General features: G+C 66.5%; 51 protein-coding genes and 2 tRNA genes (2 of these 53 cut by a window edge). 32 read left to right on the forward strand and 21 right to left on the reverse strand.

Features of this window, described 5'->3' with window-relative positions:
• Both IEW24_RS09040 and IEW24_RS09045 read left to right on the forward strand, forming a co-directional pair.
• Positions 1-28, forward strand: the 3' end of a protein-coding gene (locus IEW24_RS09040) for a peroxidase family protein (protein ID WP_188577679.1). 1,631 nt of this gene lie to the left of the window's left edge; only the last 28 of its 1,659 coding nucleotides appear in the window; its start codon lies beyond the left edge, outside the window; the stop codon is at positions 26-28.
• 139 nt (positions 29-167) lie between these two features.
• A complete protein-coding gene (locus IEW24_RS09045; RefSeq protein ID WP_188577681.1) occupies positions 168-776 on the forward strand; it encodes a hypothetical protein in 609 nt (202 codons plus the stop codon).
• 208 nt (positions 777-984) lie between these two features.
• Here the strand turns inward: IEW24_RS09045 and IEW24_RS09050 are convergent.
• Both IEW24_RS09050 and IEW24_RS09055 read right to left on the reverse strand, forming a co-directional pair.
• Positions 985-1,059 (reverse strand) — tRNA-Glu (locus tag IEW24_RS09050).
• Positions 1,060-1,441: 382 nt separating this feature from the next.
• The gene (locus IEW24_RS09055; RefSeq protein ID WP_188577683.1) at positions 1,442-1,864 is read right to left on the reverse strand and encodes a VOC family protein; all 423 of its coding nucleotides are present in this window, start codon (positions 1,862-1,864) and stop codon (positions 1,442-1,444) included.
• Between the two features lie 51 nt (positions 1,865-1,915).
• Here IEW24_RS09055 and IEW24_RS09060 point away from each other — a divergent pair, with 51 nt between their 5' ends.
• From IEW24_RS09060 to IEW24_RS28720, 4 genes are all read left to right on the forward strand, one after another.
• A complete protein-coding gene (locus IEW24_RS09060; protein WP_188577685.1) occupies positions 1,916-2,689 on the forward strand; it encodes an SIR2 family NAD-dependent protein deacylase in 774 nt (257 codons plus the stop codon).
• A gap of 145 nt (positions 2,690-2,834) precedes the next feature.
• A complete protein-coding gene (locus IEW24_RS09065; protein ID WP_188577687.1) occupies positions 2,835-3,413 on the forward strand; it encodes a cold-shock protein in 579 nt (192 codons plus the stop codon).
• A 271-nt stretch (positions 3,414-3,684) separates the two neighbouring features.
• The gene (locus IEW24_RS09070; RefSeq protein ID WP_188577689.1) at positions 3,685-4,191 is read left to right on the forward strand and encodes a DUF192 domain-containing protein; all 507 of its coding nucleotides are present in this window, start codon (positions 3,685-3,687) and stop codon (positions 4,189-4,191) included.
• A 132-nt stretch (positions 4,192-4,323) separates the two neighbouring features.
• Positions 4,324-5,835 carry a sensor domain-containing diguanylate cyclase gene (locus IEW24_RS28720; protein ID WP_188577691.1) on the forward strand — a complete coding sequence of 504 codons (1,512 nt, stop codon included), beginning with the start codon at positions 4,324-4,326 and terminating at the stop codon, positions 5,833-5,835.
• Between the two features lie 90 nt (positions 5,836-5,925).
• On the opposite strand, the gene IEW24_RS09080 is transcribed toward IEW24_RS28720, so the two are convergent.
• Positions 5,926-6,002, reverse strand: a tRNA-Pro gene (locus IEW24_RS09080).
• A 467-nt stretch (positions 6,003-6,469) separates the two neighbouring features.
• Entirely contained in the window at positions 6,470-8,311 is a 1,842-nt protein-coding gene (locus tag IEW24_RS09085) for a hypothetical protein (protein ID WP_188577693.1), read from the reverse strand.
• Between the two features lie 260 nt (positions 8,312-8,571).
• Here IEW24_RS09085 and IEW24_RS09090 point away from each other — a divergent pair, with 260 nt between their 5' ends.
• From IEW24_RS09090 to IEW24_RS09105, 4 genes are all read left to right on the forward strand, one after another.
• Positions 8,572-9,345 carry a transketolase gene (locus IEW24_RS09090; protein WP_188577695.1) on the forward strand — a complete coding sequence of 258 codons (774 nt, stop codon included), beginning with the start codon at positions 8,572-8,574 and terminating at the stop codon, positions 9,343-9,345.
• A complete protein-coding gene (locus IEW24_RS09095; protein WP_188577697.1) occupies positions 9,342-10,265 on the forward strand; it encodes a transketolase family protein in 924 nt (307 codons plus the stop codon). Before IEW24_RS09090 ends, IEW24_RS09095 begins: the two co-directional genes overlap by 4 nt.
• On the forward strand, positions 10,265-12,229 hold the full coding sequence (locus IEW24_RS09100; RefSeq protein ID WP_188577699.1) for an NAD-dependent epimerase/dehydratase family protein: 1,965 nt from the start codon (positions 10,265-10,267) through the stop codon (positions 12,227-12,229). Before IEW24_RS09095 ends, IEW24_RS09100 begins: the two co-directional genes overlap by 1 nt.
• A gap of 101 nt (positions 12,230-12,330) precedes the next feature.
• The gene (locus IEW24_RS09105; RefSeq protein WP_244644269.1) at positions 12,331-13,176 is read left to right on the forward strand and encodes a class I SAM-dependent methyltransferase; all 846 of its coding nucleotides are present in this window, start codon (positions 12,331-12,333) and stop codon (positions 13,174-13,176) included.
• Between the two features lie 8 nt (positions 13,177-13,184).
• Here IEW24_RS09105 and IEW24_RS09110 read toward each other — a convergent pair whose 3' ends face one another.
• From IEW24_RS09110 to IEW24_RS09145, 8 genes are all read right to left on the reverse strand, one after another.
• Complete coding sequence (locus tag IEW24_RS09110; protein ID WP_188577703.1) at positions 13,185-13,565, reverse strand: GtrA family protein; 381 nt, start codon at positions 13,563-13,565, stop codon at positions 13,185-13,187.
• 26 nt (positions 13,566-13,591) lie between these two features.
• Complete coding sequence (locus tag IEW24_RS09115; protein WP_210324170.1) at positions 13,592-14,332, reverse strand: class I SAM-dependent methyltransferase; 741 nt, start codon at positions 14,330-14,332, stop codon at positions 13,592-13,594.
• 376 nt (positions 14,333-14,708) lie between these two features.
• A complete protein-coding gene (locus IEW24_RS09120; RefSeq protein WP_244644271.1) occupies positions 14,709-15,836 on the reverse strand; it encodes a phenylacetaldoxime dehydratase family protein in 1,128 nt (375 codons plus the stop codon).
• Between the two features lie 115 nt (positions 15,837-15,951).
• Positions 15,952-16,689 carry an ABC transporter ATP-binding protein gene (locus IEW24_RS09125; protein ID WP_188577707.1) on the reverse strand — a complete coding sequence of 246 codons (738 nt, stop codon included), beginning with the start codon at positions 16,687-16,689 and terminating at the stop codon, positions 15,952-15,954.
• Positions 16,686-17,462: an ABC transporter ATP-binding protein gene (locus IEW24_RS09130; protein WP_210324171.1), complete on the reverse strand. Its 777-nt coding sequence runs from the start codon at positions 17,460-17,462 to the stop codon at positions 16,686-16,688. Before IEW24_RS09130 ends, IEW24_RS09125 begins: the two co-directional genes overlap by 4 nt.
• On the reverse strand, positions 17,459-18,664 hold the full coding sequence (locus IEW24_RS09135; RefSeq protein ID WP_188577709.1) for a branched-chain amino acid ABC transporter permease: 1,206 nt from the start codon (positions 18,662-18,664) through the stop codon (positions 17,459-17,461). The genes IEW24_RS09130 and IEW24_RS09135 overlap by 4 nt, the downstream gene beginning before the upstream one ends.
• Before the next feature lie 2 nt (positions 18,665-18,666).
• Positions 18,667-19,584, reverse strand: coding sequence for a branched-chain amino acid ABC transporter permease (locus IEW24_RS09140; RefSeq protein WP_210324172.1), 918 nt, complete (start codon positions 19,582-19,584; stop codon positions 18,667-18,669).
• 81 nt (positions 19,585-19,665) lie between these two features.
• The gene (locus IEW24_RS09145; RefSeq protein WP_188577711.1) at positions 19,666-20,829 is read right to left on the reverse strand and encodes a branched-chain amino acid ABC transporter substrate-binding protein; all 1,164 of its coding nucleotides are present in this window, start codon (positions 20,827-20,829) and stop codon (positions 19,666-19,668) included.
• 408 nt (positions 20,830-21,237) lie between these two features.
• On the opposite strand from IEW24_RS09145, the gene IEW24_RS09150 reads away from it, so the two are divergent.
• From IEW24_RS09150 to IEW24_RS09225, 16 genes are all read left to right on the forward strand, one after another.
• A complete protein-coding gene (locus IEW24_RS09150; protein WP_188577713.1) occupies positions 21,238-22,290 on the forward strand; it encodes a carbon-nitrogen hydrolase family protein in 1,053 nt (350 codons plus the stop codon).
• 122 nt (positions 22,291-22,412) lie between these two features.
• On the forward strand, positions 22,413-23,306 hold the full coding sequence (locus IEW24_RS09155; protein WP_188577715.1) for a LysR family transcriptional regulator: 894 nt from the start codon (positions 22,413-22,415) through the stop codon (positions 23,304-23,306).
• 522 nt (positions 23,307-23,828) lie between these two features.
• Complete coding sequence (locus tag IEW24_RS09160) at positions 23,829-24,446, forward strand: CDP-alcohol phosphatidyltransferase family protein (RefSeq protein ID WP_188577717.1); 618 nt, start codon at positions 23,829-23,831, stop codon at positions 24,444-24,446.
• Positions 24,443-26,227 carry a bifunctional alpha/beta hydrolase/class I SAM-dependent methyltransferase gene (locus tag IEW24_RS09165; RefSeq protein WP_188577719.1) on the forward strand — a complete coding sequence of 595 codons (1,785 nt, stop codon included), beginning with the start codon at positions 24,443-24,445 and terminating at the stop codon, positions 26,225-26,227. The genes IEW24_RS09160 and IEW24_RS09165 overlap by 4 nt, the downstream gene beginning before the upstream one ends.
• Positions 26,224-27,531, forward strand: coding sequence for a phosphatase PAP2/dual specificity phosphatase family protein (locus IEW24_RS09170; RefSeq protein ID WP_188577721.1), 1,308 nt, complete (start codon positions 26,224-26,226; stop codon positions 27,529-27,531). The genes IEW24_RS09165 and IEW24_RS09170 overlap by 4 nt, the downstream gene beginning before the upstream one ends.
• Positions 27,528-27,986 (forward strand): hypothetical protein, encoded by a 459-nt coding sequence (locus tag IEW24_RS09175; RefSeq protein WP_188577723.1) that lies wholly within the window; start codon positions 27,528-27,530, stop codon positions 27,984-27,986. The genes IEW24_RS09170 and IEW24_RS09175 overlap by 4 nt, the downstream gene beginning before the upstream one ends.
• 23 nt (positions 27,987-28,009) lie before the next feature.
• On the forward strand, positions 28,010-28,648 hold the full coding sequence (locus IEW24_RS09180; protein ID WP_188577725.1) for a lysophospholipid acyltransferase family protein: 639 nt from the start codon (positions 28,010-28,012) through the stop codon (positions 28,646-28,648).
• A 1-nt stretch (position 28,649) separates the two neighbouring features.
• Positions 28,650-29,594 (forward strand): phosphatidate cytidylyltransferase, encoded by a 945-nt coding sequence (locus IEW24_RS09185; protein ID WP_188577727.1) that lies wholly within the window; start codon positions 28,650-28,652, stop codon positions 29,592-29,594.
• 279 nt (positions 29,595-29,873) lie between these two features.
• Positions 29,874-30,758 carry a MurR/RpiR family transcriptional regulator gene (locus IEW24_RS09190; protein WP_188577729.1) on the forward strand — a complete coding sequence of 295 codons (885 nt, stop codon included), beginning with the start codon at positions 29,874-29,876 and terminating at the stop codon, positions 30,756-30,758.
• On the forward strand, positions 30,755-32,632 hold the full coding sequence (locus tag IEW24_RS09195) for an ABC transporter ATP-binding protein (RefSeq protein ID WP_188577732.1): 1,878 nt from the start codon (positions 30,755-30,757) through the stop codon (positions 32,630-32,632). The genes IEW24_RS09190 and IEW24_RS09195 overlap by 4 nt, the downstream gene beginning before the upstream one ends.
• 43 nt (positions 32,633-32,675) lie before the next feature.
• Positions 32,676-34,202, forward strand: coding sequence for a glutathione ABC transporter substrate-binding protein (locus tag IEW24_RS09200; protein ID WP_188577733.1), 1,527 nt, complete (start codon positions 32,676-32,678; stop codon positions 34,200-34,202).
• An 87-nt stretch (positions 34,203-34,289) separates the two neighbouring features.
• Positions 34,290-35,210 carry a glutathione ABC transporter permease GsiC gene (gsiC, locus tag IEW24_RS09205; RefSeq protein WP_188577735.1) on the forward strand — a complete coding sequence of 307 codons (921 nt, stop codon included), beginning with the start codon at positions 34,290-34,292 and terminating at the stop codon, positions 35,208-35,210.
• Positions 35,207-36,097, forward strand: a complete 891-nt coding sequence (locus tag IEW24_RS09210; RefSeq protein WP_188577737.1) for an ABC transporter permease subunit — start codon at positions 35,207-35,209, stop codon at positions 36,095-36,097. The genes gsiC and IEW24_RS09210 overlap by 4 nt, the downstream gene beginning before the upstream one ends.
• 1 nt (position 36,098) lies before the next feature.
• Positions 36,099-37,151, forward strand: coding sequence for a DmpA family aminopeptidase (locus tag IEW24_RS09215; RefSeq protein ID WP_188577739.1), 1,053 nt, complete (start codon positions 36,099-36,101; stop codon positions 37,149-37,151).
• Positions 37,152-37,163: 12 nt separating this feature from the next.
• Positions 37,164-37,982: a M55 family metallopeptidase gene (locus IEW24_RS09220; RefSeq protein ID WP_188577741.1), complete on the forward strand. Its 819-nt coding sequence runs from the start codon at positions 37,164-37,166 to the stop codon at positions 37,980-37,982.
• 10 nt (positions 37,983-37,992) lie between these two features.
• Positions 37,993-38,922 (forward strand): isoaspartyl peptidase/L-asparaginase family protein, encoded by a 930-nt coding sequence (locus tag IEW24_RS09225; RefSeq protein WP_188577743.1) that lies wholly within the window; start codon positions 37,993-37,995, stop codon positions 38,920-38,922.
• A 12-nt stretch (positions 38,923-38,934) separates the two neighbouring features.
• Here IEW24_RS09225 and IEW24_RS09230 read toward each other — a convergent pair whose 3' ends face one another.
• The 3 genes from IEW24_RS09230 to IEW24_RS09240 all read right to left on the reverse strand — a co-directional run bounded on the left by IEW24_RS09230 (position 38,935) and on the right by IEW24_RS09240 (position 42,441).
• Positions 38,935-40,296, reverse strand: a complete 1,362-nt coding sequence (locus tag IEW24_RS09230) for an MmgE/PrpD family protein (protein WP_188577744.1) — start codon at positions 40,294-40,296, stop codon at positions 38,935-38,937.
• A gap of 91 nt (positions 40,297-40,387) precedes the next feature.
• The gene (locus IEW24_RS09235; RefSeq protein WP_244644272.1) at positions 40,388-41,722 is read right to left on the reverse strand and encodes an ATP-binding protein; all 1,335 of its coding nucleotides are present in this window, start codon (positions 41,720-41,722) and stop codon (positions 40,388-40,390) included.
• The gene (locus IEW24_RS09240) at positions 41,719-42,441 is read right to left on the reverse strand and encodes a response regulator (protein ID WP_188577746.1); all 723 of its coding nucleotides are present in this window, start codon (positions 42,439-42,441) and stop codon (positions 41,719-41,721) included. The genes IEW24_RS09235 and IEW24_RS09240 overlap by 4 nt, the downstream gene beginning before the upstream one ends.
• Before the next feature lie 534 nt (positions 42,442-42,975).
• On the opposite strand from IEW24_RS09240, the gene IEW24_RS09245 reads away from it, so the two are divergent.
• From IEW24_RS09245 to glgX, 4 genes are all read left to right on the forward strand, one after another.
• Complete coding sequence (locus IEW24_RS09245) at positions 42,976-43,350, forward strand: hypothetical protein (RefSeq protein ID WP_188577748.1); 375 nt, start codon at positions 42,976-42,978, stop codon at positions 43,348-43,350.
• 678 nt (positions 43,351-44,028) lie between these two features.
• Positions 44,029-44,244 carry a hypothetical protein gene (locus IEW24_RS09250; RefSeq protein ID WP_188577749.1) on the forward strand — a complete coding sequence of 72 codons (216 nt, stop codon included), beginning with the start codon at positions 44,029-44,031 and terminating at the stop codon, positions 44,242-44,244.
• 263 nt (positions 44,245-44,507) lie between these two features.
• Positions 44,508-45,809: a PAS domain S-box protein gene (locus tag IEW24_RS29075; RefSeq protein ID WP_188577750.1), complete on the forward strand. Its 1,302-nt coding sequence runs from the start codon at positions 44,508-44,510 to the stop codon at positions 45,807-45,809.
• Positions 45,810-45,892: 83 nt separating this feature from the next.
• Positions 45,893-47,983: a glycogen debranching protein GlgX gene (gene glgX / locus IEW24_RS09260; protein ID WP_188577752.1), complete on the forward strand. Its 2,091-nt coding sequence runs from the start codon at positions 45,893-45,895 to the stop codon at positions 47,981-47,983.
• 24 nt (positions 47,984-48,007) lie between these two features.
• Here glgX and IEW24_RS09265 read toward each other — a convergent pair whose 3' ends face one another.
• Positions 48,008-48,427, reverse strand: a complete 420-nt coding sequence (locus tag IEW24_RS09265) for a DUF1801 domain-containing protein (RefSeq protein WP_188577754.1) — start codon at positions 48,425-48,427, stop codon at positions 48,008-48,010.
• 139 nt (positions 48,428-48,566) lie between these two features.
• Between IEW24_RS09265 and IEW24_RS09270 the strand changes: the two genes are divergently transcribed.
• Complete coding sequence (locus tag IEW24_RS09270) at positions 48,567-50,060, forward strand: carboxypeptidase M32 (RefSeq protein WP_188577756.1); 1,494 nt, start codon at positions 48,567-48,569, stop codon at positions 50,058-50,060.
• Between the two features lie 84 nt (positions 50,061-50,144).
• Complete coding sequence (locus tag IEW24_RS09275; protein ID WP_188577758.1) at positions 50,145-50,567, forward strand: hypothetical protein; 423 nt, start codon at positions 50,145-50,147, stop codon at positions 50,565-50,567.
• Between the two features lie 6 nt (positions 50,568-50,573).
• Here the strand turns inward: IEW24_RS09275 and IEW24_RS09280 are convergent, their stop codons facing one another.
• The 5 genes from IEW24_RS09280 to IEW24_RS09300 all read right to left on the reverse strand — a co-directional run.
• Positions 50,574-51,647: a DUF1513 domain-containing protein gene (locus tag IEW24_RS09280; protein WP_188577760.1), complete on the reverse strand. Its 1,074-nt coding sequence runs from the start codon at positions 51,645-51,647 to the stop codon at positions 50,574-50,576.
• 57 nt (positions 51,648-51,704) lie between these two features.
• On the reverse strand, positions 51,705-52,781 hold the full coding sequence (locus IEW24_RS09285; RefSeq protein WP_188577762.1) for an imelysin family protein: 1,077 nt from the start codon (positions 52,779-52,781) through the stop codon (positions 51,705-51,707).
• 48 nt (positions 52,782-52,829) lie between these two features.
• Positions 52,830-54,068: a di-heme oxidoredictase family protein gene (locus IEW24_RS09290; RefSeq protein WP_244644273.1), complete on the reverse strand. Its 1,239-nt coding sequence runs from the start codon at positions 54,066-54,068 to the stop codon at positions 52,830-52,832.
• Complete coding sequence (locus IEW24_RS09295) at positions 54,068-55,549, reverse strand: multicopper oxidase family protein (protein ID WP_244644275.1); 1,482 nt, start codon at positions 55,547-55,549, stop codon at positions 54,068-54,070. Before IEW24_RS09295 ends, IEW24_RS09290 begins: the two co-directional genes overlap by 1 nt.
• 167 nt (positions 55,550-55,716) lie before the next feature.
• A protein-coding gene (locus IEW24_RS09300) for an imelysin family protein (protein WP_188577766.1) crosses the window boundary here: on the reverse strand, positions 55,717-56,399 show its 3' portion. Its footprint extends 634 nt past the window's final position; 683 of the gene's 1,317 nt are visible here — the last part of the coding sequence; its start codon lies beyond the right edge, outside the window; it ends in the stop codon at positions 55,717-55,719.

Genomic DNA, 56,399 nt, shown 5'->3' on the forward strand with positions numbered 1-56,399 from the left:
CTGGCGTCGGCGCTTCGGCAGTTTCTAGAGCATGTACGGCTTTGATGGCTTCGCAATCCAAGACGAAAGACCTTCTCTATCAATGAGTTGGAGTACCGGCAGCAACGACAATGGATCAACGATGGCGCCTCCGATGGTTGACCGGTTTGGCGAAGGGAGAGGAAGCGATGCGCAAATTCATATTGGCCGTGACGCTGTTGACCTTCACGGGTGCACCAGCCGGCGCCGAGACGATCACCGATCCTGACGCGATCGCTGCACGCCTCAAATTCTGGGCCACCGATCCTGGCGACCCCGTCTATTATGGCGAGGTCCGAACCGTGAATGCAGCGACCAAGCGGATCGGCGGACACTATCAGTGCCTCGCGCTGGCCTTCATCAAGTATGAGGGCGGAGTCTTTCACTACGCGCACAAGATGTGGAGCAAGTCGCCCGACGGCTCCTGCCATTACGATGATGTCACCAAGGTCAAGGTCGGCAATCACGGCGCTTGCGTAAAGGACAGCGAGGCTGGTTTTGGCAACGCCACCGGAACCGCGCGCATGACCAAAGCGAATATCGATTTCGCGAACAGCCGGTTCAGGACCGTTGACACGAAACGCAAGCGCGTCGGCGAGACTGCCGCCTGCATTCCACCGAACGGGGCGACGGCCGGTCTTTATTCGATCAGCATCGTTGACGGGCGCCTGCGCGTCATCACCACCCGGCCGCTCGACTATGAAGTGAGCATCGAGGTGCAGGACGGGAAGAACCCGCCGACCGCCCGGGTCTTCTGAGCCCGGCCGCAGCCACTGTCACACGTGTCACATATGGCGCGAGAAGGGGGCCCAAGTTCTTCGGAAAAAACACAACGGCTTCCAACGGCCGGAACCAATGCGTGAGCCGTGTGCAGAGACCCACCGCCGGCCGCTAAGCTCCGGCGCCGTTTTCTTGGCAGATGGAGGATGCTTTGGAAGGTCCATCAAGCTAAATGCTTGAGATTGCTGGCGCGCCCTAGGGGAGTCGAACCCCTCTCTCCACCGTGAAAGGGTGGCGTCCTAACCGATAGACGAAGGGCGCTGCGGCGGCGTCCTTATAGGAGGACCATTCCAAGGCTGCAAGTGGCAGGGAAGACATTACCCCTCAAGCCTGTGGGTAGAGGCCGGAAACCATTGCGCCGCAAGGGTCCGCAACTCGCATCTCCAGTCGCTCTTCAGCAGGCAGGAGAGAGAATCTCCGGCCAAAGACATGGCGCAAGACATGGCGCATGCCGAAAGCCGGACATGCGAACCTCATGATGGCGGATAGGCGACGTGCACGACAGCCGCCGTCCATGGTCGAAATCCGCTGCGGGGATCAGGCCGCCTATGAGCTCGGGAGCAGGGGGACGAAAATCGAAAAGCGTCGGGGGCCGCATTGCGACCCCCGCGCTCACGTGGTCAGGCGCTGCGGCGAAGGCCGCTCACCACTTGCCGGTGTTCGGCATGGAGGACCAGGGCTCGGCCGGGGCCTTGGCCTCACCCTTCTGCAACAGCTCCACCGAGATGTTGTCAGGCGAACGGACGAAGGCCATGTAGCCGTCGCGCGGCGGGCGGTTGATGGTCACACCCGCCGCCTGAAGGCGCTCGCAGGTGGCATAGATGTCGTCCACCTCGAAGGCCAGATGGCCGAAGTTGCGGCCTTCGTCATAAGGCTCCGGATCCCAGTTATGGGTCAGTTCCACCTCGGCCACGCCCTCCTGACCGGGGGGCGCGAGGAAAATCAGAGTAAAGCGACCCGCCGGCACATCCTTGCGGCGGACCTCCTTCAGCCCCAGCTTGTTGCAGTAGAAGTCCAGCGAACGGTCGACGTCGGTGACGCGGACCATGGTGTGGAGGTAGCGCATGGCTGATCCTTGGCGGGGGAAGGGATATGCCGTTTCCGGCGGTGGCAAGGTATGACTTTTGAAGCCGATCTCAAGACCGCGCAGCAGGAATTGACTGCGCTGTTTGCGGAGGCACACCATGCGGTGGCCTTCACCGGCGCGGGCCTGTCCACGGAATGCGGCATCCCCGATTTCCGCTCGCCGGGCGGGCTGTGGAGCCAGAATAAGCCCATTCCCTTCCAGGATTTTCTGGCCCATCGGGCGGCGCGCAACGAGGCGTGGCGGCGCAAGTTCGCCATGGATACGGCTTTCTCCGGCGCGCTGCCGGGCAGGGGGCATGTGGCGCTCGCCCGGCTGCTGGAGGAGGGACGGCTCGCCGGCATCATCACCCAGAACATCGACGGGTTGCATCAGGCTTCGGGCGTGCCGGACGCGGCGCTGGTGGAGCTGCACGGCAACGGCACCTACGCCACCTGCCTCGATTGCGGCAGGCGCTACGAACTGGCCTGGGTGCGCGAGCGGTTCGAGGCGGCGGGAGGCGAGGCGCCCGATTGCCCGGCCTGCGGCGGGGCGGTGAAGAGCGCGACGATCTCCTTTGGCCAGGCCATGCCGGAGCAGGAGATGGCGCGGGCGGCTGCCCTGAGCGAGGATTGCGACCTCTTCATCGTGCTCGGCTCCTCGCTGGTGGTCTATCCCGCCGCCGGCTTCCCGCTGATAGCCCGGCGCAATGGCGCCCGGCTGGTCATCCTCAATCGTGAGCCCACGGATTTTGATCCGTTCGCGGAGTTCGTGGCGCGGGATGACATCGGCGACGTACTGGCTCCGTTCGCCTGCCCGGCGCTCTGATGGTAAAATCTCACGCGGCACTGCAACGAAAGGGTGTGCGCGCGGCTTTTAAGTTGCTATTCTCAAGGTTCCGTACTGTCCCCGATTGTGCGTCGATCAAGGTGGATCGTGTGTACCGGATCGGGCTTGTTGGGTCGGGGTTGCCATGGGGTCTGACACGCTGGGTCTCGGACCGCGACTGACCAATCCTTCGGAGGAGCCGGCGGAACAGCCGGTCGATCTGGTGGAAGTGGCAGGAGCCATCAAATGGTTCGATGCTGCGAAGGGGTACGGATTCATCGTACCCGATGGCGGCGGCCCTGACGTGCTGGTCCATGTGACCTGCCTGCGGCGGGACGGCTTCACCACGGCTCTGGAGGGGGCGCGCATCGTCTGCGAGGCGGTGAAGCGCACCAAGGGCATGCAGGCCTTCAGAGTGCTGTCGCTCGACCTGTCCACCGCCATCCAGCCCACGGCTCCGGTGACGCGCGCCCGCGTGTCGGTCTCGCCGTCCAGCGGTTTCGAGGCCGCGACGGTGAAGTGGTTCAACCGCCTGCGGGGGTTCGGCTTCCTCACCCAGGGCGAAGGCACGCCGGACATCTTCGTGCACATGGAGACCCTGCGGTTGCAGGGATTGACCGAACTGCGCCCGGGACAGAGCGTTCTGGTCCGGTTCGGCGATGGCCCGAAGGGGCTGATGGCCACCGAGGTCAAGGCGCCGGACACCCCCGCCGGAAAGCACTGAAGGCATGACGGGAAGTGCGTTCCGCACGTCCTGCGTCGTCGACGCGCCAGCTTCCCTGGGCGCGTTGGGTGGCAGGTTCACATCCATCCTGCGGCGTGCCGTCCGATAGAGTGCCCATGCCGCATCCCAAAGACCCTGACTGTGATCTATGCTACCTCAGAGGATGGTATGGGTTCGCTGTCGTGAGCCGTGGGACGCCGTCGATGCTGTCCCCGGCCCAGATACGCTTTTACCCTCTCACCCCAGAGCCATCCGGCCACCAGAGATCTCCATGACCGGCGCCTTCATTCGCTATTCCCGTTCCCTGTCCCCGATTCCGGCGCTGCGTCGCCTTGCGTTTCTGGCCCTGCTCACGGTCCTCGCGGCCGGCAGCCTCGGCCCCGCCGTGCAGGCTGCGGCGCTCGAGGCGGTCGAGATCGTCACCAAGAAGGGTGTGGTGGTCATCGAGGTCGAGGTCGCCCGCACCGACGAGCAGCGCGCCACCGGCCTCATGAACCGCAAGAGCCTGCCGGAGCGGCAGGGCATGCTGTTCGACTTCAAGGTCGATCAGCCGGTCGCCATGTGGATGAAGAACACCTACATCCCGCTGGACATGCTGTTCATCCGCGCCGACGGCAGCATTGCCCGCATCGAGGCGAACACCACCCCGTTTTCCGAGCGCACCATCTCGTCGGGAGAGCCCGTGCGGGCGGTGATCGAGATCGGCGGCGGCGAGGCACGCAAGCTGGGCGTGGCGCCGGGCGACAAGGTCAGCAACCAGCTGTTCGGGGGGCGCTGAGCCGGTCTCCCCCTTCCGACTCGCCTTGACGCCATGTCCTCACCTCCCACGATTTCCCGATTGTCCGGCCTCGCTTCAGCGGGGCGGCGTGGTGCTGGGCGGCGCAGGAAGATCACCCGGAGATCGCGGACCTTGGCCATTGGCGCGGTCTGGCTCGCGCTGGCGACGATCCTCTGTCTTGAGGGGTATCTGCTCTGGCAGGTGCGCACGGCGGCATGGCAGATGGCGGTGCGCACCGCCGAGAATGCGACGGCCACCCTGTCGGTGAGCATCGCGCGCAACCTGAACATCGTGGATCTCTCGCTGGCGGGCCTTCAGGAGACGGTCGAGCAGTTCGATCTCAGCGGGATGGAGCCGCGCCTGCGCAACAGCACGCTTTTCGACCGCGCGGCGAGCGCCGAGGACCTCGGCGCCATGCTGGTGCTCTCGGAGAATGGCGATGTGCTCTATGACAATGCGGGCTGGCCGCCGCGCGCCGGAAATTTCGCCGACAGGGATTATTTCCGGGTCCATGTGAATACGCAGCGTGGCCCCTATCTTGCCAAACCCTATGTGAGCCGCCTGCGGGAGGGCGATCACAGCGTGGCCATCAGCCGGCGGTGGTCTGATGCGGACGGACATTTCAAGGGGGTTCTGATCGGCGCCATCCGGCTGGCCTATTTCACCAACCTGCTTGGCCGCGTGAACCTCGGCCCGCGCGCCGTCCTCGGCATCGCGCGCGATGACGGAACAGTCCTGACGCGCGTGCCCTCCACCGATGGCACGTGGAATGTGGGGCTGGACCTCAGCCGGAGCGAGGTGATGCAGAAGGTGCTCTCCGGCGCACCGCAGCTCTTCAATGCCATGTCCAAGGTGGACGGCATCGAGCGAACCTATGTTTACGAGAAGATTGGCTCTTTCCCCCTCTATCTGGTGGTCGGCTTCTCCCATGCGGACGTGCTGGACAGCTGGATCACCGAGGCGGCCACCATCTTCGGGCTGGGCACGCTGGCCTGCTTCATCATCATCGCGCTCTTCCTGTCGCTTCAGCGGGTTCTGGACCGCCAGATGGATGTGGAGCGTGATCTGGAGCGCCTTGCGACCACGGATGTGCTCACGGGCCTCTCCAACCGCCGCTATTTCGACGAGGTTCTGCAGCGCGAATGGGACCGCTCCCGCCGCATGCTGGCGCCCTTGTCGCTGATGCTGATCGACGTGGATTACTTCAAGGCGGTGAACGACAAGCTGGGCCACGCGGCCGGCGATGCTGTGCTGCGCACCATCGCCAGTACGATCGCAGCCTCGCTGCTGCGGCCCGGTGACATGGTGGCGCGCTATGGCGGCGACGAATTTGCCGTGCTGCTGGCCAATACGGACCAGACGGGCGCGCTGACGGTGGCCAGCCGTATCCGGGAAGGTGTCGCCAGCCTGCAGGCTCAGGCTCTGAACGGGGGGACCATGGTCGCCGGCACGCTGGTGGCGGGCACGGTGAGTGTCGGCATCGGCACGGGGATCGTGGTGCCGGATTCCGTGTCGAGCGTGGAAGATCTGTTCCGCGCCAGCGACCGTGCGCTCTATCGCGCCAAGCGCGGTGGCCGTGACCGGGTGGAAGCCTGCGGCATCGAAGAGGGCATGGAGCCCTTCGACGAAACGGTTGCACGGTAGGGCGCTTCTCGGCCGCCGCCGTAACGTGCCGGCAGACGCCCATATGCGCAGGTGTCTAGCGGTATCTGCGTGGGCCGGTTCAGGGGGGAATGGTCGGAGCAGCAGGATTCGAACCTGCGACCCTCTGCTCCCAAAGCAGATGCGCTACCAGGCTGCGCTATGCTCCGACATGGCCTGAAGGCTTGGCGTGTCTACGTTCTTTGTGTTCCGCAAGCAAGTGCGGTGCGGGGATAAGTGGAACGGAATGGCACCAAATATGACGATTGAGCGCATGGGGTCCCGAAAAAATCCCGGACTTGTTCCTTAAATGTGACGTTGCCCCCGACCTTTATCCAGCAACTGGTTCGCCCTGACGGTTGGCTGACGTGCGCCCCGTCTTCAGGCCACACGGAACTCGAAAATTCCGGGGTTAGGGCTCATGCCGGCGGGCGCGCCAGAGAGTCATTGATGAGTGGCTGGCCCCCATCGCGTGGTCCGGTTGAACTCCAACGCATTGTAAGCCTGTCATGCGCATGTGCCGGCGGCACTATGGCGAGCCGGCCACACCAACCGTCGCGTCAGCAAGGCTCATGAACCAAGATTGCACCCGGACCACTCTATCGGAGCGGCCACACAGAGGCGGAAGCCGGGACCGCTAGCGCAAGCCCCCAAAAGCGCCATCTCGGTTCAGCAGCAAACGGCTCAGGAGCCCATTCGCCCCGGCCTCCGTCGTCCGGAGTAATTTCTCGGCCTCTTCCCAGGTCGTCGCGGGAAGGTTGAGCCGGCAATAGGCCCCGCATTCCCAGTTTGATGCCCGCCAGTCCCCCAGATTTCGCGGCACCTGCGAGAGCAGCATCAGACCCGAACTGTCCTGAATCAGCACCAGCGGTGCGCCGGACGGCGAGGGGGCGTATGCGATATGGACGTAACCGTCCTGCGGCGTTTCATCCGGGCGGCGGACGTCGAGGGGCCGGCCCTCCATAAGCTGCGCCCACGAGGTCCAATAATTGGCCATACCGAATGGCAAAGTGGCGGGGACCGCGGAGACGCCATTGTTACCCCAGAAGGTCGGGGCAACCACTTTCGATCCGGCCGGGATGGCCTGAGCGGCCAGATGAAAGGCCGCCCAGCGCTGATTGTTGGCCGCCAGCGCATCGCGCATCAGCAGATTGTAGCCGAGCGACAGCACACATATGGCCGCCATCAGCAACGCCAGCGGAGCGCAGACCAGACTGGAACGCCAGCGCGACGCCAGCAAGGCACTGGCGCTAAACACCACCGTTGCAAATCCAACCTGCGCGACGCCACTGGACAGATGACCCTGGATGTATCCGGCAAGCACGGTGTGCTGATAGGTGGCGGACAAGGACAAGACGGCTGTAGGAGCCAGCAGGAACATGATGCCCGCCGCCAAGAGCGCCCACAGGGCCCCTTGCGGGGCGCATACCTTCCGCAGCACCAGCCAGAAGCCACCTCCCCATGCCAGCAGGACCGCAAGGAAAGCCGGATCCGAGAAGAGCAGCCTTGCGACCGTATGGAAGGTGATCAGGGCGGGCAGGGCAGGGACGCCGGGCACGGCCTGTTGGGCAAGTCTGATGCCCTCCACGAGACCGAACGGCAGTATGGCCTTGGGCCACAGGGTCAGGAAGGTCTTCGCGAGGGCAACGAGATCGAACGAAGGCGTGACCCGAGCCGCATCCGAACCGGCCGGAAAAAGCAGCTTTCCGGAGGCATAGAACACGATGCCGATCAGCCACACGCCGCCATAGAGCCCCAGCAGGCGTCGCCGCCGCGTGCCAGACGTCTTCCAGACGAGAATTCCGGCCACCGGAAGGGTGAAGATGATGAAATCGTATTCCGGCCACCCCACGGCAATCAGCGAGGCGAGAAGGGAACCCGCAAGACAGAGCGGCGAGGGACGCTCGATGTGGCGCAAAAGCAGATAGAGCGAGAGCAGGAACAGGCTCGGCGAGAACAGCCCGATAAGAGGATAGCCCGGCGGAGCCATGAAGTAATAATGGATCGCGAAGGCACCGCAGGTGAGCGCAAGCCAGCCCGCTGCCACCGCCTCGTCCGTCAGCCGTCGGAGCGTGAGGAAGGCCAGAAGACCCATGGCAAGCAACTGGGCCTGATAGACCCACTCGCCAATCCAGGTGCTCCCGATCCAGACCCCGACAAGGGCGATGGGGACGTTGAAGAGGTGGGTCGTGCGCTGTTGCAGCTCCGCCGCCCAGATCGCGACCTGCGTCCAGGGCAAATCGGGATTGTGGGCCACAATCTCGAAATAGAGGTCATCATGGTTGGCGTGCCGTATGCCTGCGAGCATCCACCCAAGAAGAAGCAGGTTCGTGACCGCGAAGATCAGCGGCAGCCTGTCCCACAGGATGCCGGCTACGGGAGCGGCCTTAATCGCGGAGGTCTCGCGCCGGATGCGATCGCTCCCCTCTCCCCCCTGCGGCATCACTTCCCTCAAAGACATCGCTTCCAGAGATGGCACCTATACGCACTCGTCTGCGCGGTGTCACCGCGACAGCAGGCGGTCAGCTGTCGGCCTTTTCTCCGGTCACAGGTTGGTTTGCATCCGCAAGAAGATTCGCAGCAAACGCACTGACCCCTATGGCCTCTGTCCTTGTGGTAGTTTAGAGCATTGCGCATCTGCGCAGCAGTCTCTGGGGGGGGCATGTGGGACGAACGAATCGAATGCGATCAATTTGATTGCAGCCGGCTCTTGCATTCGATTCACAGCGTGAACCGGGCATGACGATCCACGCCGCAACATTCAGGTCGGCCCGTAAGCGGCTGCTGCAAATGCATTACGAAAGCGGGGTCGGGCACATCGGTGGCAACCTGTCCTGCCTCGATGCCCTGCTTGTTTTACATCACGAATACATGGGCCCGTCGGAGCGCTTTATTCTTTCCAAAGGCCATTCAGCCGGCGCCCTTTACGTCACGCTCTGGAGTCGCGGCCTGTTGTCCGATGCCCAGTTGTCGCAGTTCCATCGCGACGGCACCCTGTTGGCAGGGCATCCGCCCGCCTCGGGTCTCCCCGGCATCCCGTTTGCCACCGGCAGCCTTGGGCATGGCCTGTCGCTCGCCGCCGGCACCGCGCTCGCCCTGAAGCTCGGGCGCAGGAGCGGGATGGTCTACTGCCTGACGTCCGACGGAGAATGGCAGGAGGGCTCCACATGGGAAGCCCTGATTTTCGCCGCCCATCACCGGCTGCAGAACCTCACGGTTCTCGTGGACCACAACAACCTCCAGGGCTTCGGCCGCACTGCAGATGTGGCCTCCATGTCGCCGCTTGCGGAGAAGCTCGCCGGCTTCGATATCGCGCTTCAGAGCGTGGATGGCCATGATCCGGAGGCCATCCGGGCAGCGCTCGACGCGCCCGGCAATAGCTGTCGCGTCATCATTCTGGAAACCCAGAAGGGGCATGGCGTCAGCTTCATGCAGGATCGAATGGAGTGGCATTATCTGCCCCTCAAGGAGCAGGACTATCGGCGGGCGCTTCAGGAGATCGAGGCGCAATGAGACAGCAGCTTTGCGACGCGCTGGTGCTGCGTTCCAGCCGGCCGGACATGGTATTCCTGACCGGAGATCTCGGCTTCATGGCCCTGGTACCGCTTCAGGAGGCCATGGGCGAGCGGTTCATCAATGCCGGCGTCGCCGAGCAGAATATGATCTCCGTCGTCGCCGCCCTCGCGCGGGAAGGCATGGAGGCATGGGCCTACAGCATTGCTCCCTTCTGCTACGCACGGCCTTTCGAGCAGGTGCGCAATGACATCGCCTTCCATAATCTGCCCGTAAAGCTCATCGGAAATGGCGGTGGCTATGGCTATGGGGTGATGGGACCGACGCACCACGCCATCGAGGACTACGGCATATTGCTGGCTCTGCCGCATATGCGTGCCTTCGTCCCCGCGTTCGACGAGGACCTGAAAGCCACCATCGACCGGGCAGGCGAGGCATCCACGCCTTGCTACATCCGTCTTGGCCGTGGCGAGGTTCCGGCGGGCTACGAGACACCCGCCTATGCGCCGTGGCGCCAACTGGTTCAAGGCGGCGGAATGGCGGTGGTCGCCGTCGGGCCGGTCGCCGGCACCTATATCGAAGCTTTCCGCGCGCTCCCGGAGCCGCTGCGTCCGAACTTCTGGGTGGTCTCGGAACTGCCGCTGGACCTCAACCCGATGCCAGCCGATCTGCTCGCCCATATCCGGGCCGGCGATGGCCTGTGCGTCATCGAGGAGCATGTCCGGCGTGGCGGGCTCGGATCGGAAATCGCCCTGCTCATGGCCACGCAGGGCATCTCGCCCAAGCGCTTCGCCCATGTCCACGCCCGCGCGCACCATTACGCCACATACGGATCGCAGGCCTTCCTGCGGGCACAGTCCGGCCTCGACGTGGACAGCGTGCTCGCGGTGGTCGCCGAGCAACAGTCAGAGATCACTTGATGCCGCTAATCTCGCACATTCGTGCCCTGGATGGCCCCATCCTCGTCACCGGCGCGTCCGGCTTCATTGGGGCCAACCTGTTCAAGATGATCGCCGCCCAGCGGCGGGACGTGTTTGCCTGCGTGCAGCGGGAGAAGGGCTGGCGTCTGGCCGAGGTCGATGACGCGCAGATCGTCGCCGCCGACCTCAACGATGCCGTGGCCGCCAAGAACCTCATCGCCTCGCTGGCGCCGAAGACGGTGTTCGATTGCGTCGCCTATGGCGCCTATTCGTTCGAGGAAGACCCGGCACGGATCCACAAGACCAATGTTCAGTCACTGGTGGAATTCGTGCAGGGCCTGTCCGCTACTCCGCTGTCGGCTTATGTCCATGCGGGCAGCTCTTCCGAATACGGATTGAACAGCGCGGGACCGAAGGAAGAGGATGCCTGCGAGCCGAACAGCCATTATGCCGTCTCGAAGGTGAATGCGGCGGCATTCCTGCATTACATGGGGAAGTTCCGTAATTTTCCCGCGGTCAATCTCCGGCTCTATTCGGTGTATGGGCCGCTGGAGGACACATCCCGCCTGATCCCGACCCTCGTGCGCCGGGCGAGCCAAGGCGAGCTGCCGCCCTTCGTGGACCCGGACACCTCGCGTGACTTCCTCTATGTGACGGACGCCTGCGCCGCCTTCATCATGGCTGCCGCCAAGATGCAGCCCGATCTCTATGGCGAGAGCTTCAACATCGCATCCGGCCGCAAGACCACCATTGCGGAGCTGGCGCAGGTTGCCCGCACGACGTTCGGCATCGCCCAGGAGCCGCGTTTCGGCGAAATGGAAGCGCGCAAGTGGGATCTGGCGGACTGGTACGGCGACCCGGCCAAGGCCCAGACCCTGCTCGGCTGGGAGGCCAGTACCGACCTCGCCACCGGCCTGCGCGCGACGGCGGGCTGGGTCTCGACGTTGAGCGAGGAAGAGTTCGCGACCGGCACCAAGCGGAATTTCCTGAACCGGCGCCGAAGCATCTCGGCCATCATCGCCTGCTACAAGGACGAGCAGGCCATTCCGCACATGTACCGGCGGCTGACGGAGACCTTCCAGAGGCTCAAGATCGATTACGAGATCATCTTCGTGAACGATTGCAGCCCGGATGACAGCGCCCGCGTCATTCAGGAGATCAGCGCGCAGGACAGCAGGGTGATCGGCATTTCGCATTCGCGCAATTTCGGATCACAGATGGCCTTCCGCAGCGGGATGGAGCTGTCCACCAAGCAGGGCGTGGTGCTGCTGGACGGGGATCTGCAGGATCCGCCGGAGTTGATCGAGCAGTTCTACCCGCACTGGGAGCAGGGCCACGACGTGGTCTACGGCCGCCGCGTGAAGCGGGAGATGCCGTGGCACTGGGGCTTGCTCTACAAGCTCTTCTACCGTGTTTTCGCCGCCTTCAGCTACATCCGCATCCCGCTGGATGCCGGTGACTTCTCACTCATCGACCGGCGCGTGGTGGGCTGGATGCTCAACTCGCCCGAACGCGACCTTTTCATGCGGGGCATCCGCGCCTACGTGGGCTTCCGGCAGGTGGGGGTGGACTATGTGCGGCCTGAGCGCATGTTCGGCCGCTCGACGAACAACCTGCTGAAGAATATCGATTGGGCGAAGAGGGGCATCTTCTCCTTCAGCAACACGCCGCTCACCATGCTGACGGCGGCGGGGGTCGTCCTTTTGGGCCTGTCGTTCCTGGCCTCGGTGGTCACGATCCTGCTGAAGATATTCATGCCGGACATCGCTCCGAGGGGCGTCACCACGCTGCTGCTGGCAGTGATCGGGTTCGGCTCTCTCAACGTGTTCGCGATCGGCATCGTGGGTGAGTACGTGGCCAAGATCATGACCGAGGTCAAGCAGCGACCGCGCTTGATCCGCGCCGCTTTGATCCGCAACGGGCAGTCCACGGATATGCTGCCCGATGGCAGGACGTCACGCTGATGACCGGATCCGGTCCGTCCCGGCGCTTCTGAGGAATGGTTATGCGGCCCGCTCGCTCTTGTCCCGTCTGTGACGCTCCGGTTTCCCAGGCCTCGCTCTTCGTGGAAGAGAATATCGACACCACGCGGATTTCCGGCTTCAGCTTCGCCTCGCGCAAGGAGCCGGAATATATGTGCCATCGGCTGATGCGCTGCTCACGCTGCGACCTCGTCTATGTGAGCAATCCGCCGGGGCAGGACGAACTGGCGCGGGCCTATCACGTCTCCGACTACGACAGTTCGGAAGAGGCAACCGACGCCGCCGTCTCCTATATCGCGGCCATGCGCCCGATCCTCGCAAAACTGGCGCAGAAGGAGCGCGTTCTGGAAATCGGCTCCGGCACCGGGATCCTGCTGGAATTCCTGCAATCGGAAGGCTTCTCGACGCTGGTGGGGGTGGAGCCCTCCTCGGCCGCCATCGCCGCGGCACCGGCCCATCGCCGCGACTGGTTGCGCGAGGGCATTTTCATCGAGAGCGACTTCGAGCCGGCATCCTTCGATCTCATCTGCTGCTTCATGACCATGGAGCATGTGCAGGATCCCAAGGCGACGGCCATGGCGGCGCGCCGGCTGCTGCGCCCCGGCGGCGCCTTCGTGACCGTGACGCACGATTACACCAGCCTTGTTAATCGACTGCTCGGCAAGAAATCGCCGATCATCGACATCGAGCACATGCAGATCTTTTCCGGCCCCAGCCTGCGGGAGCTGTTCAGCCGCTGTGGCTATCAGGATATCGGCCTCAAGCCCTTCTACAATAGATACAGCCTGAAATACTGGCTGCGCCTTGCACCGCTTCCCTCGCCCCTCAAGACGTTCGTCCGCGCGGCATGCGGCAGGACGGGCCTCGACCGGATGAAGCTGGCGGTCAATGTGGGGAACACCATGGCTGCCGGCTTCGTCCCGCGCTGAGCGGCTGGCTATCTGCTGCCGCGGTTGAAGACGAAGAGCATCTGCAGGCCATAGTTCAGCGCCGAAACCGGCAGGACGACGATAGCCATTGCCACGATGCGTCCGCCCACAAGCGGGGACAGTCCCTCGATGAGGGTCAGATACGTCAGGAAAATAATGCCGTAGGTGATCAGGAAGCGCGGAATGCGCTGCGCCTTGAGATCACGAAAGACGATGCCGCCGGTGGTGGCGAAGTTGAACGAGATGGCCGCCACGTTCGCAAGGATGAGGATGAGCCAGGTGGGTAGGCTCGTGAGCGCGAGCACCGCATAGACGGCGAACCCGAACAGCGTGTTCAGGCCGCCGACGACCACGTAGCGGACGATGCGGTTGTTCCAGAATGTCAGCATGCGTCCGGATTGCCCTCGCCGGCCGGTCAGTGGCCCGTGCCCGCAGGGCGCGCGTCGCCAGACACCTGCCCGCCCGGCTTGGTGGCCGTGACGCCATAGCCCAGCGGATCCTCCTTCGAGCCGAGACCGCAGCGCACGCTGATGTGGGCGGCGACGACAAAGCCGACCGTGGCAGGCGCCAGCAGCAGGGCCAAAGGCCACGACCAGAGGGCACGCACCCGAGGCTTTGGCCTGATGAGACGCAGCGTGAGAATGATCAGCTTGTTGGCGATGGCGGCAATGTCGTTGCCGCGCTCCTGCACCTCCACGTCCACGAAACCTGCGGCGGCCATGCGGCTTGCGAGACCGAAGCGGGTGAAACGGCTGTAGTCATGCGGGATGTGGTGGACACGCGCGGACCATGGGACCGTGAGAAGCAGTCGCCCCCCGGGTTTGAGAACGCGATGCATGTCTGCGAGCAGCGCCTCGGGATCGGGGACATGTTCCAGCACCTCGACACACATCAGCGTGTCGAAACTGCCATCATCCATGGGCAAGCGCCCCCCGTCATAATAGACGACGCCCGGCACCCTCATCATGCCGAACGCGTCGGCCTTTTCGATATCGACGCCCATGTAACGAGCATCCGGCCCCAGCATGCCGGTCCAGGGCGCCTGACCGGCCCCCACGTCCAGCACCTGTCCCCTGACCGCACTCAGAGGGCCACGCAGGAAGCGGACGATCGTCCACAATTGCAGGTCCACGAGACAGCGAGTCCAGAAGAGCAACCGATTGTCTTCCGGGGGGCGCACCGCGATGGGTTGAAAAGCCTCTGCCATTCTCGTCTTTCGGGGCGTGCATGGAGCCCACCACAGGCCATCGATCGCTCGTTATCGCAGCAACTCGCGCATACGCAACTTAGATTCTCGGTCCCAACACACCGCTTGGTGCAGAGCGCCAGGCTTGGCCTTTGGTTGGGGATATATCGGCCCTGCTCAACACCTCCGCGTGCTGGGCGTCCCCTGCGGTCTCCGTGACGTTGCCCCACGTGCCTAATCCATTGTGACCAGGCCGTATCCGAAGAACTCCGTGCTCCGCATGGGGGATGGTGTGATCGAAGCAGACACTCACATTCAGTACGAGCTTGCGCGGCACGTTTGAGGATCATGCGATCCGGTCGGCTTCAAACCAGCGCAACAGGCCGGTTTCCGGGGCGCAGTTGATGTAGTCGAGCGTCTGCTCGCCTTCCGGAAGGACGTAGACCTCGTGCCAGGTCCGCAACTGGTTGCGGGCGCCGAAGTGCCGGTAGCGCTGGATCGCCGCGCCGAATATGGCTGCATGAGTCGCGTGACCTTCGGCCCAGCGTTCCATGTGCCCGAGCGACAGGAAATAGGCGAGCGCATGTTCCTCCGGTACGGTGGCTCCGTCCGCCGAAACCGTGCCTTGCCATCGCATCGAGAGACAGCCGGTGGGTTGGGGATTGTCGGCGAGGAAGTCCATGCCGGCCTCAAGCGGCACCCGCAGCTTCACCTCGTAATCAGCGAGCTGTTCCGCATCCATCCGTCCCCAGGTGTTTGCGGAGCGGATGACGGCGAGATTGGCCGGCGCGCGCACGTGCCAGCGCTCGCCGAAGCCGGCCCGCTCCGGATGGAAGGCGGGCTCGGCGAGCGGCGTCTCCAGCGGATCGGTGGCGGCCAGCGGAATGCGGTCGCGCATGGCGCCGTAATAGCCGCAATAGGGGGTGGGGAAGATCGAGACCTCCGGGCTGCGCATCAGTCCGGCGGGATAGTCCTTCCAGTAGATGCTCTCCTGCCGGTCACGCGGGACGGTCAGAACCTCGCGCCATGTGCCGAACGGGCCTCGGAGCCGCTCCGGCGCATCCCACCAGCCCTGCACGGCGGCATCGTTGCGCCACGTATCGAAGGCGGCGCCATCGACCCAATAGGCGCAGACCACATGTTCGAACTGCCCGCCGGGCAGACGCGAGCGGGCATGGTCGACGCAGGTCGGGCCGGACGGGTGGCCGACCAGATGGGCACGCGCCCAGTCGTGCAGTGGATGGGCCGCCAGAGCCTCCGCCGTTGCAGCCTGCGCGCCGAAGAAGGCGACGCGTAAAGTGGATTCATGCTCCGGAAGCAGGAAGGACCAGCGCTGAACCGCGGGTACGAAACCGTCCGGTTTGCGGATCGGCGCAATGCGGCTGACTGGGCCCACGGCTTCGACGGGCGCCGTATCCATGAAGGTGATGCCCTGATCGGTGGGGGAGGGAACCTCTCTGGCAGCAGCGTCCATATCCGTTTCTTTCGTCCTTCAGGCCTTCCGGCAGCATGCCCCGTGTGGGCGGATACGGGGAGCCCTCAATGATGCGAGCGCTCGTGCGCGAATGCAGTCGTGGTCCCGGCCCGCCTCAGTGCACACCGAAATAGGCGCGGTGCAGTTCCGTGTCCTCGCGCAGCGCCGCCGTCGTCCCCGAGGCGACGACCCGGCCCTGCAAGAGCACATAGCCATGGTCCGCCACATCCAGCGTCTGCCGTACATTCTGCTCCACCAGCAGGATGGTCATGCCGCTCTCCTTCAGCCTCCGGACGATGTTGAACACCTCGGAGACGAAGAGCGGCGAGAGGCCAAGCGAAGGCTCGTCGATGACCACCAGCTCAGGCTCGGTCATGAGGCCGCGCGCGATGGACAGCATGGAGCGCTCGCCGCCGGACAGCGTGCCGGCGAGCTGGCTGCGCCGCTCCTTCAGGCGCGGGAAGATGGCGAACATCTCCTCCATGCGCGCAGCGACCTTGCGGGTATCGCTCTGGAGCAGGCCGCCCACCTGCAGGTTCTCCACCACACTCATGCGCGGCAGCACGCGATTGCCCTCTGGGATGACGCCAATGCCGAGCGCCACGATCTTGTGGGTGGGCATGTCGTTGAGCACCGTCTCCCCGAACCGCACCTCGCCGGTGCGCACGCGATTGAGGCCGAGCACGGTGCGGATGAGCGTGCTCTTGCCGGCGCCATTGGCGCCGAGGATGCAGGTGACAGCGCCGGGCACCACCTCGATGGACACCTGCTTGAGCACATCGGCGCGGTCATAGCCGGAGGAAACGGCCTTCACGCTGAGCTGGCGGGGGCCGGGGATCTCTCCTGTGCTCATTGTCCGCTCCCCAGATAGGCGGTCTGGACCTCGCGGTCCTCGATCATGGCGTCGAACAGGCCCTCGAAGATCTTGCGGCCGAAATTCAGCACCACGCAGCGGTCGGACACGCGGCGGATGACATCCATCTCATGCTCCACCAGCACCACGGCCAGATGGGGCGCCTCCTCGCGGAAGGCGAGCAGATCGTCCATCAGGCGCCGGGTCTCGTCCGGCGTCATGCCGGCCGAGGGCTCGTCCAGCAGCAGCAGGCGGGGATTGGCGATCAGCGCGCGGCAGATCTCCACCCGCCGCCGGTCGATCATGGTGAGGTCGCCGGCGGGCCGGAACAGCGCCGCGCCGAGCTGGGGATTGAAGCGGCAGGCGAGCTGGTGCGCCCGCGCGATGGTGGCGTCGAGATCGGCCCTGAGGCGGCCCCGGCGGAACAGGGTGGAGAGGAGACCGAGCGGCTTGGCGCGCAGCACGCCGAGGGCGATGTTGTCGAACACGGTCTGGTCCAGCATCAGCCGGCAGCGCTGGAAGGTGCGCGCAACGCCGGCGCGGCCGATGGATTGCGGCGACTTGCCGAAAATGTCCACCGCATCCAGCGACGCCGCGCCGGAAGTGGGGCTGTAGAGCCCCGTGAGCACGTTGAAGAAGGTGGTCTTCCCGGAGCCGTTGGGGCCGACGAGACCGATGGTCTCGCCCTGCGCCACGGCGAAATCCAGCCCGTCGAGCGCCACCAGGCCGCCGAAGCGCTTGGTGAGGCCGGAACATGCGAGCAGAGCGGTCACGACGCGCCTCCCTGTTGACGGCCGAGGGTGCGCAGGGGCCGGGGCAGGATGCCGCCGGGCCGGAAGCGCAGGATGGCGATGACCACCACGGCGAAGATCAGCAGCCGGTATTCCTGAATGGACTGGAGCTTTTCCGGCAGGATGATGATGACCGCACCGGCGACGATGGCACCCCAGAAGTTGCCGAGCCCGCCCAGCACGATGATGGACAGCATGATCAACGACTCACCAAAGCCGGCCCCGTTCGGATTCACAAAGCCGTTCATCATGCCGTAGAGCGCGCCGGCCACCCCGATCAGGACATTGCCGGTGAGGAAGGCCGTGGCCTTCCAGCGCGCCGGGGAGAGCCCGAAGGCGGAGGCGGCGATCTCGTCGGTGCGCACGGCATCCATGGCGATGCCCACCCAGGAGCGCTCCAGCATCCGCCCGGCGAGGAAGGCCAGCGCGAACAGAGCCGCCGCCGCCAGCGCGTAAGGCAGATAGAAGGAAACGTCGAAGCCGGCGATGGTGGCGACATCGCCGAAGTCCGAGCCGAACGGGGCGAAGCCGGGGATCTTCATGCCCTGCGGCCCGCCGAAGGTGTCGTTCACCTCCAGCAGCGTGCGCAGCAGCACGCCGAAGGCGATGGTGACGAGCGCCACATAGTGGCCGCGCGTGCGCAGCACGGGCAGCAGCATGACGACACCGATGAGCGCGCTCACCACGCCGCCCGCCGCCAGCACCAGCAGGTGCGGCAGGCCGGTGTGGCCCGCTAGCACGGCGGCGGTGTAGGCACCGATGGAGAAGAAAGCGGCGGCGGCGAAATTGGCGATGCCGCCGAACGCCATCTGGATGTTGAGGCCGACGCCCGCCACCGCATAGAGCGCCACGGTGGCAACCATCAGCAGGCTGTAATGATCCTCGCGGAAGGTCCAGAGCAGCGCCAGCGCGGCCAGCACGGCGGAGGTGCTGGCGATGCCGGATTGCGTGCGGCAGGCCTCGGCGAGGCTGCGGCCCGCGCGGGAGCGATCGAGCAGCACCAGCGCGGCGAGGAAGGCGAGGACGAGCAGCCCCGTCTCCCATTGCTCGTGGACCTGCAACAGGCCGGCGAGCGCACCGAAGGCGGCCAGAGGCACCAGGATGGCGGCGGCCGTACCCGGCAGGCTGCGGGCCTGCGGCGGTGCGCCGGTGGCGATGGCGGCATCGAGATTGGTCGAGCGCATGATCAGACCCGTTCGCTGGAGCGTTCGGCGATCAGGCCGGTGGGGAACAGACCGATCAGCGCGATGACGACGCCGAAAGCGACCACATCCTTGTAGGCGCTCGCGGTGGGCAGGACGATGGTGACGAGGGTCTGCACGAAAGCGAACAGGAAGCCGCCGAGGATCGGCCCCAGCAGGCTGCCGAGGCCGCCCACCACGGCGGCGGCGAAGCCGATGACGCCGAGCACGAGGCCCATGCTGAAATTCACCTCGCGATAATAGAGGCCGAGCATCAGGCCGGCGACCGATGCCAGCGCCGAACCGAGCGCGAAGGTGCCGAGCACGGTGCGGCGGAAATCGATGCCGGCGAGGCGGGCCACATCCACATCCTGCGCCACCGCGCGGATGGCGAGGCCGATGCGGGTGCGGGTGATGAGCAGGTGCGTGGCGAGGATGATGCCGATGCCGGCGATGAGGATCAGCACGCTGTCGAAACCGATGCTGAACGAGCCGGCGGTGATCTGCCACTGCGGCAGCAGAACCGGGAACGGCTTGGGATTGCCGCCATTGGGCACACCGAGGCGGATCGCCTCGCGCAGGATGGTGCCGGCCATCAAAGTGACGAGCAGCACGTTGACGGGCGGGGCGTTGCGCAGGGGGAGCACGAGTGTTCCCCCGATCACCACCCCCGCCAGGCCGCCGACCGCGATGGCGGCCAGCAGCCCGAAGAGCAGGGACAGACCGGGCATGTCCACGAGAAGGCCGATGGCGGACGCCCCGCCGAGGGCGGCGAAGGCGCCGACACTGACCACGTCGCCGTGGGAGAACTTGATCACGTCCAGCACGCCGAAGAACAGCGAGAAACCGACCGCGATCATCGCGTAAACCATGCCCAGCATCAGTCCGTTGAACAGGTGCTGGGCGAGGATGCCCATGTCCATCTCTAAGCTCCGGGAGACGTCGAAGTCACTGGCGGCAAATCACTGGCAGCAAGCCGCTGGCGGTCGGTCACTTGCAGTCCGTCACTTGCCGGCCAGCTTGCGCTTGCCGGTGCCATAGTCGCTGTCCGGCCAGTAGACCCACTTGCCGTCCTGAACCACATAGACATTCGCATCCACGATGTTCTGGCGGTGGTTGTCGAAATTGATCTCGCCCACCAGCGCCTTGTAGCCCTTGGTGCCGTTCAGCACTTCGGTGATCTTGGCGCGATCCGGCCCCACCTTCTCCACCGCATCCATGATCAGGTTGGCAGCGGAATAGGCGAAGGGACCATAGGCGTCGGGGTCCTCGCGGAAGCCGGCCTTCGCATAGGCGTCGGAGAAGGCCTGGCCGCTGGCATATCGCGAGAGCGGCGCGCCGTTGTGGAAGGAGACAGTGCCCTCGGAGGACTGGGCGGCGCCCTCGATGAAGCCGGAGGTCATGATGCCGGAGACGCCGGCCATATGGGCGTCGATGCCGAGACGGTCCATCTGCGAGCGCACGCGCACGCCGAGCGGCGTCAGGCCGCCGACGAACACATAATCCGGCTTCAGCTCCTTGATACGGGTCAGCTCGGCGGTGAAGTCCTGCTGGTCGGGGCTCACCGGGAAGGTGGCGACGATCTCGCCGCCGGTGGGCTTCAGGAATTCGGAGAAATACTTGTTCTGGCCCTTGCCGTAGTCGGTGGTGTCGTGGATCACCACGAACGTCTTCGCGCCCTGCTCGGTCAGGAACTTCGCGGCGAGGCGACCCTCGTTGATCATCGTGCCGTTGACGCGATGGATCTGCTTGTAGTCGTTGCCATAGGTGATCTCGGGCAGGATGGCGCCCCATACCACCACGGGCAGCTTGAACTTCGCATAGGTGTCCACCGTGGCGATGCCCACGGCGGAGCAGTAATGCGTGATGCCTGCCGTGATCGCGCGGTCGGAGGCCGCTTTCGTGGCCACCTGCACGCCCACATTTGGCTTGCACTCGTCGTCGAGCACCACGAGGTCATAGGTGTATTTCGCGGCCGGATCGGCATTGCGCTGCTGCACCGCCAGCAAGGCCGAGTTGCGCCCGCCGACGCCGGCGGCCGCGCTGCCGCCGGTGAGCGGGCCGATGAAGGCGATCTTCACCGTATCCTTGGCCTGCGCCACCTGAAGGCCGACGGTGGCGAGCCCGGCGAGCCCGGCGAGCGCCAGGGCCAGAGCTTTGAGTTTCATGATGCTTCCCTCTGTTCGTTCATTTGACGATAGCGGGGTGCCGCTGGCGAGGGGACTGCACAAAGCTGCACAGGGTTCTGCATGCGCTACGACCATGAAATGGGCATGCGGCTGCATAAATATCGCCCATGAGGAGGCCGGGCGGGGTGGTCGACCTTGAGATATAGCGGTTCGCCGCTCCCGGAATGACTGACTTTCATTTATGCAGGTGCCTTCCAGTGCTTTTGCAGAGCCGTGTTTACGTGCAATTGGCCTTGCACGGAACGGTGCTCAACCTGCCCACAAGGGCAATGGTATTTCAGGGGCAGGTCGTTTGCGGCGCGTCGGCGCCGGCAACGCGCTGAAGGCCCCGCCCGCATCTGCGCCCCGCGGGGCCTTGCTTGAAGCCACGCATTATCGAGGTCCCAGATGGCATTGCTCCCGCGTTTCACCGCCGCAGCGGTCCACGCCGCTCCGGTCTTTTTGGACAAGGCGGCCACCACCGAGAAGGCGATCTCGATCATGCGAGAGGCGGCGCGCAAGGGCGCCGCGTTCGTCGCCTTTCCTGAAACCTACATCCCGGCCTTCCCGGTCTGGGCGGCCATCTCGGCTCCCATCGAGAACCACGATCTGTTCGCGCGCATGGTGGAAGAATCCGTATTCGTGGATGGGCCGGAGGTGGACCAGCTCCGCCGCGAGGCGCGCCGGCTCGGCATCTTCGTCTCCATGGGCATCAGCGAGCGCTCCAAGGTGAGCGTCGGCTGCATCTGGAACGCCAATCTGATCATCGGTGACGACGGGGCGATCCTTGTTCACCACCGCAAGCTCGTTCCCACCTTCTACGAGAAGCTCATCTGGGCGGCAGGCGACGGGGACGGGCTGCGCGTGGCCGACACGCGGATCGGCAAGCTGGGTACGCTGATCTGCGGCGAGAACACCAATCCGCTGGCCCGCTACGCGCTGATGGCGCAGGGCGAGCAGGTGCATGTGTCGAGCTGGCCGCCCATCTGGCCGACCCGTCCACCGTCCGGCGGCGGCAACTTCAACAATGTGGCCGCCAACCGCATCCGCGCCAGCGCCCATTCCTTCGAGGCCAAGGCGTTCGGCATCGTCACCGCCGGCTTCATGGACAAGGCCATGCGCGATGCCCTTGTTGAGCGCGACCGCAACGCCGCCAAGGTGCTGGACGAGACCTCGCGTGCCGCTTCGTTCTTCGTGTCGCCGACGGGCGATCAGATCGGCGAGATGCTTCAGGAGGACGAGGGCATCCTCTATGCCGAGCTGGACCTCAACCTCTGCATCGAGCCCAAGCAGTTCCACGACGTGGTGGGCTATTACAACCGCTATGACGTGTTCGATCTGAAGGTGCGCCGGCAGCGGCAGGAACCGGCGGCCTTCGATGACGGCCTCGCCGGCGGACGGCCGGCCGAGGCAGACAGGACTGCCGCCCCGCCGTTACAGGAAGATCTGGCGATCTCCTGAGGTGCGCGGCCGTGTGCGGGGCCGGCGCCCGCACACGGCTGTCCCAGCACAGCTTGCCTTGCCGCCCCGGTATTCGGGATGATGGTGCCGCTTTTCCCGTAGCTGAGTCGGCGGCCTCTGACGTGTTCAACTGGAACGACCTGACCTTCTTTCTCGAACTGGCACGGCAGAACCGGCTGATGCCGGCAGCCCGCCGGCTCAAGGTGGACCACACCACGGTCAGCCGCCGGATCGCCGAGCTGGAGAAGGATCTGGCCATCAAGCTGTTCGATCGGCGGCCCGATGGCTTCGTGCTGACCGAGCAGGGGCACCGGCTGTTCGCCATCGCCGAGCGGATCGAGCAGGAGGCCGGTGAAATCCAGGAGGCCTTCGGCGCAGCGCCCAGCACCCCGGTCGGGCGCGTGCGTGTGGCCTCCATGGAGGGCATTGGTGCCTTCTTCCTCGCCCGGATCTTCGCCGAGTTCGCCGAGAAGGAGCCCGGCATCGTTGTTGAGCTTGTCACCGAGCGCCACCTGATCAACCTGACCAAGCGCGAGGCGGACATTTCCATCAGCTTCGTGCCGCCCACCGGCCAGCGTCTGGTGGTGCGCAAGGCCGGCTCCATGCGGCTGGCTCTCTTCGCTTCGCCCGATTACCTCGCACGGCACGGAACCCCGGCGAAGCCCAAGGATCTCGCGAAGCACATGTTCGTGGACTATGTGGAGGATCTGGTCTCGATCCGCGCCGTGCACTGGCTGCTGGACGTGCTGGAGCCTCCCGCCGTCGCCTTCCGCTCCACCAGCATGCATGCCCAGCAGAATGCGGTGGCTGCCGGTGCCGGCATTGCCCTGCTGCCGCTGTTCTCCGCCAAGGCCAACGCCACGCTCGTACCGGTGTTGCCGGAGGAGGTCGTGGTCATGCGCGACATCTATGTCTCGGTCCACGAGGACCTCGAATACATGACCCGCATCCGCGCCGTTATGCGCTACCTGACGCATGTGTTTCAGCGCGAAGCTGATTTCCTCACGAGGTTCTGACCGCAGCGCTGGCCGCTCGAAGTCGCGAATAGCCAAGCTTGCGGCAGAGGGGCAAATATCTGATCGAGTCTCGCCTCATGGAATGGGCGAGAGCTGAAATACGCCCATGCCACCGGCGATGATCTGCGCAAGGGGATGGAAGCGGTGGATGCTCGGCGTCGACGGGCAAAGAAATAGAGCTGTCGATTCTCTTTTGCCAAACCCCGAGGAAAATCCCGAAAATTGTCACGGGCCCATGGAGGGGTGACGGTATATTAATGACTTCAGCGGCGTTGGAACACTAGCTCCTAAAGCAGATGCGCTACCTGGCTACGTTATGCTCCAACATGGCCTGAAGGCTTGGCGTGACTGCGTCCTTTACGGCTTCTATGCAAGGGCGGGGTGGGGCTCCGCGAAAGGAAGCAGTGCGCAGGCGGCTCCCCATGGGGACATCGTCCACGACAGGTGCCCATTCCGGATGCCTTCGCCTACAGTGCCAGCGCCGTCTCGGCCTTGCGTTCTCGTTTTCCCGGAGCAGGTTCCTTGACCATCTATGCGCTCAAGCCCGCCTTTCAGGGGCTGCTTCGCCCTCTGGTCCACGCGCTCGCAGGCCTCGGTGTGACCGCCAATCAGGTGACGCTTGCGGCCATGGCCGGATCGATCCTCGTGGGCGCGGTCGTCGGCTGGCTGGTGCATGCGGGCAATGCGGGTTCTGCCTTCCTGATCATGCCGGTGTTCCTGTTCGTGCGCATGGCGCTCAATGCGGTGGACGGCATGCTCGCCCGCGAGCATGGTCAGAAGAGCGACCTCGGTGCTTTTCTGAACGAGCTCGGCGACGTGGTGTCCGATGCCGCCCTCTATGCGCCCTTCGCCCTCGTGTCGCCCTTCGGGCCGCTGGGCGTGGGGCTGTTCATCGTGCTGGCCATCGTCTCCGAATTCGCCGGCGTGACCGCGCAGTCCATCGGTGCGCCGCGCGGCTATGAGGGGCCGCTGGGCAAGAGCGACCGCGCCTTCGTGCTGGGCGCTCTGGCGCTCTGGGTGGGCCTCTTCGGCCTGCCGGGCTGGATCTGGCCGTTGCCCTGGCTCCTGTCGGCGCTGCTGCTGCTGACCATCCGCAATCGCATCGTGGCCGCCCTCGGCCACCGGAGGGCCGCCTCTTGAGTGCCGACACGACATCCGCCCGCCGTATCGCGACACAGGCCGAGTTTGCGGCGCCCGATGGCAGCCCGCTGTTCTATCGCTACTGGACCCGGCCGGAGGGGACCTCCGGCAACCCGCGCGGGGCCATCGTGCTGCTGCATCGCGGGCATGAGCATTCCGGCCGCATGATGCATCTGGTGGAGGAACTCGGCCTCGACGACTTCGAATTCTATGCCTGGGATGCGCGCGGCCATGGCCAGTCCGCGCCGAAGGGGCCGGCTGCCACCGGCTTCGATGACCATGTGCGCGACCTTGACGCCTTCATCCGCCATATCAACGCCGCGCACGGCATCGCCATATCGGATACCGCGCTGGTGGCACAGAGCGTTGGGGCGGCCATCGCAGCCACATGGGTGCATGACTTCGCCCCGCGCATCCGCTGCATGACCTTGGCCTCTCCGGCCTTCGACATCCGCCTCTATGTGCCGTTCGCGCGGCCGGGCCTGAAGCTGCTGCGCAGCCTCATGGGGCCGTTCCCGGTGAAATCCTATGTCACCGGCCGCCAGCTCACCCGCGATCCCGTGCGCCAGCGCACCTATGGCACCGATCCCCTCATTGTGCGGCCGATCAATGTGGACGTGCTGCTCGGCCTCTATGAGGCGGCCGAGCGGGTGGTGGCCGATGCCCGCGCCATCAATACGCCGACGCAACTGCTTATTTCCGGTTCGGACTATGTGGTGCAGCAGGACGTACAGCATCGCTTCTTCGAGCGCCTCGCCACCGGCGACAAGGAACGCCACGTATTGCCGGGTTTCCTGCATGACACGCTGGGAGAGGCCCATCGCACCGACGTGGTGCGCATGGTGCGCGACTTCATCCTGAAGCGCTTCGCCGCGCCCGCCACCCGCCCGGCGCTGCTCGATGCCCACAGGGTGGGCTATACGCGCGACGAGATGGAGGAACTGGCGAGCCCGCAGTCGCTGCTCTCGCCACGCGGCGCCTATTGGGCGCTGACGCGGCTCAGCCTGAAGATCGGCGGGCTGTTCTCGGAGGGTATCGCCCTCGGCCACCGCACCGGCTTCGATTCCGGCTCCACGCTGGACTACATCTATCGCAACGAGGCCGCCGGGCGCGGATGGCTCGGGCGGAGGATGGACCGCACGTATCTCGATGCGCCGGGCTGGCAGGGCATCCGCCAGCGCAAGGTGCATGCGCAGGCGCTGATCCGCCACGCCATGGAGCGGCTTGCGGGGGAGGGGCGTGATATCCGTCTCATGGACATCGCCGCCGGGCACGGCCGCTATGTGCTGGAGGCGGTGGCGGGCGCACCGCAGCGTCCGTCCTCCATCCTGCTGCGGGACTATAGCGACATCAATGTGGAGGCCGGCACACGGCTTGCCGCCTCTCTGGAGCTCGATGACATCACCACCTTCATGCAGGGCGATGCCTTCGATGGCGACAACCTCGCCGCCGTCGCCCCGAAGGTGTCGCTGGCCGTGGTGTCGGGCCTCTATGAGCTGTTCCCCGACAATGCCCTGATCCGGCGCTCGCTGGCGGGCGTGGCGGCGGCGACGGAAGACGGAGGCTATCTGGTCTATACCGGCCAGCCCTGGCATCCGCAGCTGGAGATGATTGCGCGCACGCTCACCAGCCATCGTGCCGGCGAGCCCTGGATCATGCGCCGTCGCACGCAGGAGGAGATGGATCAGCTGGTCGCGGCGGCGGGCTTCGAGAAGATCGAGCAGCGCATCGATCGCTGGGGAATCTTCACCGTCTCGCTGGCCCGGAAGGTCGCGCCTTGAGCGAGCGCGCACTCGCCGCCACCGAGGGACCGCGTTTCCTGCGGGCCGTCGCGTGGCTCGCCTGCCTCGGCCCGTTCTTCTATCTGAGCTACGGCTTTGCCAACTGGCTCGCCTCCGGGCGGGCGGAGGTGCCGGCGGTGGTGTTCGGCTGGGAGCGGTCCATTCCCTTCCTCGCCTGGACCATCATTCCCTACTGGACCATCAACTTCTTCTACGCTCTGTCGCTCTTCACCTGCCGCAGCCGGGAGGAACTGGACCAGCTTGGCAAGCGGCTGCTCACCGTGCAGGTGGTGGCTGTCACCTGCTTCATCCTGTTCCCGCTCACCTTCACCTTCGAGCGGCCGGAGAGCGACGGGTTCTCCGGCTTCCTGTTCGCGGTGCTGGCGGGGTTCGACAAGCCGTTCAATCAGGCGCCGTCCCTGCATATCGCGCTGCTGGTGGTGCTGTGGGACCATTATGCCCGCCTGCTGCCGCGCCGCTGGCGCCTTGTGCTGCATGTGTGGGCGCTGCTGGTGGGCGTCTCGGTGCTCACCACCTATCAGCATCACTTCATCGACATGCCCACCGGTGCGCTGCTTGGCCTCATGGTGCTGTGGATGTGGCGCACGCCGGCCAAGGCGCTTGCCGGCTGGCGCTTCGGCCCCGGCCGCGAGCGGCGGCTCAACATTGCGGCGCTCTACGGCTTCGGCAGTTTCGCCTGCGTGGTAGTCGCGGCGGTGGCGGGTGGCTGCGCGTTGTGGCTGCTGTGGCCGGCTGTGTCGCTGATCCTTGTCGCCTCGGCTTATGCGGTGGTCGGCCCCTTCGCCTTCGGCAAGCGCGATGACGGACGGATGGAGGCGGCAAGCCTCATCCTGCTGGCGCCCTATCTGATCGGGGCATGGGTCAACTCCCGCATCTGGACACGCAAGCTGCCCCGGCAGGTGGTGGTGATGGACGGCGTATTCCTCGGCCGCCTGCCCGGACGCGACGACACCATCCATGGCGTCGTGGATTTGTGCGCGGAGCTGCCCATGCCGCGTGGCGCCACGGCCTATGCGTTCGTGCCCGCGCTCGATCTCGTGGCGCCGAGCGCAGAGACGCTGCGCACCGCCGCCCGAGCTATCGAGAGCCAGCGTGCGCAGGGGCCGGTGCTGGTGTGCTGCGCGCTGGGGTTTTCCCGCAGCGTGGCGGCGGTGGCGGTGTGGCTGCTGATGACCGGCCGCGCCCGCACACCGGACGAGGCCATCGCCATCCTGCGCGCGGCGCGCGGGCGCATCGTCATCTCCGATGCGCTGCGTGCGCTCATCGTGGAGGCGGCCGCATGAGCGGATCGGATCTGTCCACGCCTATGGCGCGCGTCGCCGCGGACCTGCTGCGGGCGGGGCGGGCGTTCTTCCTGCTGTCGCTGGTCCTGTCGGGCTGCGCCGCGCTGACGCTGCTGATGGGGGCTCCCGGTACGCCGGTGGCCGGCTTCCGCCTGTTGCTGGTGGCGGTGCTGGTGTTCGGCCTCGGTGCCTGCTGGTTCGCCTTCCGGATTGGCTTCGATGCCGCGATCTTCGCGCGTTTCGGGCGCGAGGCCGGGGAGGGCGGCATCGCGCCCGAAGCCATCGATGCGGCCCTTGCCAGCGCCGGCCTCGCACGCAGCTTGCCCGAGCCACGCCCCATGCAGGCGCGGCTGCGCGGCGCCGTCCGGCTGCTGGTGGCGCAATTGGTGTGCCTGATCGCGCAGGTCATCTGCATTCTCGGCTTCGCCGCCTTCCCATGGCTTCGCCTGCCGTGACCCCGCCCGAGAGGTTTCGCCCCATGACATCCCGGCCCTGGTTCGAGCGCCTGTGCGGCCAGCTGTTCACCGGCTTCGCCCGTCTGGTCACGGGCGCACGGTCCATCTGGCAGGGCTGCGCGCCGGAGCCGGAGCTGCGGGTCTATTTCGCCAATCACGCCAGCCATGGCGATTTCGTTCTGCTGTGGGCCGCCCTTCCCACCGGCATGCGGGAGACCACCCGGCCGGTGGCGGGCGCCGACTACTGGCGCAAGGACGGCATCCGCCGCTTCATCGGCGAGAAGGTGTTCAACGCCGTGCTCATCGAGCGCAACGGCACCGACCGCAGCGTGGACCCCATCGAGGTGATGGCGGACGCGCTCGATGCAGGCTCCTCGCTCATCATCTTTCCCGAGGGCACGCGCAACACCACCGATGCGGTGCTGTTGCCCTTCAAGAGCGGGATCTTCCGCCTCGCCCAGCGGCGCCCGCAGGTGGACTTCGTGCCGGTGTGGATCGACAACCTGAACCGGGTCATGCCGAAGGGCGAGATCATTCCGCTGCCGCTGCTGTGCACGCTCACCTTCGGCACGCCCCTGCGCCTCGGCGCGGAGGAGGGCAAGACGGAGTTTCTGGACCGGGCGCGCGATGCCCTGCTCGCTCTCAAGCCGATGGTGAACTGACGTGGCACCCGAGCATCACACCCTTGCCCTGTTCTGCGGCGTCCTGGCCGTGCTGCTGCTGGCGACCGGCATCGGCCAATTGATCGCCCGCCGCACCGCCGCCGGCGGGCCGAATGCGGTGGTGCAGAACCTGAACGCCCGCATCAATGCCTGGTGGGTGATGGTGGGCGTGCTGGCGCTCGCCTTCCTGTTCGGCAAGGGCGGGGTGGTGGTGCTGTTCGGCCTCTGCGCCTTTGCCGCTTTGCGCGAATTCATCACTCTCACGCCCACGCGGCGTGGTGATCACTATGCGCTGGCGCTCGCCTTCTTCGTCATCCTGCCGGTGCAGTTCTGGCTGGTTCAGATCGAATGGTATGGCCTCTATGCCATCTTCATCCCGGTCTATGTCTTCCTGCTGCTGCCGGTGATCGCGGCCCTGAGGGGGGACACCTCCCGCTTCATGGAGCGTATAGCCGAGGTGCAGTGGGCGCTGATGATCTGCGTCTACTGCCTCTCCCATGTGCCGGCACTGCTGACGTTGCCCATCGCCGGCTATGAGGGCCGGGGCCTGCTGCTGATCGCCTTCCTGGTGCTGGTGGTGCAGGCCAGCGATGTCCTCCAGTATGTCTGGGGCAAGCTCTTCGGCCGCCACAAGGTGGCGCCAGCCCTGTCACCGTCGAAGACCTGGGAAGGGCTGATCGGCGGCGTGCTGAGCGCCACGGCACTGGGCGCGGCCCTGTGGTGGGTGACGCCGTTCGCGCCCCATGAGGCGGCGCTGCTGGCGTTCGTCTCCTGCCTGATGGGCTTCTTCGGTGGCCTCGTCATGTCGGCGATCAAGCGCGACCGGGGAGTGAAGGACTGGGGCCAGTCCATTGCCGGCCATGGCGGCTTCCTCGACCGTCTGGATTCCATCGTGTTTTCCGCGCCGGTCTTCTTCCACCTGACGCGCTACTTCTGGACCATCTGACAGGTCGAAAGCGCAAAGTGCGCAAGTGCCGCACCTGACGTAGCGCGTTCCAAGCCCGAACCGGCTGAAGCAGAGCCGTGCAAGGCCTTGCCGGACGGGGCTTATCCCCATGCTGACCAAGGGGATGAAAATTATGATTGCAGAATGTCTATTCTGTGACACATAATTTTTCATCGCTGAAATTGGCCGGTTCACGGTCGAGGCGCAGCCGGCCATGGCCGGCCGGCAGTGGGACTGCGGATGCCTGATGATGGGACACCAGATGCGCGGGATGGCGCGATGACTGCGATTTCGCTTCTGGACCTCATCCGCAGCCATCGTACCGGCATGACGCCGCAGCACGGCCGGGTGGCCGACTTCGTGCTGCGCCATCCCCTCCAGGCAGCGACCATGGGGATCGAGGAACTGGCCGCCGCCGCCGATGTCTCGGTGGCCACCATCAATCGTTTCGTGCGCGGCCTCGGGCTCGACGGCTTCGCACAGTTCCGGGCTTTGGGCGTGGCCAGCTTCCGCCCGCTGTCGCCGGTGGAGAAGCTGGAAGCGCAGGCCAGCGCCTCCAAGAAGGACGGCGACGTGGTGGCCGGCACGCTGGAAGCTGTCGTTGCCAATCTGCGCGTGGCGCGCTCGGTGGTGGATGCCTCCGTCTTCCGCCGCGCGGCCGAGGCCATCACGGCGGCGGATCGCGTGGTGTTCATGGGTCTTGGCCTCAGCGCGCCGCTGGTGGCTCTGCTGGCGGACATGATCCTGCCCTTCTGCCGCGCCCAGCTCATCCTCGACGGGCAGGGCGGACAGGAGCGGATGATCCGCCGCGCTTTCCATGTGGGGCAGGGCGACGTGGTCATCGCCATGGCGCTGCCGCGTTATTCGCAGGCCACCATCGATCATGTCCGCACCATACGGGCGCAGGGGGCGCGAGTGATCGGCATCACCGATGCGCTGACCTCGCCGCTGGCCCTGCATGCGGACCTGCTGCTGCTGGGCGCGGCGGAGCATCCGCTGCTGCACGCTTCGCCCACCGCGTGCGTCGCCCTGTTCGAGGTGCTGACCGCTGTGCTGACCGCCCGCCGCACCAGCGCGGGTGATGCGGCGGAGCTGACCCGCCGCATCGCACCGCATCTGCATTCCCTTCCAGAAGAGACGCCTGCCGAGAGGGCCACGTCATGACCGCTGCCCCCGTTCCGGTTGCCGCCCCGCAGTCTCCTCTCGTCCGCGTGGACGGGCTGAACGTGGAGTTCGCCACGGAAGGCGGCGTGTTCCGCGCCGTGCAGGATCTCTCCTTCCATATCGATCCCGGCGAGACGCTGGCGGTGGTGGGCGAGAGCGGCTCCGGTAAGTCCGTCACCTCGCTCGCCTTGATGCGGCTGATCGAGTTCGGCGGCGGGCGCATCGCCGGCGGCAAACTGGAGTTCCGCGGACGGGACGGCGTGGTGCGTGATCTCGCCAGCGCCGATGCGCAGACCATGAACCGGGTGCGCGGCAACGAGATCGCCATGATCTTCCAGGAGCCGATGACCTCGCTGAACCCGGTCTTCACCATCGGCGACCAGATCGCCGAGGCGGTGCGCCTGCATCAGGGTGCGAGCCGGGCGGAGGCGCGCGCCGAGGCGCTGGCCATGCTGGAGAAGGTGCGCATTCCCGGCGCCAAGGGCCTGCTCGACCGGCATCCGCATCAGCTCTCCGGCGGCATGCGGCAGCGGGTGATGATCGCCATGGCGCTCGCCTGCCGGCCCAAGCTGCTGGTGGCGGACGAGCCCACCACGGCGCTGGACGTGACCATTCAGGCCCAGATCCTGCGCCTCATCCGCATCCTGCAGGATGAGATGGGCATGGCGGTGCTGTTCATCACCCATGACATGGGCGTGGTGGCCGAGGTGGCCGATCGCGTGCTGGTGATGAACAAGGGCCGCAAGGTGGAGGAGGGCGTGGCCGAGGAGATCTTCGCCCGGCCCCAGCATGCCTATACGCGCGCGCTGCTTGCCGCCGTGCCGCGCCTCGGCGCGCTGGCTGGCGAGCCGCTGCCCCGCCGCTTCCCGCTGGTGGAGATCAAGGAAGGCGGTGGCGGCGCCTTCACCGAGGCCCCACCGCAGGACACGGTGACGGGAAGCGCCCCGGTGCTGGAGGTGAAGAACCTCGTCACCCGCTTCGACGTGCGGCGCGGCATCTTCGGCCGCCTGTCCGGCCGCGTGCATGCGGTGGAGCAGGTGAGCTTTTCCGTGAAGGCCGGCGAGACGCTGGCGCTGGTGGGTGAGAGCGGCTGCGGCAAGTCCACCACCGGGCGCACCATCATGCAGCTTCAGGCGGCAGATAGCGGGCAGATCCTGTTCCATGGCCGTGACCTGCTCGCCATGGGCGCGCAGGAACGCCGCAGCATGCGGCAGAAGATCCAGTATGTGTTTCAGGATCCCTTCGCCTCGCTGGATCCGCGCCTCACCGTGGGCTTCTCCATTGCTGAGCCCTTGACCACCCATAACCTCGCCACCGGCAAGGCGGTGGAAGAGCGGGTTGCCGAGCTGCTGCGAGACGTGGGCCTCTCGCCCGACCATGCCCGGCGCTATCCGCATGAGTTTTCGGGCGGCCAGCGCCAGCGCATCTGCATCGCCCGCGCGCTTGCCTCCGAGCCGGAAGTGCTGATCGCCGACGAAGCCGTGGCTGCGCTGGACGTTTCCATCCAGGCGCAGATCGTCAATCTGCTGATGGAGTTGCAGGAAAAGCGGCGCCTCTCCTACATCTTCATCAGCCATGACATGGCGGTGGTGGAGCGCGTGAGCCACCGCGTTGCGGTGATGTATCTCGGCCAGATCGTGGAGATCGGCCCGCGTCAGGCGGTGTTCGACCATCCCGCCCATCCCTACACGCGTCGCCTGATGGCGGCCGTGCCCATCGCCGATCCGGCCCGGCGCGATCGCGAACGCCCGCTGCTGGAAGGCGAGATCCCGAGTGCCATCCGCGCGCCGAACGACCCGCCGGAGGTGCGAGCGCTGGTGGAGGTGGGCGAGGGGCATTTCGTCGCCCGCTATTCCATCGGCGATTTTCGTTGAGCGTCCAATAACCTTCCATCCCCCTCCAGAGAGGATCACAAGGATGCGTTTGAAAGCCCTTCTCGCAGCTGGCGCTCTGTCCGCGCTGGCCCTTGCGCCCGGCCTCGCCGCGGCCAAGACGCTGGTGGTCGGCGTGCCCGACAACCTCACCGGCCTCGATCCCACGAACGTCAACGACACCCTGTCGCAGACGGCCATGCGTACGGTCTATCAGGGCCTGTTCGGCTTCGATCAGGACATGAAGATCGTGCCCGTGCTCGCCGAGAGCTTCGAGGCCAACGACACCGCCACCGAGTTCACCATCCGCCTGCGCAAGGGGGTGAAGTTCCACGACGGCACCGACTTCAACGCGAACGCGGTGAAGATCTCGCTGGAACGGCTCGCGAACCCGGACAACAAGCTGTCCCGCCGCAGCCTCATCTCCATGCTGGACCGCGTGGATGTGATTGATGACTCCACGGTCAAGATCGTGCTGAAGACGCCGTTCGGCGCGCTCATCAACACGCTGGCGCATCCCGCCATCGTCATCATGTCGCCGGCCGCGCTGGAGAAGTACGGCAAGGACATCGCCCGCAACCCTGTGGGCACCGGCGCCTTCAAGTTCAAGCGCTGGGCGGCCGATACCTTCGAGGTGGAGAAGAACGAGCACTACTGGAAGGCCGGCTGGCCCAAGGTGGATGGCGTGACGCTGCGCTCCGTGCCGGAGAATGGCAGCCGCTTCGCCATGCTTCAGGCCGGTGAGGTGCAGTATGTGACGCTGTTCCCGCCGGAGCTGGTGCCGGTGGCCGAGAAGCTGCCCAACCTGCTGGTGGTCAAGCGCCCCTCCATCGTCGGCTGGTATGCGGCGATGAACACCATGAAGAAGCCCTTCACCGATCCCCGTGTCCGTCAGGCGCTCAATTACGCCGTGGACAAGGCGGCCTACTGCAAGGTGGTGGAGAGCGGCTTCTGCACGCCGCTCCAGTCGCCCATGCCGGACCTGCTCGGCTTCTTCGAGCCGCAGAAGCCCTACACGTTCGACGTGGCGAAAGCCAAGGCGCTCCTCGCCGAGGCCGGCTATCCCAACGGGTTCGAGACGGAAATCTTCGCGCTGAACAACACCAACCAGATCCGCGCCATGCAGTTCCTGCAGCAGCAGCTGGCACAGGTGGGCGTGAAGCTGACCGTGACCCCGCTGGAGTCCGGCGTCGCCGCCCAGCGCATCTGGGGGGTGCAGAAGCCCGAGGATGCCACGGTGCAGATGCAGCTGACCGGCTGGTCGTCCTCCACGGGTGATGCCGACTGGGGCCTGCGCCCGCTGCTGTGGGGCAAGGGTTTTCCGCCCGCACTGTTCAACGTCGCCTATTACAAGAACGACAAGGTGGACGCTGACTTCGAGGGCGCGCTGGAGACGGCCGATCCTGCCAAGCGCGGCGCTTTCTATGCCGATGCGCAGAAGCGCATCTGGGAAGACGCGCCGTGGATCTTCCTCGGCGCCTCGCAACTGCTCACGGCGCAGTCCAAGAACCTGTCCGGCGTCTACATGCTGCCGGACCGCGGCTTCGTGCTGGAAGGTGCCGAGTTCAAGTGATCCCTCGGCCGGCCTGTATGGCCGGCCGCTCCATCCGGGCGCCGGGTTCCCGGCGTCCGTCCTTTCCGCGTCCCACCGGATGCCGCCATGCTTGAATATCTCGTCAAACGCCTCCTCGGCATCATTCCGGTGATCTTCGCGATCTCGGTGGTGGTGTTCGCCTTCGTCCATCTGCTGCCGGGAGATCCGGCGCGGCTGGTGGCGGGCATGGATGCCTCGCTGGAGGACGTGGCGGCGGTGCGCAAGTCGCTGGGCCTCGAAGGCCCGCTGTGGCAGCAGTATCTGCATTTCGCGTGCAATGCCCTGACGGGGGATTTCGGCATCTCGCTGAAGACCCGCCGCCCGGTGATCACCGAGATCGGCGAGCGGCTGATGCCCACCGTCTGGCTCACGGTGTTCGCCATGATCTGGGCCACCATCTTCGGGCTGCTGATCGGCGTGCTCTCGGCGGTGAAGCGCGGGCGCTGGCAGGATTATGGCGGCATGATCGTCGCCGTCTCCGGCATCTCCTTTCCGTCCTTCTGGCTCGGCCTGCTGCTGATCGACCTGTTCTCGGTGCGCCTCGGCTGGCTGCCCACGGGCGGTTACGGCACCTGGGCGCATTTCGTCATGCCCTCCTTCACGCTGGGGCTTGGCGTCGCCGCCGTCATGGCGCGCTTCACGCGCTCGGCCTTCGTGGAGATCGCCCGCGAGGATTATGTGCGCACCGCGCGCGCCAAGGGCGTGCCGGAAAAGTTCGTGATCTGGAAGCACACGCTGCGCAATGCGCTGGTGCCCGTCATCACCATGACCGGCCTGCAATTCGGATTCCTCCTTGGCGGCTCCATCGTTGTTGAGACCGTGTTCAGCTGGCCCGGCCTCGGCCGCCTGCTGGTGGATAGCGTGTCCTATCGCGACTATCCGGTCATCCAGGCGGAAATCCTTCTGTTCTCGATCGAATTCATCCTCATCAACCTTATGGTTGACGTGCTCTACGCCTTCGCCAATCCGGAGATCCGCTACAAATGAGCACCGCGACCTCCGCTCCCGCTATCGTCGTCGCCAGCGACATGCGCACGCCACTTGGCGAATTCTGGCGCCGCTTTCGCCGCCAGAAGGTGGCGCTGGTCGCCGGCGCCTTTCTGCTCGCGCTGCTGCTGGTCGCCATCTTCGCCCCGTGGATCGCGCCCTATGATCCCGCGACGCCCGACTACATGGCGATCCTGCAAGGCCCGACCGCCGCGCACTGGGCTGGCACCGACGCCTATGGCCGCGACGTGTTCAGCCGCATCCTGTTCGGCGCCCGCATCTCGCTGGCGGTGGGCTTCCTCTCCGTGTCGCTGGGCGGCCTCGTGGGCGTCTCGCTCGGCGTGATCTCCGGCTATTACGGCGGGCTGATCGACAGCCTGATCATGCGCGTGTGTGACGTCCTTCTGGCCTTTCCCGGCATCCTGCTCGCCATCGGCGTCATTGCGATCCTCGGCCCCGGCATCGACAACGTTATCTATGCGGTTGCAGTGTTCTCGGTGCCGATCTTCGCCCGCCTCGCGCGCGGCTCCACGCTGTCGCTGAAGCGGGCAGTGTATGTGGATGCGGCCCGCGCCATCGGCGTGAAGGACCGGGTGATCATGATGCGCCACCTGCTGCCCGGCGCCCTGCCGAACGTGATCGTCTATTTCTCCATGCGCATCGGCACCTCCATCCTCACCGCCGCAAGCCTCAGCTTCATCGGCCTCGGCGCGCAACCGCCGAGCCCGGAATGGGGCGCCATGCTGGCGGACGGACGCAGCTATATCGGGGTGGCGGACAATGTGACGCTGTTCCCCGGCATCGCCATCTTCGTCACCGTGCTCGCCTTCAACCTGCTGGGTGATGGCCTGCGCGATGCGCTCGATCCCAAGCTGCGGATGGCGTGAGATGCGCGCCCGTGATTTCGGCCTCGTGTGCGGCACGCTGCCCACGGGGCCGCTCAATGCCATCACCGACGTGGCCGGCGTCACCGTTGGCCATCGCACGCGCATGGAAGGCGATGTGCGCACGGGCTTCACGGCCGTGCTTCCCCATGGCGATGACCTGTTCCGCGAAAAGCTGCCGGCGGCGGTGGAGGTGATCAACGGTTTCGGCAAGAGCGCGGGCCTGATCCAGGTGGAAGAGCTGGGCCAGCTGGAGACGCCCATCCTGCTCGGCAACACGCTCTCGGTCGGCACCGGCTTCGAGGCGCTGGTGCGCCGGGCGCTTGCCGCCAATCCGGACATCGGCCGCGAGACCGGCACCGTGAATCCGGTGGTGATGGAGTGCAATGACGGCTGGCTCTCCGACATCCGGGCGCTCTCGCTCACCGTGGAGGACGCCTATGCCGCGCTTGATGCGGCGGCGGGCGGTGCGGTGACGGAAGGCGCGGTCGGCGCCGGCACGGGCATGAGCGCCTTCGGCTTCAAGGGCGGCATCGGCACCGCCTCGCGCCTGCTGGTGCTGGATGGGCGCAACTACACGCTGGGCGTTCTGGTGCTGGCGAATTTCGGCCGCGCGGGCGATCTGGTGCTGCCCGATGGACGGCGGCCCGAGGTGCCGAAACTCCGCCGGCAGGATTTCGGACAGCCGGACGCGCCCGAACGCGGCTCGGTCATCATCGTGCTCGCCACCGACATTCCGCTGGAAAGCCGGCAGCTGAAGCGCATCGCCCGCCGTTGCGGCGCGGGGCTGGCGAAGCTTGGCGCCTTCTGGGGCAATGGCTCCGGCGACATCGCGCTCGCCTTCTCCACCGCCAGCCGCATCCGCCATCATGAGGCGGCGGACCTCGTGCCGCGCGTGGTGCTGAACGAGAACCGCATCGACCTGCCGTTTCGCGCGGCGGCCGATGCCACGCAGGAAGCGGTGCTGAACGCGCTCCTCGCTGCCCCCAGAATGCTCGGCCGCGACGGCCATATGCGCCCCTCGCTGGCCGATGTGCTGGGCGAGCCCGGCCAATAGGAAGTTTGAGACATGAAGGTCTATATCTGCGCCGACATCGAGGGGGTCGCAGGCGTGGTCTCGCCTCAGCAGGGCCAGCCCGGAAATGCCGAATATGAGCGCGCTCGGCGGCTGATGACGGAAGAGGTCAACGCCGCCATTGCCGGCGCCTTCGAGGGCGGGGCGACCGAGGTTCTGGTCAATGACAGCCACGGGCCCATGACCAATATCTTGCCCGAGCTGCTGGATGCGCGCGCCGATCTGATCCTCGGCAAGCCCAAGCCCTTCAACATGGCGGCAGGCCTCTCGCGGGAGTTCAACGCGCTGTTCCTCGTCGGCCATCATGCGGCGGCGAGCGGCTTCGGCGTGCTCGCGCACACCACCAACTCCTTCGCCTTCCGCGAGGTGCGCCTCGCCGGCCGGGCGCTGGGCGAGCCCGGCGTCTATGGCGCCTATGCCGGCCAGCTCGGCGTGCCGGTGGCCCTCGTCACCGGCGATGATCGTCTGGTGAGCGAGGCAGCCGAGCTGTTCCCGCAGGCCGAGGCGGTGTGCGTGAAGACGGCGCTGGGCAACCGCGCGGCGCGGCAGGTGTCGGTGGAGAAGGCGCGCGCCGCCATTGCAGAAGGCGCCAAGCGGGCGCTGCGCGATCTGCGGGCCATGCGCCCCTTCGTCATCGAGGGGCCATTCCTGGCCGAATTCGTGATGAACAGTCCGGCGCTGGCCGATCAGGGCGCGGTGCTGCCGCCGGCCCGCCGGCAGGATGCCACCACGCTCGCTTTCGCCTGTGCTGATGCTGCTGAGGCCGTGGGCTGGATGACCGCGCTTTCGGCCATGTCGGCCGTGCTGCGCTGAGGATATGCCAATGACCGACTTCAAGCCCGTTCTCGCTCTGCACGGCGGTGCCGGCACCATCAGCCGCGCCAAGATGACGCCGGAGCGCGAGGCCGCCTATCACGCCGGCCTCATGACCGCGCTCACCGCCGGCCGCGTGGTGCTGGCGGCGGGCGGAACCGCGCTGGACGCGGTGACAGCCACCGTGATGGCGCTGGAAGATGATCCTCTGTTCAATGCCGGGCGTGGCGCGGTGCTGACCAGCGCCGCCACGCAGGAGATGGACGCCGCTATCATGGACGGGCGCGATCGGCGCGCCGGTGCGGTTGCTGGCATCTTCGGCCCGCGCAATCCTGTCCTTGCCGCCCGCGCGGTGATGGAGAGGACCGAACATGTGATGCTGGCGGGCGAGGGCGCCAATGCCTTCTGCCGCGAGGTCGGCCTTGAGATCATGGGGCCGGACTATTTCCTCACCCCCGCCCGGCAGGACGCGCTCCGGCGGGAACTGGAGCGGCGGGCGAGCGGGGCCGGAGATGACGGCGATGCCGCCCGCAAGCACGGCACCGTGGGCGCCGTGGCGCTGGACCGGTACGGTCATCTGGCGGCGGCCACCTCCACCGGCGGCATGACGGCCAAGATGCCGGGGCGTGTGGGCGACAGCCCGGTGATCGGCGCCGGCACCTTCGCGGACGACGCCACCTGTGCGGTGTCCGCCACCGGCCATGGCGAGTATTTCATCCGCTATGCGGTGGGCCACGAGATCGACGCCCGCATGCGCTGGGCCGGGCAGGGGCTGATCGAGGCAGCGAGCGGCATCGTGACCGAGATTGCCCCGCTGGGCGGTTCGGGCGGCCTCGTCGCTGTTGATCGCAAGGGCAATATCGCTGTTCCGTTCAACAGCGAGGGCATGTATCGCGCCTTCATGACGGCCGATGGCGAGATGCACACAGGCATCTTCTGAACGAAGCCACTCTCAGGCGTGCAGAAGCGCGCCCGAGAGGTCGGCAAGGGTGCCGACCGTGCCGAGCGCCAGCGTCCGTCTGACGAGATCGTCGTGCCGGCCGGCATCCACCGCGCCCCATGCGAACAGGCCGCTGGCTTTCTCGCGCAGGGTTTCGTCGGAGACCGGGCGGGCGGGATCGCCAAGCGCGTCACGCACCTCGAAGGCTCGTCGCGTGCCGTCCGTCAGGTGCAGGGTCAGGCTGGCACCATAACGCGCCGGATAGGCGCGGGTGATCGCGTCCGAGCGTGCCACCCGCACGCGGGCCCGCAATGCGGCCACCTCCGGCCGCTCCAGATTCTCCGGCAGGAAGTCCGCCAGCTGCGGGCGCCCGCGCGCGAGGCACAGGCCAACCACATGCTGCAGGCTGAACTTGGCCTCGGTTTCGGTGACGGGACGCGGACGGTCGCAGAACAGGAGCGCATCGTCATAGGTGGCCAGTTCGGCGGTGATCACATCGTCCGGCGCGATGCCGCTCTCGCGTGCGAGCAGCGCCGCGTCCACGGCCGGGTGGCTGTGGCGGCAGGAGGGCCAGGGCTTGAAGCTGGTGTCGTGGATCAGCCACGGCCCGTCTGGCTCCGACAGCAGGCGGGAGAGATCGCCGCCGGCGGCGAGCACCGGCAAGAAACCTTCCTCGCCCTCCAGAACGAAACGGTTGCCCGTGAGGCCCGATCGGGCCGCCACAGCTGCGCGCAGGCCGTTCTGGGCGGCAACGGCATTATGCCACTGCTTGCTCATGCCGGGCTCGAAACGGCAGCGCCACAGGCCGCCGGCCGTCGCGCCCGCATTGCCGAGAGCTGCCACCACAGCTGCGGGATCAAGCCCGAGCAGGAAGGATGCAGCAGTGGCGGCCCCGAATACGCCGCAGGTGGCGGTGGCATGGAAATGGGCGTAATGCGCCTGCCCCGCCGTACGGCCGATGCGGATGGTGGCCTCATAGCCGCGCACCACCGCGTCCAGAAAGCGATCTGCTGGCATGTCGAAGGCCTGCGCCGCAGCCAGTGCCGCCGGAATGACGATGGGGCCGGGATGCAGGATTGAGGTGCGATGGATGTCGTCCATCTCCAGAACGTTGCCCAGCCCGCCATTGATGAAGGCGGCATCGAGTGCCGCAGCGGTGCGAGCGGCGCCGAGGACGATGCAGGGACCATCGCCCGCCAGCACCGTCTGGGCGAGCAACGCCTGTCCGGGCGCGGTGCGCCGCGCGCCCAGCGCACAGGCCAGCCAGTCCAGAACGTGCAGTGTGGCCTTGCGCCGATCAGAGGCGGTGACGGGGCGCGACAGAAGGGTGTGAAGCGCTTCCGTCGCGGACGTCTGGTCGGGGGAGGCGGGCATCACGGGAACTCCGGCTTACGCATGCCGAGGCCCCCGGCCTGATTCCCGGGGGCCTCACGCGTTCAGTATCCCAGACTTTCCCGCCGATGGCTCAGGCTTGTCCTTGCGGCGTCAGCCGCTCCGGGGGCGCTGTCTCCCCACGCTTGTTGTCGATCGCGTTCGGCAGCTCCATGCGCTGGAGCAGGCCACCGCCGGGGCGGTTCGCGAGGGACAGGCGCCCGCCGTGGCGGGTGACGATCTCATAGGCGATGGCAAGCCCGAGGCCCGCTCCCGGAATGGTGGCCTGCCGGGCCGGATCCACCCGGAAGAAGGGCTCGAACACCCGCGCCATGAGGGCGTCGGGAATGCCGGGGCCGTCGTCCTCGATCACCAGCACCGCCTTGTCCATCTCGCGTGACAGGGCGAAACGGGCGGCCTTGCCGTGCGTGGCGGCATTGACCATGAGGTTGCGCAGGGCGCGCTTGAGCGCCATGGGACGGCCGGGCACGCTCACCGCATCGGTGCGCAGCAGCGCCACGTCGAGGCCGGTCTCCTTCAGCTCCGTGGTCAGTTCGTCCACCAGCGCGTCCAGATGCACGGTCTCGTCGCCCGCGCCTTCCACTTCCTCGCGCACCAGCCGAATGGCGCTGTCGGCGATGCGGTCGAGTTCGCTGAGGTCGGAGAGCCACTGCTCGCGATCCTCCTCCAGGAATTCGGCGCGCAGGCGCATGCGAGTGAGGGGCGTGCGCAGATCGTGTGCCGCAGCGGCGACGATGCGCATCCGGCCCTCGATGGCGCTGCGCAGGCGCACCGAAAGCCGGTTGATGGCGATGGCAGCCGCACGCACCTCGGTGGGGCCGCTCTCTTCCAGCTTGGGCAACTCGCCGTCGGGCCCGATCTCGGCAACGGCGCGTTCGATGATCTCGAGCGGCTGCGTCATGCGATGCACGGCGACGATGACGACGCCCGTGGTGCCCACCGCGATCAGGAACAGCCAGCCGAAGAACACCAGCGGTATGCCATTGGGCGGCGGCGGCGGGATGTTCAGGGGCAGCACGAGAAAACGCCCGTCGCCGAGGCGGATGCTGACCGAAGCGCCCTCGCCGAATTCATGCCGGAAGACAGAGGCCGTCTCGGTGACGCCGGCCATCTCCAGTGCGCGGGACATGAAGCGCGAGGCTTCCGGATCGAACCAGCCTTCCGGCGGCTGGGGGCGGATGCCGGCCCGCTCGTTGCCGGTGGACTTGGGATCCTTCAGCAGTTCGAGAAACAGCTTGATCTCGGCAGCGTCAGCGCGGCTGCCGCCTTGGCCGGGGCGGGGGGCCAGCAGGTAGAAGAAGAACATGGTGGAGCCGGCCACCACCACGAGAATGGCGGCCACCAGCAGCACCGTCAGCTTGGTGCGCAGCGAGTTCATGGGGCGGGCCTTCAGGGTGAGGGGGGTCACGGCTGGGCCTTCTGGGCTTCCACGCGCACCGAGAGCTGATAGCCGCCGTTGCGCTGAGTCTTCAGGATCTGGAAGCTGCCGGCATCGCCGAGCTTGCGGCGGACACGGCTGACGAGAACGTCGATGGAGCGGTCGAACGGTCCGGCTTCGCGCCCTTGCGTGATGTCGAGCAACTGGTCGCGGGACAGGATGCGGCCGGGCCGCTCCAGGAAGGCCATGAGCAGGTCGAACTCCGCCGAGGTGAGGGGCACTTCCTCGCCGGCTTCGGTGGTGACGCGACGGGTGCCCTGATCGGCGGTGAAGGTGGCGAATTTGTAGGAATTGCCGGGCGCGGCCAGCTCCTCGCGGTCGGTCGCCCGGCGCAGCACGGCGCGGATGCGCGCCACCAGCTCGCGCGGATTGAACGGCTTGCCGAGATAGTCGTCGGCGCCGATTTCCAGCCCGATGATGCGGTCCACATCCTCTTTCAGCGCGGTGAGGAGGATGATGGGCACGCGCGAGCGGGCACGCAGCGAGCGGCACAGATCGAGGCCGGAGGCATCCGGCAGCATGAGGTCGAGCACCACGAGGTCGAACTTGTTGGAGGTCAGGCACTCCTCCATTTCGCGTCCGCTGGCGGCGGTCGTGGTGCGGAAGCCTTGGGTGACAAGATAGCGCGCCAGCAGCTTCCGGATCTCCTGATCGTCGTCCACCACCAGCACATGCGGCGCGTAATCCACTCGCGTGATTCCTTAAACTCAGGGGCGTTCTTGCGTTTTCCGGCCATCCTTGCGCCGGCAAACACGTCTTGTTGCCGTTCTGTGTACGGTACGGCTCGCCCTTCGCCGACACCAGAGTGCAACGCAGCGTTGCTGATGCCCGTATGGCAATGTTCAGCAACAAAAATGCCCGCCACTGCAACGCTAGGCAATTTGGCGACCTGCGGCAGCAAACCTGTCTCCCCATGATCTTTCCATCAACGGGACAGGACGGCACCCACGATGACAACCCGGAAAGTTTGCGCAGCGGCCCTGATGGCCAGTGTCGGCGTTGCAGCCTACTGCATCGCCGCCGCGCACGCTGACCCCTCCAAGGCCACCGACCGGCTGCCCATGGCGGCAGGTTCACCCGGTCTGGAGCGCGCCGCCGAGGTGGTCCCCGGCCGGCAGGATCCGGCCCGTGGGCCGGGTGGCTCTGCGGCCGTTCCGGGGATCAGGCTGGGGCATATCCCTCCTCCTCCTCCGCCGCCACCCGGTCCTGCTGGCATGGCGGGGATGCTGAGCGCCGCGGAGACCGCAATCGGAATCCGTGCCGAGCAGCTCGATGTGTGGCGTGACTTCACGGATGCGCTGCTGGCCCTCGCGCCGCCTCCTCCGCCCAAGCCTGAGGATGGCGCTGCGGACAAGCAGCCCTTCTCCGGTTCCATTGCGCTGGCCGAGCATCTCAAGGCGGACGGAAAGAAGGCCGAGACGCTGCTTGCCGCCATCGAGAAGCTCAAGGCCAAGCTCTCACAAGATCAGCTGGAGCGTATGGCGCGCTTTGAGGGCGCGCTGCTGCCGCCGCCTCCACCGCCCGGCTTCATGGGGCCCGGCGCTCCGCCTCCGGGCGTGCAGCCGCCGCCCGGTTTCCCCCCGCACATGCGGGGCTGAGTTTCCCGAAAGAAGAGGGCCTTCCCCCACCACGGGCCTTCTTCCTGCGGCGGATTCGCTGCGGGGCAATCCGCCGCCCCCTTTGCCTCCGGCTCAGGCCGGTGGCCTCGAATGAACGAAAGCCTATCCCCACCACTGGCTTTCGTTCGTGCAGCGGGTGCGCTTCGGCGCACCTGCTGTCCCCTTTGCCGGCGGTGCGCGCCGCTGGCCTGAGACGAATGGAAGTCCATCCCCACCACGGGCTTCCATTCCTGCAGCGAATGCGTTTCGGCGCATTCGCTGCCCCCTTTGCCGCCGGTTCGCGCCGGTGGCCTTCAGATGAACGCAAGCCCATCCCCACCACGGGCTTGCGTTCCTACAGCGGATGCGTCTCGGCGCATCCGCTGTCCCCTTTCGCCGCCGCTGCAAGCAGGGCGTCATCAGACAGGCGGGCGCCCATCCCCACCACGGGCGCCTGTCTGGCAGCGAGTGTGTTTCGACGCGCTCGCTGCGCCTTTTCAACCGCCGGCCCGGCCGGCTGATCGGGATAGACGGAGTCCCGTCCCCACCACGGGGCTCCGTCTGTGCAGCACATGCGCTTCGGCGCATGTGCTGCACCATCGAAGCTTGAGGGCCGGGCGCGCGCGGCACGCGATCCTGGCCAGCCATTTAATCGGGACTGCCAGAAAGGGAGCCGCCGTGACACATCAGACTCTCTCCGAAGCCGATACGATCGCGGAACTGGTCGCGAAGGTGCTCTATGAGCGCCAGTATGGCCGGGTGTGGGAAGACGCGACCAAATGGGCGCAGCGCGACAGTTTGTCCTGCGCCCGCAGCGTGATCGAAACCCTGCGCGCGTCATGCATCATGCCGCTGTCGGACCTATCCGACGCCGGGCGCAAGACGCAGTCCTGACGGCGCGGCCGCGACTGCCGGAAACCCATGTGATCCGTTAAAGGAACGCCCAAGGCGAAAGCCTTTGGGCGCCTTCTCGTTGTCGCGTTGATACGAGCCCGACAGGTGCGCATTTACGCGCACGGACATCCGCACACCTTGTAACTTTTCCAGCGGCTGCTACGTGTATTCAAAATACACAAAGGAGGGCGCTGCCTCTCCGTGGCCTTTTCCTCGTGCGAAGGCCGGGATGCGGCGTAAACGACATGCCGCCAATCGTCCGAATGCCTGAAGGCGCCACATCCATCTCCAGCAAGACCACGACTGCTTCGGGCTGGCGGGCCTTTACGGTCGCCGAACGCCATCCCGAGACGTCGCACATCACCTCATTCGTGCTGAAGCCGGCCGATGCGGGTGGGCTGCCGCACTATCGGGCCGGGCAGCACCTGACCCTGCGCTTCAAGGGGCCGGACGGTGCGCCGCTAATCCGCGACTACACCGTTTCATGTGCGCCCAACGGGGCGCATCTGCGCATCTCGGTGAAGCGCGAGCCGCACGGTTCCGCGTCCAACTGGCTGCATGATCATCTCCAGCCGGGGCAGGACATCGACGTGCGCGCGCCGTCCGGTGATTTCGTGCTGCCGGAGGAGGCAACACGGCCGCTGGTGATGGTGAGCGCCGGTGTTGGCGTGACGCCCATGATCGCCATGCTGGAAGCGGCGGCCGAAGCGCAGGATGGGCGGAGCATCCGCTTCATCCATGGCGTGCGCGATGGCGCTGCACGGCCGTTCGCCGCGCATGTGGCTGCGCTGGCAGCCCGGCAGGGCCATACGCGGCTGGATGTTTTCTTCTCCCGTCCGGCGTCCGGCGATCTCGACGCACCGGGGCATCACGAAGGCCGCATCGACATCGATTTCCTGCAGCGTGAAACGCCCATCGGCGAGGCCCACTATCTGCTCTGCGGTCCCATGCCCTTCCTGCGGGATCTGGCGACGGGGCTTGCGGCGGCGGGCGTGCCGCGCGGGCGCATCCATTACGAGTTCTTCGGCCCGATGGAGGAGATCTTCGAGGACGATGCGGCGCCCGCCGCCGAGCCCGCGAAGCCCGCTCCCGGTTCTGGTGCATATGTAGGGACGGACGCACAAATGGCGGTGGAAGAGCATGTGGCCCGCGCGCTGCTGGACAGTGCGGCGGATGCGGTGGTGGCCAGCGATGCCGAGGGGCTGATCACCGTGTGGAACGCCGGGGCGGAGCGCATCTTCGGCTTCGCGCCGCAGGAGGCTCTCGGCCAATCTCTGGACATCATGATCCCGGAGCCGTTCCGCGCCCGCCACTGGGAGGGCTATCACCACACGGTCTCCACCGGCGAGAGCCGCTATGGTGCCGGCGATCTGCTGGCCGTGCCCGGCCTGTGCAAGGACGGAAGGCGCATCTCCATCGAGTTCACCATCGTGCTGATGAAGGACGCCGCGGGTGTCGTGACCGGCATGGCCTCGACCATTCGCGACGTGTCGAAGCGCTTTGAAGAGACGCGAACGCTGAAGAAGCGGGTGGCGGAACTGGAGAAGGCCACGGGTGCGGCCTGACACGTCTTGCACGGCGGGCGGGTGTGAAACATTTCGCGACGCAGCGCGTTCAGCATGGCCGCCCCTCTTACCCAGAGACCGCCATGCTGCAAAAGTCCGGCCCCCTCCGCGATGTGCGCGCGGGAGACGCCACCACGCTCGGCGCTACCTATGACGGGGAGGGGACGAATTTCGCGCTGTTCTCCGCTTATGCGGAGCGCGTGGAACTCTGCCTGTTCGACGCGTCCGGCGAGACCGAGATCGAGCGCATAACGCTGCCGGAATATACCAACGAGGTCTGGCACGGCTATCTGCCCGGCGTCGGGCCGGACACGCTCTATGGCTATCGCGTGCACGGCCCCTACGAGCCGGAGAAGGGCCACCGCTTCAATCCGAACAAGCTGCTGCTCGATCCCTATGCCCGCGACCTCGCCGGGGAGGTGGAGTGGTCGCCTGCTCACTTCGGCTATGTGCTGGATGCGGAGGAAAAGGACCTGTCCTTCGACACGCGGGACAGTGCGAAGGGCATGCCGAAATGCCGGATCATGGACCCCAAGGGCTATGACTGGACCAATTGCCCGAAGCCCCGCATCCCCTGGGAGCGCACGGTCTTCTACGAGACCCACGTGCGCGGGATGACGCAACTTCACCCGGCCATCCCCGAGGAGCTGCGCGGCACATTCGAGGGGCTCGGCCACAGGGCGATGGTCGATTACATCAAGAGCCTCGGCGTGACTTCGGTGGAACTGCTCCCCATCCATGCCTTCCCGGACGACGAATTCCTCATGTCCAGGGGGCTGTCGAACTATTGGGGCTACAACACCATGGCCTTCTTCGCGCTGGAGCAGCGCTACCGGGGACCGAAGGGCATGGCGGGGTTCCGCGACATGGTGCGCGCCTTCCACGATGCCGGGCTCGAGGTAATCCTCGACGTGGTCTACAACCACACGGCGGAAGGCAACGAACTGGGCCCGACCCTTTCCTTCAAGGGCATCGACAACTTTTCCTACTACCGCACCCTGCCGGACCAGCCGCGCTATTACATCAACGACACCGGCACCGGAAACACGGTGAACACCTCGCACCCGCGCGTGTTGCAGATGGTGCTGGATTCGCTTCGCTACTGGGCGACCGAGATGCAGGTGGACGGCTTCCGCTTCGATCTCGGCACCATCCTCGGCCGCGAACCAGACGGCTTCGATCCGCGCGGCGGCTTCTTCGATGCCGTGGGGCAGGATCCGGTGCTGGCCAAGGTGAAGCTGGTGGGCGAGCCGTGGGATATCGGCCCCGGCGGCTATCAGGTGGGCAGCTTCCCGCCCGGCTGGGCCGAATGGGACGACCAGTATCGTGACACGGTGCGCGATTACTGGAAGGGCACGGAAGGGCTGCTGGGCGATTTCGCCGCCCGCGTCACCGGCTCCGGCGACATCTACGACCAGCGCGGCCGCCGGCCGTGGGCAGGGGTGAACTTCGTCACCGCCCATGACGGCTTCACGCTCAACGATCTCGTCTCCTACAACGAGAAGCACAACGAGGCGAATGGCGAGGACAATCGCGACGGCCATTCCGACAACCGCAGCTTCAACTATGGCGTGGAAGGCCCGACCGACGATCCGGGCATCAAGGCGGTGCGCGAGCGGCAGAAGCGCAACATCCTCGCCACCCTTCTGGTGTCCCACGGCACGCCCATGGTGCTGGCCGGCGACGAGTTCGGCCGCACCCAGCAGGGCAACAACAACGGCTATTGCCAGGACAATGAGATTTCCTGGTTCGATTGGGCGCATATGGATGACGACGGCCGGGCGCTGACCGGCTTCGTGCAGAAGCTTCTCGCCATGCGCGCCGCCCAGCCCATCCTGCGGCGGGGCTCATTCCGGGACGGCATGATCGTCACCTGGCTCAACCCCGGCGGCGGCGAGCAGACGCCCGAGCAATGGGCGGATGCGGGGGCCAATTCCATTGCGCTGCGGCTCTCGCGCGACGATCTCGGGGAAGAGGGCGAGGAGGTCTGGTCCGACATCATCATCGCCTTCAATCCGCACGATGGCCCGGTGCCCTTCAGGCTTCCGGAACGCGACGGCGCCCGCTGGCAGGCGGTGCTGGACACCGATGCGCCTGATAGCCCCAGCCGGTCCACGGCGGGCGGCGAGGAGACGGTGGAACTGGCCGGCCGCTCGCTGGTGCTGTTCGCCTGACGCGATCCGGGCGCCCGGTGCGGATCAGCGCCGGGCTTTTGGAGCGGGTTTGGCCTTGGCGACATTGCGCGCCACGGCGGCGCGGATGAGCGCCTTGAAGGCGTCTGCATCCAAGCTCTCGCCTTCATGGATGTCGATGGCCCGTCGCTGGTTGCCCTCAAGGCTGGCGTTGAACAGGCCGGTGGGATCGTCCAGCGAGGCCCCGTTGGCAAAGGTCAGCTTCACCGCCGCCTTGTAGGTCTCGCCGGTGCACAGGATGCCGGCATGCTCCCACACCGGCACACCGCGCCATTTCCACGTCTCGACCACCTCCGGATCGGCCTCATGGATCAGCGCCCGCATGCGGGCCAGCGTTTCGCCGCGCCAGTCGGCGAGGGCGGCGATCCGCGCGTCGATCCGGGCGGAAGGCGAGGGGGCATCGGGATCGGTGGGGGCCTTGGTCATGGCACTGTCCTCCCTGCGCCATTGCGTTTCGGGCGTCTCGATCCGCTTGTCGCGGAATGTGCGTGCAGGCACAAGCGGCTAGGCAACCCGCGCCCGAGCGCCTAACCATAAGCGCAGCCACGTTTCGCCAGAGGACATCATGACCGCCTACGCCGCGCTCTCCGCCCATTTCGGCCGCGCCGCCGCGATTTCCAACGCGCTCGGCATCCTGCAATGGGACAGCGACACCATGATGCCCAAGGGCGCCGTGGGCACGCGCGCCGACAGCCTCGCGCTGCTGCGGGTGATGGCGCACGAGATGGTCACCGATCCGCGCATCGGCGACTGGATCACGGATGCCGAGGCGGATGCCGGACTGGACGCGTGGGCGCGCGCCAACATCCGCGAGATCCGCCGCGTGTGGACGGTGGAAACCGCTGTTCCGGCCGATCTGGTGGAAGCCTCCAGCAAGGCCATCTCCATCTGCGAGATGACATGGCGGCAGGCACGGGCGGATTGCGATTTCAAGACGCTGCTGCCCTATCTCTCCGAAGTCCTGAAGCTCCAGCGCGAGATTGGTCGGGTGAAGGGCGAGAAGCTCGGCCTCTCCACCTATGACGCCCTGCTGAACGACTATGAGCCCGGTGGCCGCTCGGCCCATATCGATGCGCTGTTCGCGGACCTTGCCGTCTTTCTGCCCGGCTTCCTCGATGAGGTGATGGCGGTGCAGGGCCGCCGGCCTGCCAATGCGCCGCTGGGCGGTCCGTTCCCGGTGGAGGCGCAGCGGGCGCTGGGCGTGAAGATGATGGGCATCGTCGGCTACGACTTCGAGCGCGGCCGGCTCGATGTCTCGACCCACCCCTTCTGCGGCGGCGCCGACAATGACGTGCGCATCACCACCCGCTATGACACGACGGATTTCACCCAGTCCTTCATGGGCGTGATGCACGAGACCGGGCACGCGCTCTATGAGCAGGGGCGCCCGCAGGCGCTGCTGGGCCAGCCGGTGTCGCAGGCGCGCAGCATGAGCGTGCACGAGAGCCAGTCCCTGCTCATGGAGATGCAGGCCTGCCGCAGCCGCGAGTTCCTCCAGTTCGCCGCACCGCTGATGCGCGAGGCCTTCGGCGGCTCCGGACCGGCGTGGGAGGCGGATGCCCTGTGGCGGCGCTACACCCATGTGGAGCGCGGCTTCATCCGCGTGGATGCGGATGAAGTGACGTATCCCGCTCACGTCATCCTGCGCTACCGGCTGGAGAAGGCGCTGATCGGCGACGAGATGCCGCTCTCCGAACTCCCCGCCGCCTGGAACGCGCAGATGCAGGAGCTTCTGGGCGTGACCCCGCCGGACGACCGGCGCGGCTGCCTGCAGGATGTCCACTGGCCGAGCGGCGGCTGGGGCTATTTTCCCACCTATACGCTGGGTGCCATGACGGCGGCGCAGGTGTTCGACGCGGCGAAGAAGTCGGATGCTTCCATCGCGCCGGGGATTGCGGCGGGCGATTTCAAGCCGCTGCTGAACTGGTTGCGCGCCAACATCCATTCGCAGGGCTCGCTCTACCAGACCGACGACCTGCTCACCCACGCCACCGGCCGCCCGCTGGATGCCTCGGTGTTCAAGGCTCACCTGCGCCGGCGCTATATCGACGAGGTGTAAGCCGGTCATCGGCGGTTCAGGCCGGGGCGCTAGCTTGCTCGCATGATGCAAGCTAACGCTGCCGCTTCCTGCCGGACCTTCGCCATGTGGAAAGGGGCGGGCATCCTGCTCGCCGCTTTCGGAATCACGTTCGCCTCTCCCGTGCTGGCGCAACCGGCGGCAGCGGAAGGCGGCCCGCCCTGGATCGGCACATGGCACGGCGATTGCGGTACGGAGGCCATCTGCTGGCTTGAGGTGAGCAAGGCCGCCACCAAGGATCAGCCCGACCGGCTGCGGGTGGTCTACACCGTCAGCGCCGCCGACAATTCCACCAACGTCACCTGCAAGCGCACCGGCCATGCGCGCCCGGATTCCGACCGCAAACAGTTAGCCGGTAAACTGGCCGATGGCACGCCGATCCGCCTCATGGAGGCGAAGAACGGCCCGGATGACGTGGGCGCCGCCATCGCGCTGCCGGACGGCGCGCCCTGCAAGCTGAGCGGTCGCTTTCAGCCGGCGGGCGAATAGGCGGGCTCAGACCACCGCCATGTGGTTGTCGAAACGCGGGCCGCCGGTGGAGCGGGAGACGACCCCGAGGCCATCCGGCTCCACGGCGATCACGATCACCTCTCCATAGCCGCTGGTGGCCAGAAAACGGCCGGGCTCGCTCATGCGGGCGATGCCGCAGCCGTCGATGAGCGGCAGCGAGCCGATGAAGCGCCCGTCCCGCCGCCACACGATGATGCGCCCGCCGCGCGGACTGGAGCAGGCCACGTAGGTGCCCGACGTGTCGATGGCCACCGAGCCCACATAGCCGCGCAACTGCATCAGCTCGCCCTCCGGCCCATCGAAGGCGGTCAGCGCGCCGTCCTTGGCGATGGAGAAGAGCAGGGGGCGGGCAACGCCATCCTTCAGGAGATCCTGCGCCGCCACCACCACGCCGCCGCGTCCGTCGCGGGCGAGATGGCGCAGCGAGAGGCTGGCGAGATCGTCGGAGAGACGGCCCTCGCCGGTCTGCGCGCCGGTCTCGGGATGCAGCAAAGCGATACTGCTGCCGGTGATCTCCGCATCGCGAGCTTCCGGCGTGTGCGGCTCGATGCCGCCGTTCGCCACCACCAGCGTCTCGCCCACACGCATCAGGTCATGCGGGCCGTCGCCGCCGGTGGCCCATTCGTCCACGATGGCAAAGCCGCCTTCCACGCTGCGGGCCGCCACCACGCCGCGCCCCATGGTGCGGACGGTGCCGTCGTCGATGCCGCGCTCGATCTCATTGGTCAGGAACAGTTTTCCGTCCGGCGAGAAGCGGCCATGGCCGGAGAAGACGCGGCCGGCGCCGGGCGTGAATTCGCGGACGATGCCGCCCTGCCGGCGGTCGAACACCAGCGCCACATGGCCGGGCCGGCGACCCACCGCCACGGCGAGCGGGCTGTTGGGGCTGGCCTCGATGCCATGCAGGCGTGCAGGGGTGGCCGCACAGGCGGCGGCGTCCATCTGTTTGCCCACCGCAATGGCCGCAAAGCTCTCCCCGATCCCCGCCGTCGTGAGCCAGCCCTCCTCCAACGCGTGGTCGAGGGCATGCAGATCAGCGAAGGCATTGGCAGGCATCATGAGCGCTGCTCCTGCGGAGCTAAGAAGGGAGCGGCGGCTGAGGGGCACGGTCGCCGGTCAGTCGCCGTCGAGGGCATTGAAGCCCAGCGAGATGGCGAAATAGGAGGCGGTGGGGCGATAGACGGTGAGCTGCGCCGCCTTGAAGATTTTCACCGCTGCCAGTGCCGCATCATGGCCGGCCGCCGTCTGGGAGGCCGCCGAAAAGTCCTTCGGGAAGCCGTCTGCCGCCTTGTCGGAGGCGGTGGCGGCGCGGTTGACCACGAATTGCGGGCGGCTGGGCAGTTGCTTGCCCACCTCCTGCAACAGCGCGTCGGCGCTCTGGATCATCACCGTGATCACCCGGCCCGAACGGCCGGCGCGCCAGCCATCGGCGAGGTTGGGCTTGGCATTGTCAGCGTCCGGGCCAAGCACGGGCAGGATGCGGGTGTCCGTGACGCGCTGATAGCCGCCCGAAAGATCCGTGAGGATCATGCCGGGCAGGGCGCCCACGTCCGGGAAGAGGGCACTGTCGCCCTTGCCGGAGACGATGGCGCCGAGCACGCCGCTCTTGCGGTCGCCCCATGCGGTGCGCACGTCGCTGGCGATGGTGGCGAGGTTGGTGGCGATGGCGAGGCCATAGGCCCGGCGACGCTCCGCCTCAGCGCCCTGCACCAGCGCATCGGCGGCGCCCTCCTCGAACAGCAGGCGCTCCAGCGCCGGAAGGCCCTGCGCGGCAGCGCTGGACTGGGCGAAGCGGACGGGCTCAAGCCGGGCCGCGTCGGTGTCCGCGATCACCTCGTTCATGGCCCGCTGAATGGCGTTGCGGCGATCGGGGAAGAAGTTGAAGCGGTCGGCGCGCAGATTCTGGCTCACCGGCCCGAGGGTGACGAATTCCACCGCCGTCCACGCATCCGCAGCCTTGCCGAACAGATCCTTCAGGCTGGCAACTGCGGCGGCATCGGGCTTGGCGACGAAAGCCGCCCAGGCGTCCTTCTGGGCCGTGGTGGTGGCGACCAGCGTGTCGTAGCGCGGCAGCATCCAGCCCTCGATGACCGCCACCGGATCGAGCGCGGGCGAGGGCGCCGCCGTTGCCGTGCCGGGCAAAGCGGCACCGGCGAGGACGCCGATCACAAGGCGGCGGGAGACTTCGGTCATGGGGCAGGTGCTCCCTGAGGCGGTGCGCCGGTCACGCGCAACGCCGGTTCACAGCTTCGAAACATAATCCAAGAGTGCCGCTTTACGCCCAGCGGGCAAAGAGCGGAAGCGGGCAACGGCGCTTTCCGCCTGCCCGCCATGCCAGAGGATGGCCTCCTCCACCGTACGGGCCCGCCCGTCATGCAGGAGGCCGGTGTCGCGGGCCAGCGCATCGGACAGGCCCGCCAGCGGCGCGGTGCGCCATTCGCTGGCCTTCGCGCCCGGCTCCGGCATGGTGTCCGCGAGGCCGGGTCCAAGGTCGTGCAGCATGAGATCGGTGAACAGGCGCGCGGTGCCGCCCTGCGCGGTGGGCAGCGACGGCTGGTGGCAGGCGGCGCAGCCGGTGGCGGCGAACAGGCGCGCGCCACGCTTGTCTGTTGGCGTCTCCGGTACGGGCAGGGCGGCCACATAGGCCACCACGCGGGAGAGCAGGCTGTCGGGGATCTCGAATTCCTGCTCGCCGGTGACGCCGTGCGGGGCGTTGCGGCAGGCGGCCTGCGCTTCCGTGCAATCGCCCCACGGCTCTGGATGCAGCGGGGTGGAGAGCCCCATGTCGAGGAAGAAAGCTTCGGAGGACTGACTGTTGAGGTTCGGCTGACCGGCCTTCCAGCCATAACGGCCGATGGCCGTGGTGCCGTCCGGCAGGCGCACCCGGCGCAGGCGGCCGTGCATGGCATCCGGCCCCTTGGCCTGCGCCTTTTCGAGCGCGACGAGCGCGGCCTCGGGCACCTGTTCCAGCAGGCCGCGCCCGCGCAGGTCCGGCGCTACCCGGAGCGAGAGGCCCGTGCCGGAGGCGAGCGGGCCATAGCCGGGGTCTTCCACAAGCGGAGCACGCGCCGTGCGGCCATCGGGCAGGCGCGTGTCCTGTACTGCCAGCACACCCTCCGGCTTCAGGCCGGGCACGGCGTCGATCTGGAGGCGGCGGCCATAGACGGGATCACCCGAGCCGTCCGCCTGCGCCAGCATCAGCACCATGCCGCGCCCGTCCAGATGGCCGTTGGCATCCACAAGCGTCTTCGCCCGTCCGTCCGCCGGGTGGCAGGACGCACAGGAGCGGGCATCGAACAAAGGGCCGAGGCCGTCGTCCGCCTTGGTGGAGGAGGGAGCGGGCACCCAGGCGCGGTCGAACAGCGCCTTGCCGATGCGCAGGTCGAGCCCATCCAGCGCTCGCGCGCCGCCGGCCATCGCCACGGCAGCCATCAGGCCCACGCCGAGCGCGGCACCGCCGAGCCTGAGCAGCCGGGCCATCAGGAGATGCGGAACCAGCCCATGAGGCCGGTGTCCATGTGCTCGAGGATATGGCAGTGGAACACCCAGTTGCCGCTCACCGCCTTGAAGGCGATCTCCACCGTCTCGTTGGGCTCCACCATCACCGTGTCCGCCAGATATTGCGGTAGCTTCGGCTTCTTGGAGTGCGAGAGCACGCGGAAGATGTGGCCGTGCAGGTGCATGGGATGCACGTGCTTGGTCACATTGGTCATGGAGATGACGTAGCTGGTCCCGTTGTCCAGCACCGCCAGCGGCGGCGGCAGGCGCAGGGCATCCTGCACCGCCCAGCTGTCGCGGCTGATGGCCCAGTGGGTGGTGGAGCCCACACACATGGAATCGATCAGCGCCTTCGACAGCGGGTCATCCGCCGGCAAAGGCGGCGACACCGCCGTGGCACCGGCGGAAACCTGGAGCAGGAACTCCATCCTCTTCGCGCTTTTCAGATCCGGCAACGGCACCTTGGCCGGCGGCAGGGGCTTGGCCTTCAGAGCTGTCCGGGACTTGGCCCTCATGCCCTTTTTGTCCACCGCCACAAGCGTGGTGAGCAGGAAGGGCTCGGCCGAGCGATAGTCGAAGATCTGCACTTCCTTGCCCGGCGCCGGCATGCGCACCTGAGCGTCGGCACGCATGGCCGGACCCATGCGCCAGATGCCATCGGGCAAATCGTTGAAATGCACTGGCGGCAGGGCCTGCCCGTCGATGGCGATCAGGAAGGCGTCGTCCGTGTCGCAGCCGAAATCGATGACGCGGGTGCCGTCGGCGATCAGCGTGCGCACGCGTACGTCGCCATAGGCCGGCACCTCGACGCGCGGGGCGGTGAGGCTGCCGTTGGTGGTGCGGATGTTGCCGAAGGTGCCGGTGGTGGCGGCACCGTCCGTGGTGCTCATCTCCAGCCACTGGCCATCATCGCCCAGCCGCCAGTCCTTCACCACGATGAAGCATTCCGCATCGTATCCGGCCTTGGCATCGGCGGGATCGTCCACCACCAGCGCGGAGAACAGCCCGCGGCCGACCTGCCCGGTCTCGTCGCAATGAGGGTGGAAGAAATAGAAGCCGGGATCGGGCAGCGGCACGTTGTAACGGAAGCGCTCGCCGGGTTTCACCACCTCCTGCGTGATGGGGGCGACGCCGTCGAACAGATAGGGTGCGCGGATGCCGTGCCAGTGGACGGTGGTGAAGTCCGGCAACTGGTTCTCGAAATCCACGATGAGGCGGGTGCCGCGCGGGGCGCGGACCATCTTGAACAGTTCGCCGTCATAGGTGGCGACACGCTTCGTGGCCGGCTTGTCCGGGCCGAGCAGGTGAGCGTCGATCTCACGGGCCACCAGCGACAGGTTCCGCACCGGGGCGGAGGCGGGCAGGGTGTCGATGGACGCGGGCACCTGACCGATGGCGGACGGCGCGAAGGAGACGAGGCCGGCGGCGGCGCTGCCCAGCAAAAGTCCGCGTCGCGAGATCATTACCGGCTCCATCGCCGCGCCGGCTCCGGTCTTGCGCTACGGCCTCGGGCTGCGGTCATCAGATAAGGATATCCGCGCACGCCCAAAGGCATGCGCGGGGTCAGGACTGCAAGCCTGGGAAGCAGCCGGCTCCGTACGGGGCGAGGCCCCGCACGGAATCTGTCCGCTCACTTCTTGGCGGCGTTGGCCGGATCATCGAGGCTCTTGGAGCCTTCGACCTTGATCTGGATCTTGAGCACGGCGACGCCGCGCTCGATGGCATGGGCCTGCGCCACCAGCGCATCCACGCCGTCCTGCACCATCTTGTTGCCCTCGGTGTTACCCTCGGCCAGCATCATGTCGTAGAACATCTTGCCGCTGTCGCCGCTGTCCTTGATGACCTTCAGGGCGGCTTCCGCGCCCTTCATCTTGGCATCGATCTCGTCGGCGATCTTCGGGTCCGCGGCGCGCACGAGATCGGCCACCGACGGGCCGGAGAACACCGTGCCATCGTTGCGCGTGGTGCGGCCGTAATAGACGTCCTGAATGCCCACTTCGTCGAAATAATGCGAGTTGTGGGTGTTGTCGGAGAAGCAGTCATGCTCCTCCTCGGGATCGTGGAGGATGAGGCCGAGCTTCATGCGCTCGCCGGCCAGCTCACCATAGGAGAGCGAGCCGAGGCCGGTGAAGATGACGGCCAGGCCGGGCTTGTCCTTCTTCTTCAGGAGCGCGGCGCGGGCCTTGCCCTTCGGACCCCAGTCGTCGGCCATCTCCTTCAGGTCCGCCACGAGCGTCGAGGTGGCCACCTTCAGATATTCGGCGCGGCGCTCACAATTGCCGTTGGTGCAGGCGGCCTTGTCGAAATCGGTCC

Source organism: Azorhizobium oxalatiphilum, from assembly GCF_014635325.1.
Classification (GTDB): domain Bacteria; phylum Pseudomonadota; class Alphaproteobacteria; order Rhizobiales; family Xanthobacteraceae; genus Azorhizobium; species Azorhizobium oxalatiphilum.

What these genes read in the sequence shown, in the direction of transcription:
- IEW24_RS09245 (WP_188577748.1), top strand. Translation starts at nt 42,976, where the DNA reads ATGCTGAGCGCCGCGGAGACCGCAATCGGAATCCGTGCCGAGCAGCTC.
- IEW24_RS09045 (WP_188577681.1), top strand. Translation starts at nt 168, where the DNA reads ATGCGCAAATTCATATTGGCCGTGACGCTGTTGACCTTCACGGGTGCA.
- IEW24_RS09125 (WP_188577707.1), bottom strand. Translation starts at nt 16,689, where the DNA reads ATGAGCACAGGAGAGATCCCCGGCCCCCGCCAGCTCAGCGTGAAGGCC.
- IEW24_RS09060 (WP_188577685.1), top strand. Translation starts at nt 1,916, where the DNA reads ATGACTTTTGAAGCCGATCTCAAGACCGCGCAGCAGGAATTGACTGCG.
- IEW24_RS09280 (WP_188577760.1), bottom strand. Translation starts at nt 51,647, where the DNA reads ATGATGCCTGCCAATGCCTTCGCTGATCTGCATGCCCTCGACCACGCG.
- IEW24_RS09065 (WP_188577687.1), top strand. Translation starts at nt 2,835, where the DNA reads ATGGGGTCTGACACGCTGGGTCTCGGACCGCGACTGACCAATCCTTCG.
- IEW24_RS09230 (WP_188577744.1), bottom strand. Translation starts at nt 40,296, where the DNA reads ATGCCCGCCTCCCCCGACCAGACGTCCGCGACGGAAGCGCTTCACACC.
- IEW24_RS09145 (WP_188577711.1), bottom strand. Translation starts at nt 20,829, where the DNA reads ATGAAACTCAAAGCTCTGGCCCTGGCGCTCGCCGGGCTCGCCGGGCTC.
- IEW24_RS09195 (WP_188577732.1), top strand. Translation starts at nt 30,755, where the DNA reads ATGACCGCTGCCCCCGTTCCGGTTGCCGCCCCGCAGTCTCCTCTCGTC.
- IEW24_RS09285 (WP_188577762.1), bottom strand. Translation starts at nt 52,781, where the DNA reads ATGACCGAAGTCTCCCGCCGCCTTGTGATCGGCGTCCTCGCCGGTGCC.
- glgX (WP_188577752.1), top strand. Translation starts at nt 45,893, where the DNA reads ATGCTGCAAAAGTCCGGCCCCCTCCGCGATGTGCGCGCGGGAGACGCC.
- IEW24_RS09200 (WP_188577733.1), top strand. Translation starts at nt 32,676, where the DNA reads ATGCGTTTGAAAGCCCTTCTCGCAGCTGGCGCTCTGTCCGCGCTGGCC.
- IEW24_RS09210 (WP_188577737.1), top strand. Translation starts at nt 35,207, where the DNA reads ATGAGCACCGCGACCTCCGCTCCCGCTATCGTCGTCGCCAGCGACATG.
- IEW24_RS09190 (WP_188577729.1), top strand. Translation starts at nt 29,874, where the DNA reads ATGACTGCGATTTCGCTTCTGGACCTCATCCGCAGCCATCGTACCGGC.
- IEW24_RS09100 (WP_188577699.1), top strand. Translation starts at nt 10,265, where the DNA reads ATGCCGCTAATCTCGCACATTCGTGCCCTGGATGGCCCCATCCTCGTC.
- gsiC (WP_188577735.1), top strand. Translation starts at nt 34,290, where the DNA reads ATGCTTGAATATCTCGTCAAACGCCTCCTCGGCATCATTCCGGTGATC.
- IEW24_RS09225 (WP_188577743.1), top strand. Translation starts at nt 37,993, where the DNA reads ATGACCGACTTCAAGCCCGTTCTCGCTCTGCACGGCGGTGCCGGCACC.
- IEW24_RS09295 (WP_244644275.1), bottom strand. Translation starts at nt 55,549, where the DNA reads ATGATCTCGCGACGCGGACTTTTGCTGGGCAGCGCCGCCGCCGGCCTC.
- IEW24_RS09090 (WP_188577695.1), top strand. Translation starts at nt 8,572, where the DNA reads ATGACGATCCACGCCGCAACATTCAGGTCGGCCCGTAAGCGGCTGCTG.
- IEW24_RS09070 (WP_188577689.1), top strand. Translation starts at nt 3,685, where the DNA reads ATGACCGGCGCCTTCATTCGCTATTCCCGTTCCCTGTCCCCGATTCCG.
- IEW24_RS09220 (WP_188577741.1), top strand. Translation starts at nt 37,164, where the DNA reads ATGAAGGTCTATATCTGCGCCGACATCGAGGGGGTCGCAGGCGTGGTC.
- IEW24_RS09180 (WP_188577725.1), top strand. Translation starts at nt 28,010, where the DNA reads ATGACATCCCGGCCCTGGTTCGAGCGCCTGTGCGGCCAGCTGTTCACC.
- IEW24_RS09150 (WP_188577713.1), top strand. Translation starts at nt 21,238, where the DNA reads ATGGCATTGCTCCCGCGTTTCACCGCCGCAGCGGTCCACGCCGCTCCG.
- IEW24_RS09140 (WP_210324172.1), bottom strand. Translation starts at nt 19,584, where the DNA reads ATGGACATGGGCATCCTCGCCCAGCACCTGTTCAACGGACTGATGCTG.
- IEW24_RS09290 (WP_244644273.1), bottom strand. Translation starts at nt 54,068, where the DNA reads ATGGCCCGGCTGCTCAGGCTCGGCGGTGCCGCGCTCGGCGTGGGCCTG.
- IEW24_RS09055 (WP_188577683.1), bottom strand. Translation starts at nt 1,864, where the DNA reads ATGCGCTACCTCCACACCATGGTCCGCGTCACCGACGTCGACCGTTCG.
- IEW24_RS09095 (WP_188577697.1), top strand. Translation starts at nt 9,342, where the DNA reads ATGAGACAGCAGCTTTGCGACGCGCTGGTGCTGCGTTCCAGCCGGCCG.
- IEW24_RS09135 (WP_188577709.1), bottom strand. Translation starts at nt 18,664, where the DNA reads ATGCGCTCGACCAATCTCGATGCCGCCATCGCCACCGGCGCACCGCCG.
- IEW24_RS09265 (WP_188577754.1), bottom strand. Translation starts at nt 48,427, where the DNA reads ATGACCAAGGCCCCCACCGATCCCGATGCCCCCTCGCCTTCCGCCCGG.
- IEW24_RS09275 (WP_188577758.1), top strand. Translation starts at nt 50,145, where the DNA reads ATGTGGAAAGGGGCGGGCATCCTGCTCGCCGCTTTCGGAATCACGTTC.
- IEW24_RS09110 (WP_188577703.1), bottom strand. Translation starts at nt 13,565, where the DNA reads ATGCTGACATTCTGGAACAACCGCATCGTCCGCTACGTGGTCGTCGGC.
- IEW24_RS09120 (WP_244644271.1), bottom strand. Translation starts at nt 15,836, where the DNA reads ATGGACGCTGCTGCCAGAGAGGTTCCCTCCCCCACCGATCAGGGCATC.
- IEW24_RS09175 (WP_188577723.1), top strand. Translation starts at nt 27,528, where the DNA reads ATGAGCGGATCGGATCTGTCCACGCCTATGGCGCGCGTCGCCGCGGAC.
- IEW24_RS09270 (WP_188577756.1), top strand. Translation starts at nt 48,567, where the DNA reads ATGACCGCCTACGCCGCGCTCTCCGCCCATTTCGGCCGCGCCGCCGCG.
- IEW24_RS09215 (WP_188577739.1), top strand. Translation starts at nt 36,099, where the DNA reads ATGCGCGCCCGTGATTTCGGCCTCGTGTGCGGCACGCTGCCCACGGGG.
- IEW24_RS29075 (WP_188577750.1), top strand. Translation starts at nt 44,508, where the DNA reads ATGCCTGAAGGCGCCACATCCATCTCCAGCAAGACCACGACTGCTTCG.